The 42,208-nt window shown below is 63.9% G+C and carries 35 protein-coding genes and 1 tRNA gene; 12 read left to right on the top strand and 24 right to left on the bottom strand.

Annotation, left to right across the window (positions count from 1 at the left end; genetic code table 11):
* Positions 1 to 200: 200 nt before the first annotated feature.
* Positions 201 to 812: a glutathione S-transferase family protein gene (locus EBQ26_RS11315; protein WP_122239232.1), complete on the top strand. Its 612-nt coding sequence runs from the start codon at positions 201 to 203 to the stop codon at positions 810 to 812.
* A 344-nt stretch (positions 813 to 1,156) separates the two neighbouring features.
* On the opposite strand, the gene EBQ26_RS11320 is transcribed toward EBQ26_RS11315, so the two are convergent.
* The 4 genes from EBQ26_RS11320 to EBQ26_RS11335 form a co-directional block, all read right to left on the bottom strand.
* Positions 1,157 to 1,705 carry an NUDIX hydrolase gene (locus EBQ26_RS11320; RefSeq protein ID WP_122239234.1) on the bottom strand — a complete coding sequence of 183 codons (549 nt, stop codon included), beginning with the start codon at positions 1,703 to 1,705 and terminating at the stop codon, positions 1,157 to 1,159.
* A 97-nt stretch (positions 1,706 to 1,802) separates the two neighbouring features.
* Entirely contained in the window at positions 1,803 to 2,885 is a 1,083-nt protein-coding gene (gene thiL / locus EBQ26_RS11325) for a thiamine-phosphate kinase (protein ID WP_122239236.1), read from the bottom strand.
* A gap of 50 nt (positions 2,886 to 2,935) precedes the next feature.
* Positions 2,936 to 3,370 (bottom strand): Co2+/Mg2+ efflux protein ApaG, encoded by a 435-nt coding sequence (apaG, locus tag EBQ26_RS11330; RefSeq protein ID WP_122239239.1) that lies wholly within the window; start codon positions 3,368 to 3,370, stop codon positions 2,936 to 2,938.
* Positions 3,371 to 3,474: 104 nt separating this feature from the next.
* A complete protein-coding gene (locus tag EBQ26_RS11335) occupies positions 3,475 to 4,374 on the bottom strand; it encodes a DMT family transporter (protein WP_122239241.1) in 900 nt (299 codons plus the stop codon).
* 179 nt (positions 4,375 to 4,553) lie between these two features.
* Between EBQ26_RS11335 and EBQ26_RS11340 the strand changes: the two genes are divergently transcribed.
* Entirely contained in the window at positions 4,554 to 4,823 is a 270-nt protein-coding gene (locus EBQ26_RS11340; RefSeq protein ID WP_122239243.1) for an HP0495 family protein, read from the top strand.
* Positions 4,824 to 4,852: 29 nt separating this feature from the next.
* Entirely contained in the window at positions 4,853 to 5,533 is a 681-nt protein-coding gene (lipB, locus tag EBQ26_RS11345; RefSeq protein ID WP_122239245.1) for a lipoyl(octanoyl) transferase LipB, read from the top strand.
* 121 nt (positions 5,534 to 5,654) lie between these two features.
* Here lipB and EBQ26_RS11350 read toward each other — a convergent pair whose 3' ends face one another.
* The 5 genes from EBQ26_RS11350 to EBQ26_RS11370 form a co-directional block, all read right to left on the bottom strand.
* Entirely contained in the window at positions 5,655 to 11,264 is a 5,610-nt protein-coding gene (locus EBQ26_RS11350; RefSeq protein ID WP_238944339.1) for a beta strand repeat-containing protein, read from the bottom strand.
* Between the two features lie 352 nt (positions 11,265 to 11,616).
* Positions 11,617 to 14,898 carry a tetrathionate reductase subunit A gene (locus tag EBQ26_RS11355; RefSeq protein WP_122239249.1) on the bottom strand — a complete coding sequence of 1,094 codons (3,282 nt, stop codon included), beginning with the start codon at positions 14,896 to 14,898 and terminating at the stop codon, positions 11,617 to 11,619.
* Between the two features lie 133 nt (positions 14,899 to 15,031).
* The gene (gene nrfD, locus EBQ26_RS11360) at positions 15,032 to 16,081 is read right to left on the bottom strand and encodes an NrfD/PsrC family molybdoenzyme membrane anchor subunit (RefSeq protein ID WP_122239251.1); all 1,050 of its coding nucleotides are present in this window, start codon (positions 16,079 to 16,081) and stop codon (positions 15,032 to 15,034) included.
* A 48-nt stretch (positions 16,082 to 16,129) separates the two neighbouring features.
* Positions 16,130 to 16,951 carry a sulfate reduction electron transfer complex DsrMKJOP subunit DsrO gene (dsrO, locus tag EBQ26_RS11365; RefSeq protein ID WP_122239253.1) on the bottom strand — a complete coding sequence of 274 codons (822 nt, stop codon included), beginning with the start codon at positions 16,949 to 16,951 and terminating at the stop codon, positions 16,130 to 16,132.
* A 155-nt stretch (positions 16,952 to 17,106) separates the two neighbouring features.
* Positions 17,107 to 17,907, bottom strand: a complete 801-nt coding sequence (locus EBQ26_RS11370) for an IclR family transcriptional regulator domain-containing protein (RefSeq protein WP_122239255.1) — start codon at positions 17,905 to 17,907, stop codon at positions 17,107 to 17,109.
* Positions 17,908 to 18,056: 149 nt separating this feature from the next.
* Here EBQ26_RS11370 and pobA point away from each other — a divergent pair, with 149 nt between their 5' ends.
* A complete protein-coding gene (pobA, locus tag EBQ26_RS11375; protein ID WP_122239257.1) occupies positions 18,057 to 19,232 on the top strand; it encodes a 4-hydroxybenzoate 3-monooxygenase in 1,176 nt (391 codons plus the stop codon).
* Between the two features lie 19 nt (positions 19,233 to 19,251).
* Here the strand turns inward: pobA and EBQ26_RS11380 are convergent, their stop codons facing one another.
* From EBQ26_RS11380 to EBQ26_RS11430, 11 genes are all read right to left on the bottom strand, one after another.
* Positions 19,252 to 20,295 carry a Bug family tripartite tricarboxylate transporter substrate binding protein gene (locus EBQ26_RS11380; RefSeq protein ID WP_122239259.1) on the bottom strand — a complete coding sequence of 348 codons (1,044 nt, stop codon included), beginning with the start codon at positions 20,293 to 20,295 and terminating at the stop codon, positions 19,252 to 19,254.
* Positions 20,296 to 20,297: 2 nt separating this feature from the next.
* Entirely contained in the window at positions 20,298 to 21,614 is a 1,317-nt protein-coding gene (locus EBQ26_RS11385; protein WP_122239260.1) for a TRAP transporter large permease, read from the bottom strand.
* Positions 21,614 to 22,132 (bottom strand): TRAP transporter small permease, encoded by a 519-nt coding sequence (locus EBQ26_RS11390; RefSeq protein ID WP_122254465.1) that lies wholly within the window; start codon positions 22,130 to 22,132, stop codon positions 21,614 to 21,616. Before EBQ26_RS11390 ends, EBQ26_RS11385 begins: the two co-directional genes overlap by 1 nt.
* Before the next feature lie 169 nt (positions 22,133 to 22,301).
* Positions 22,302 to 23,357, bottom strand: a complete 1,056-nt coding sequence (locus EBQ26_RS11395) for a TRAP transporter substrate-binding protein (protein WP_122239264.1) — start codon at positions 23,355 to 23,357, stop codon at positions 22,302 to 22,304.
* A 104-nt stretch (positions 23,358 to 23,461) separates the two neighbouring features.
* Positions 23,462 to 24,418 carry a Gfo/Idh/MocA family oxidoreductase gene (locus EBQ26_RS11400; protein ID WP_122239265.1) on the bottom strand — a complete coding sequence of 319 codons (957 nt, stop codon included), beginning with the start codon at positions 24,416 to 24,418 and terminating at the stop codon, positions 23,462 to 23,464.
* 35 nt (positions 24,419 to 24,453) lie between these two features.
* Positions 24,454 to 25,335 (bottom strand): class III extradiol dioxygenase subunit beta, encoded by an 882-nt coding sequence (locus EBQ26_RS11405; RefSeq protein ID WP_122239267.1) that lies wholly within the window; start codon positions 25,333 to 25,335, stop codon positions 24,454 to 24,456.
* A 2-nt stretch (positions 25,336 to 25,337) separates the two neighbouring features.
* A complete protein-coding gene (gene ligA / locus EBQ26_RS11410) occupies positions 25,338 to 25,778 on the bottom strand; it encodes a protocatechuate 4,5-dioxygenase subunit alpha (protein ID WP_122239269.1) in 441 nt (146 codons plus the stop codon).
* 81 nt (positions 25,779 to 25,859) lie between these two features.
* Positions 25,860 to 26,777: an amidohydrolase family protein gene (locus tag EBQ26_RS11415; protein ID WP_122239271.1), complete on the bottom strand. Its 918-nt coding sequence runs from the start codon at positions 26,775 to 26,777 to the stop codon at positions 25,860 to 25,862.
* A gap of 25 nt (positions 26,778 to 26,802) precedes the next feature.
* Complete coding sequence (locus EBQ26_RS11420) at positions 26,803 to 27,786, bottom strand: NAD(P)-dependent oxidoreductase (RefSeq protein WP_122239273.1); 984 nt, start codon at positions 27,784 to 27,786, stop codon at positions 26,803 to 26,805.
* A 6-nt stretch (positions 27,787 to 27,792) separates the two neighbouring features.
* Positions 27,793 to 28,476, bottom strand: a complete 684-nt coding sequence (gene ligK / locus EBQ26_RS11425) for a 4-carboxy-4-hydroxy-2-oxoadipate aldolase/oxaloacetate decarboxylase (RefSeq protein WP_122239295.1) — start codon at positions 28,474 to 28,476, stop codon at positions 27,793 to 27,795.
* A gap of 102 nt (positions 28,477 to 28,578) precedes the next feature.
* Positions 28,579 to 29,604, bottom strand: a complete 1,026-nt coding sequence (locus EBQ26_RS11430) for an amidohydrolase family protein (RefSeq protein ID WP_122239297.1) — start codon at positions 29,602 to 29,604, stop codon at positions 28,579 to 28,581.
* A 220-nt stretch (positions 29,605 to 29,824) separates the two neighbouring features.
* Here EBQ26_RS11430 and EBQ26_RS11435 point away from each other — a divergent pair, with 220 nt between their 5' ends.
* Positions 29,825 to 30,727 carry a LysR family transcriptional regulator gene (locus EBQ26_RS11435; protein ID WP_122239275.1) on the top strand — a complete coding sequence of 301 codons (903 nt, stop codon included), beginning with the start codon at positions 29,825 to 29,827 and terminating at the stop codon, positions 30,725 to 30,727.
* Positions 30,728 to 30,736: 9 nt separating this feature from the next.
* On the opposite strand, the gene EBQ26_RS11440 is transcribed toward EBQ26_RS11435, so the two are convergent.
* On the bottom strand, positions 30,737 to 31,198 hold the full coding sequence (locus tag EBQ26_RS11440) for a MarR family winged helix-turn-helix transcriptional regulator (RefSeq protein WP_238944340.1): 462 nt from the start codon (positions 31,196 to 31,198) through the stop codon (positions 30,737 to 30,739).
* A 342-nt stretch (positions 31,199 to 31,540) separates the two neighbouring features.
* Between EBQ26_RS11440 and glyS the strand changes: the two genes are divergently transcribed.
* The 6 genes from glyS to EBQ26_RS11470 all read left to right on the top strand — a co-directional run bounded on the left by glyS (position 31,541) and on the right by EBQ26_RS11470 (position 39,145).
* On the top strand, positions 31,541 to 33,673 hold the full coding sequence (glyS, locus tag EBQ26_RS11445) for a glycine--tRNA ligase subunit beta (RefSeq protein WP_122239279.1): 2,133 nt from the start codon (positions 31,541 to 31,543) through the stop codon (positions 33,671 to 33,673).
* 22 nt (positions 33,674 to 33,695) lie between these two features.
* Complete coding sequence (locus EBQ26_RS11450; RefSeq protein WP_122239281.1) at positions 33,696 to 34,400, top strand: HAD family hydrolase; 705 nt, start codon at positions 33,696 to 33,698, stop codon at positions 34,398 to 34,400.
* Positions 34,401 to 34,518: 118 nt separating this feature from the next.
* Positions 34,519 to 35,190: a nitroreductase gene (locus tag EBQ26_RS11455; RefSeq protein WP_122239283.1), complete on the top strand. Its 672-nt coding sequence runs from the start codon at positions 34,519 to 34,521 to the stop codon at positions 35,188 to 35,190.
* 240 nt (positions 35,191 to 35,430) lie between these two features.
* Positions 35,431 to 36,183, top strand: a complete 753-nt coding sequence (locus EBQ26_RS11460) for an electron transfer flavoprotein subunit beta/FixA family protein (protein WP_122239285.1) — start codon at positions 35,431 to 35,433, stop codon at positions 36,181 to 36,183.
* 31 nt (positions 36,184 to 36,214) lie between these two features.
* Positions 36,215 to 37,144 carry an electron transfer flavoprotein subunit alpha/FixB family protein gene (locus tag EBQ26_RS11465; protein WP_122239287.1) on the top strand — a complete coding sequence of 310 codons (930 nt, stop codon included), beginning with the start codon at positions 36,215 to 36,217 and terminating at the stop codon, positions 37,142 to 37,144.
* Between the two features lie 207 nt (positions 37,145 to 37,351).
* Positions 37,352 to 39,145, top strand: a complete 1,794-nt coding sequence (locus EBQ26_RS11470) for an acyl-CoA dehydrogenase (RefSeq protein ID WP_122239289.1) — start codon at positions 37,352 to 37,354, stop codon at positions 39,143 to 39,145.
* Between the two features lie 189 nt (positions 39,146 to 39,334).
* Here the strand turns inward: EBQ26_RS11470 and EBQ26_RS11475 are convergent.
* The 3 genes from EBQ26_RS11475 to gluQRS form a co-directional block, all read right to left on the bottom strand.
* Positions 39,335 to 39,410 (bottom strand) — tRNA-Lys (locus EBQ26_RS11475).
* Positions 39,411 to 39,448: 38 nt separating this feature from the next.
* On the bottom strand, positions 39,449 to 40,213 hold the full coding sequence (gene trmB / locus EBQ26_RS11480; RefSeq protein WP_122239290.1) for a tRNA (guanosine(46)-N7)-methyltransferase TrmB: 765 nt from the start codon (positions 40,211 to 40,213) through the stop codon (positions 39,449 to 39,451).
* A gap of 38 nt (positions 40,214 to 40,251) precedes the next feature.
* Positions 40,252 to 41,196, bottom strand: a complete 945-nt coding sequence (gene gluQRS / locus EBQ26_RS11485; protein WP_122239291.1) for a tRNA glutamyl-Q(34) synthetase GluQRS — start codon at positions 41,194 to 41,196, stop codon at positions 40,252 to 40,254.
* Positions 41,197 to 41,340: 144 nt separating this feature from the next.
* Here gluQRS and EBQ26_RS11490 point away from each other — a divergent pair, with 144 nt between their 5' ends.
* Complete coding sequence (locus tag EBQ26_RS11490) at positions 41,341 to 42,126, top strand: tyrosine-protein phosphatase (protein WP_238944341.1); 786 nt, start codon at positions 41,341 to 41,343, stop codon at positions 42,124 to 42,126.
* The last annotated feature ends 82 nt before the right edge of the window (positions 42,127 to 42,208 follow it).

The following is a 42,208-nucleotide window of genomic DNA, read 5'->3' on the forward strand; positions in this document are numbered from 1 at the left end:
AGATCAGATAAGGGGCGACAAAGCTCCATTCTTCATCGCTGACATCACTGGGGTAAGGCTTGCGAGACATGCTGGCACTGTATCCAAGCTCAGCACCACCTCTCGGAAAAGTGCATAACACGCTCTAGAGCGTGTGATGACGCTCATCGAGAAACAGGCCCTGTGCCACACTACCGCCTCTACTCAAACAGGAGCGCGCCATGTCTCTGACCTTTTACACCCACCCCATGTCCCGCGGACGCGTCGTGCGCTGGATGCTGGAAGAAACCGGCCTGCCCTACGACACCGTGCTGCTGGAGTACGGCGGCAGCATGAAAGCGCCCGAATACCGCGCCATCAACCCGATGGGCAAGGTGCCCGCCATCCGGCACGGCGACACCGTGGTCACCGAAGTGGCGGCGATTTGCCTGTATCTGGCCGATCTTGTGCCCGAGAAACAACTTGCCCCGCCGGTGGGCGCGCCTGAGCGCGGCAGCTATTACCGCTGGATCAGCTTCATGGCGCCGCTGGAGCAGTTGATGATGGCCAAAGCCAACGGCGGCAACCTGCCCAAGCCGGAATCGGCCGGTTTCGGCACCGAGCAAGACCTGCTCGACACCCTGGAAGCCGCCCTCAAAGATCGCACCCATCTGGTCGGCAAGACCTTCACCGCCGCCGACCTGCTGGTATCCGCCTACGTGGGTTGGTATTTGCAATTCCAACTGCTGGAGCCGCGCCCGACCTTTCTCGCCTTTGTAGAAGCGCACAGTCAGCGCCCCGCCCGCCTGCGCGCCGATGCCATTGACGATGCCCTGCTGGCCGGGCAGAAATGATCGAACCGCGCACGTCCAGCCCCATCGAAATCCGCCCCAAGCCCCGACGGCCAAACGCTGGGGCAAGTGCGCTTTGACGGCGACACGGTGTAGCTGCAAGCGGGCGTTAGAGCGTGTTATGCACTTTGCGCTCCCCCGCGCTGGCCCCAAAACCGTGTAATCGCAAGGCGGCGCGCGCCGCCAAGGCTGGCTGCCTTGGCAAGCGAGAGGGCGCAGCGAGTGCATGGTTTTGGGGCCAGCCCGAAGGCAGAAGCGCCCCGGCATGCGCATTGCGGCGTTGCCGTCCTCTTGCACTGCACACGCCGGGGCGCTCTCGCGGGGGGGCGGAAAGTGCATCACACGCTCTAATCAATCCGCAAATCGTGCAGGCCGAAAGCCCCGGCGCGGCGGTCGGCGAAGAAGCGCTCCAGCGTGCGCTGGGTGGTTTGGAAAGCCAGCTCGTCCCAGGGGATGTCGGCCTCGGCGTACAGGCGCGCTTGCTGGGTTTCGGGGCCGGGGGCGAATTCGGGGCTGCGCATGGCGGCGCGGTAAAACAGGTGGACCTGGCCTACGCGCGGCACGCTGATGATGGAGAACAGCGGCCCCATGTCCACGTGGATGCCGGCCTCCTCCCAGGTTTCGCGCGCGGCGCCTTCGGCGGTGGTTTCGTCCAGCTCCATGAAGCCTGCGGGCAGCGTCCACTTGCCCATGCGCGGCTCGATGTTGCGCTTGCACAGCAGCACTTTGTCTTCCCACACGGGGATGGTGCCCACGACGTTGAGCGGGTTGAGGTAGTGCACGAGGTGGCAGGCGGGGCAGATGGCGCGCACGCGGGTGTCGCCATCGTCGGGCACGCGTTGCTCGACGGCATGGCCGCAGCGGCGGCAGTGGTGGATGAGGTGGCGCGATTGCATGGCAGAGGCGGGACTGGCAAAGGAAAATACAAGGATTTTTCTATATCAATAGGAAATAAAAATACCCTGTTTCGGCAATTCTATACTTAAATCGAATTTACTTTGATTTGACAATCTGGGCAAAGTGATCGAACGAGGCCGACGTGAGCGCCATGGGCGCATCGGCTTCGTCCAGCACCGTCAGGCCCGGCGTTGCGGTGATGTGGCCGATGGGGTGGATGGGCAGGTCGCCACCCCGGCCATCGGCGCCTTGACCGAGCGCCAGCACTTGCGCATGCCGCTCGGGCGGGGCGGTAAACAGCAGCTCGTAATCGTCGCCGCCCGCCAGGGCAAAGGCCACGCTCTGGGCGGTGCTCCAGCCTGCCAACGCGGGGGCGCGCCACAGCTTGGGGGCGGTGGCCAGCAAGGCCGGGCCGCTGAGGCGCGCACCCACGCCGCTGGCGCGCAGGATATGGCCCAGGTCGCCTTGCAAGCCGTCGCTCAAATCAATTGCGCTGCTGGCTACGCCCCGCAGGCGCTGGCCCAGCACCAGGCGCGGGGTGGGGGCTTCGAGGCGCTCGATCAGGCGTGCCTTGCAGGCGGCAACTGGTTCGGCAGCCGATGCGGTGATCGATGCCTTGATTGCTGCGACGGGCGCTTCGGCTTCGTCCCAGGGCGGCGTGTTTTGCAACACATGCAGCCCGGCACGGGCCTCGCCAATGGCGCCGGTGACGTACACCCGATCCCCCGGCCGCGCGCCGCTGCGCAGCAGTGCCTGGCCTTGCGGCACTTGGCCAAACACGGTGATGTGCAAGGCCAGCGGGCCGCGGGTGGTGTCGCCGCCCACCAGCGGGCAGGCGCTGGCGCGCGCCAGTTGCTGCATACCCTGGGCAAATGCGCTCAGCCAGCTTTCGTCGATGGCAGGCAGGCTGAGCCCCAGCGTAAAGCCCAACGGCGCAGCGCCGCAGGCGGCCAGATCGCTCAAGTTGACGGCCAGGGCTTTGTGCCCCAGGCGGGCTGGGTCGGTGCCGGGCACAAAATGGCGCCCTTCGTTCAAGGTATCGCAGGAGATGGCCAATTGCATGCCCGCCGCCGGTTGCAGCAGGGCACAGTCATCGCCCACACCCTGCACCACAGCGGGGCTGCGCATCTGCCAGTCAGGGCCACTGAAATAGCGGCGGATCAGGTCAAACTCGCCCATAGGCAATGCGGATGGCAATACGGGGGCAATGCGTAGGCAAGCGCATGGCGTCAGTGCAGCACGCGCGGGCCGGGCGGCAACGACAGCTCGCGGGCCAGGGCCGCATCCGGGCGCTCGCGCGCGTAGGCGTCCAGCGTGAACTCGGCGATGGGCGATTCGAAAACTTGGCCTTCTTCTGTCACGCACAGGTAATAACCGCGCATGGCACCCGTGGGTGTGCGCAGTTGACAGGCGCTGGTGTACTCAAACGTCTCGCCCGGCTTGAGCAAGGGCTGCGCGCCCACAACACCCAGGCCGCGCACCTGCTCGGTCTGCCCATCGCCGTGGCGAATCCACCAATGGCGGGCAATGACTTGCCCGGCCTGCGGGCCGGAGTTGGTGATGCGAATGGTGTAGGCAAAGCGGTACAGCCCCTGCGCGGGGCGGGATTGCTCGGGCAGGTACTGCGTGCGCACGTCAACGTGAAAGGGGATGCTGCTGGCCATGGACGTGATGGTAGAGCGTTTTGGGCGGGCGACTGCCTACTGGCCCCACTGCCCCACAAGCCTTTGCACGGGCACAGATGGCGCAAGGCATCACCCCGGGAGAATCATTTGCGGGCCGAAATCACGATGCCCGCCACGATCAGCGCGAACGCCAATGCGTGGTAGGCCTGCGGCGTTTCGCCCAGCAAAGCGGCCGAAAGAATGGCCGCAAACAGGGGGGTGAGGTTGGAAAAAAACGCCGCCACCGTCGGCCCTGCGCGCTGCACGCCCAGGCCCCAACAACGATAGGCGATCAGCGACGGCCCCACCGCCAGATACACCAGGCCCAGCAGCAAAGGCCAACCCCAAACGATATGCGTCTGCCCCACCTGCCACTCCACAGCAGTGGACAGGCCCGACCACACCAGCCCGCACAGGATTTGCGCCAACAAAAAAGCGGCCCAGTCGCCACGCAGATCGGCGGGCAGTTGCGCGCGCATCAGCAACCAGCTATAGCCTGCCCAGCACACAGCGGCAGCCAACATCAGCACATCGCCAGGCACCAGATGCAGCGCGGCCAGCCGCTGCCATTGCCCACCGGAGAGCACCACCAGCACGCCCGATATGGAGCACAGCGCCGCCACGCCCTGACGCAGCCCGGGACGCTCGCCAAAAAACAGTGCGCCAACCAGCATCATCCAAAGCGGCATGCTCGCCGCTACCAGCGTGACGTTCAGCGGCGTGGAGGTTTTCAGCGCCATGTACTGAAAAGCGTTGTAGCAACCCACGCCCAACAAGCCCATGAGCGCCAATGGCTTGAGCGAACCCGCCAACTGGGCACGCATCCCCCACAAGCGCCAGCCCAGCGGCAGCAGCAACACGACCGCCAGTGTCCAACGCAGCAAGTTCAGCGTCAGCGGCGGCACCAGTGGCGCCAGGACGCGGCCTACCACCGCATTGCCTGCCCACATCAGGGTTGGCAGGGTCAACAAAAACGCAGTAGCAGGCGAGAGAGTGGTACGCATAACAGGCAATGAAGGCAGACAAAAAGCGCGGGGCTGCGAGTGTAGAGCGTCCGGCGCGCAGGCCGCCTTCGCAAAATCCCCAGCCCAGCAACCGATCTGATCGAACCACGGCACAATGGAATGCTTTGCGCCGCACCGAAAAGCGGCCTTTTTCTCTCCCCGCTTTTTACGCAAACGCCATGAGCAACGCCCAAGAATCCATCATCGAATACCCACTGGAGTTCCCCATCAAAGTGATGGGTCTCAAGTCCGAAGCATTCATCGACGCCGTCAAGGCTATCGCTGCGCGCCACGACACCGGCTTTGACCCGACCACGGTCGAGCTGCGCGAGAGCCGCGAGGGCAAATACCTCAGCGTCACCATCACCATCACCGCCACCAGCCGCGAACACCTGGACGGCATCTATCAGGAATTGACGGCGCACCCACTCTCCAAAATGGTGTTCTAAGCCAACGCCACGCGCGCCACTTGCCCGTCATGAAAATCCGCCACTTGGGGCTAGCCGACTACCAACGCACTGTGGCTGCCATGCAGGCTTGGAGCCAGGCGCGCCACGCCCACACCGAGGACGAACTGTGGCTATGCCAACACCCCAGCGTCTATACCCTGGGCACCGCAGGCGACGCGCGGCACATCCTCGGCACAAACGCCATCCCCGTTGTGCAGTCCACACGCGGCGGCCAGGTCACTTACCACGGCCCGGGCCAAGTCGTGGCCTATCCCCTGCTGGATTTGCGGCGACGCGGTTTGTTCGTTCGCGATTACGTCACCCGACTGGAGGCCGCCGTCATCGAAACGCTGCGCACCTTTGGCTTGCAAGGCCAGCGTGTGGCTGGTGCGCCCGGCGTGTATGTGGCACTGGCCACCGCTTCACCCACGTTGCCCCCCTCACAGGCAGAGCCTGATGCGGACAAAGCAGCGCCATCGTTTGCAGGCTTGGCCAAAATCGCCGCGCTGGGCATCAAGGTCAGCCGTGGCTGCGCCTACCACGGCTTGGCGCTGAATGTGGCCATGGACTTACAGCCTTACCAGCGCATCAATCCCTGCGGCTACGCCCATCTAACCACTTGCGACATGCGCTCGCTGGGCGTGAACGCCGATTGGCATGCCGTGGCCGCTTGCCTGGCCGATCAGCTACAGGCGCAACTGCCGCCATAACAAGCGCTCGGCACTCGCCCTCGCCTGGCAAAAAAAGAGCCATACGGTCGTCCGTATGGCTCTTTTTATTTCAGAACCAAGCCATCCACATTTGGACGGCTTGGCCTTTCACGCCTTGCGATCAGGCAACGCGGCGGCGCAAACCCGCCACACCCAATGCCAAGGCCAGCAGCAGCAAGCCACCGAAGCCCAAGGTGGGTACGGGCACGACCGACGACGCTCCACCGCCAATCAGCGCACGTGTGCCGTTATTACCTGCGCTCAGTGCGGGGCCACCATTGCTGTCGTTAGCCGCCCCAACGCCGCCCTGCAACTCCAGCGGAGTGGACGGGATCTGGAACGCGCTGGTGGTGCACACGATCGTGCCGCCCTCCGCCAATGTGGCTTGCGGCGAACCAGGCGTGCAGCTCACAGTCGCTCCCGCAGGCAAGCCAGAGGTAAAGCCGCAGGCCACATTGCGCGCCACACCCGGCCCATTGTTGGTGCAAGTCAGCTCACAAGTTGCCATAGCGCCCGAAGCCGTGCAGACCATGGAGGAGGTCAGGTCAGGCATCTGCTGCTCTTGCTCGGCAAAGTTGTTGCCTGCCGAACCACCCGCTTGCAGCTTGGCGATGGTGATCACGCTGTCGCTGGTGGTACCAGGGTTGTTGCCGCCATTGACCGCACCACTGCCACCAGCAGTGTTGTAGGCATTGGTGTGACCAGCAGGCTGCTTCTCGGTAATGGTCAGCCCAGTTGCACCCACAGGGATGTTGCTGAACTCGTAGCTGCCGTCAGCCTTGGTGGTGGTGCTCACCGTCACGGGTGCACCGCCGCCAGGAGGCGTGTACGTCAGCGTCACGGTCACGCCGCCAATGCCGGGATCGGTGGCGTTGCCGTTGTCGGCCGTGTTGCCATTGCCTTCCACATACACGCGGCCAGAGACCGTGGTGACGGTGGCGGGCTTTTGCTCGGCAAAGTTGTTGCCTGCCGAACCACCCGCTTGCAGCTTGGCAATGGTGATCACGCTGTCGCTGGTGGTGCCAGGGTTGTTTCCGCCATTGACCGCACCACTGCCACCAGCAGTGTTGTAGGCATTGGTGTGACCAGCAGGCTGCTTCTCGGTAATGGTCAGCCCAGTTGCACCCACAGGGATGTTGCTGAACTCGTAGCTGCCGTCAGCCTTGGTGGTGGTGCTCACCGTCACGGGTGCACCGCCGCCAGGAGGCGTGTACGTCAGCGTCACGGTCACGCCGCCAATGCCGGGATCGGTGGCGTTGCCGTTGTCGGCCGTGTTGCCATTGCCTTCCACATACACGCGGCCAGAGACCGTGGTGACGGTGGCGGGCTTTTGCTCGGCAAAGTTGTTGCCTGCCGAACCACCCGCTTGCAGCTTGGCAATGGTGATCACGCTGTCGCTGGTGGTGCCAGGGTTGTTGCCACCATTGGCCGCACCGCTGCTGCCAGGGGTGTTGTAGACGTTCTCATAGCCCGAGGGCTGGGTCTCGGTAATGCTCAAGTTCGTTGCACCTACAGGAACGTTGGTGAACTCGTAGCTGCCATCGGCCGTGGTGGTGGTAGTTGCCGTCACGGGTGCACCGCCGCCAGGAGGCGTGTACGTCAGCGTCACGGTCACCCCGCCAATGCCGGGATCGGTGGCGTTGCCGTTATCGGCCGTGTTGCCATTGCCTTCCACATACACGCGGCCAGAGACCGTGGTAACGGTGGGTGGGGGCGGGGGCGGCGTGCCGCCAGCTTGCTTCTCAGCAAAGTTGTTGCCCGTCGAACCGGCTGCCGCCAGCGTCGCGATGGTGATCACGCTGTCGCTGGTGGTGCCAGGGTTGTTGCCACCATTGGCCGCACCGCTGCTGCCAGGGGTGTTGTAGACGTTCTCATAGCCCGAGGGCTGGGTCTCGGTAATGCTCAAGTTCGTTGCACCTACAGGAACGTTGGTGAACTCGTAGCTGCCATCGGCCGTGGTGGTGGTAGTTGCCGTCACGGGTGCACCGCCGCCAGGAGGCGTGTACGTCAGCGTCACGGTCACCCCGCCAATGCCGGGATCGGTGGCGTTGCCGTTATCGGCCGTGTTGCCATTGCCTTCCACATACACGCGGCCAGAGACCTTGGTAACGGTGGCCTGCTGGCGCTCACCGAAGTCATAACCGGTGGCTTTGGTATTGGCTGCCAGATTGATAGCGCTGATAGTGTCGCCAGCGACCGTGCCGCCCGCCGTGCCGGCCCGGTTGCCGGTGGTGGTGTAGTTTGCAGGCTGGGTTTCGACCAGCGAGTATTCGCCCGCTTCCAGATCGCAGAACAGATACTGCCCCGCGGCCAGACCAGAGGCAGGCACCGGGCACAGGCCGGGGCCGACCGCGTTGGCGGCTTCGCCATTGGTCGGGTTGTAGAACTTGTCAGCCGCAATGGCGGCGGTAGCTGTCACCGCAGTGCGATCGGGCATGCCCGTGCGCCGCAAGGTCACCGTCTGGCCACCCAAGCCGGTGTCGCCGCCTGCCGGGTCAAAGCCTGTGGTGGCACCATTGGCATCCGGATCGACGAAGACCGTGCCCTGGATGCTCGATGCGTACACGCGCACCTGCACGTTGTTCGAGGTCACATCAAAGCGTGCGCCCGTGCCTTCCTGCGCTGCAGTGCCTGCGCTGCCGTGGGCACCGCTGAAGTTGTTGGCGTACACATCGTCATGGCGCGAGCCGGGCGTATTGAAGTCGAACCGGAACGCACGGCTGGGCGCACCCGAGGTGAAGGGCTCGGTGTCTTTCATCAGCAGCGCCGTGGTGTTCTCAGGCACCGTCCAGTTTGCGCCAGCCTGGGTCGCCAGTATCCAGTTGGTGCTGCCGCTGTTGTTGGCACAGCCTGCCGCTGCTGGCACGCCCGGCGCGAACGCGGGCCAGTCGCCAGTGACGGCGGTGATGTTGCTGGAGCACTTGGGGTTGGTGTTGATGGTGGTCGGCAGGTCGGTCGTGTAATAGACCTGATAGCCGGTAGCCGCAGGCGCGCGCACCTGGGTCACTGGGCGCTGGCCACTGAAGCTGGTGTCACCACGCGGCGGCTCACCGTTGTAGGGCAGCACGTCGATCAGGCGGTGCTCTTCCACCTTCTCGTTGCCCACGTTCTGGTAGCGCAACTCCATGGTGAAGCCCGAGCCGATTTGTTTGACGGCATCGCCAATCACCGCCTTCTGCACCACGAGACCGTCGATGGCGCCCAGGCGCACGGTGCGCGTGGCTTGCCGCTCGACCAGACGCTGGCCTCTCGTTTGATCGGTACAAGTCAGGGCACCGCCCGTGAAGCTGGCCCCTGGGGCGCAACCACGGATCTCTACCTGGTTGATCAGCGAAGCATTGGGGATGTTGCCCGGCGCATTAAGCATGATTTGCGCTTGGAACTCCACCACGTCAATGTCCGCAGCCGGGCTGCTGGCGTTCACATTCGGCAAACGAATCTGCAGCGTGGAAGCGGCGAAAGTGGCCGATTGGTCGTCCAGATGGAAGTCTCCCGCCGGCACGGGCGCGCCGCCCCACTTGAGCGAGCCGCTGACAAAGCTCATACCCGCAGGGATGGTGTCGATCAGGATCAGGTCGTTCGGGATCGTCACGTTCGGCTGGTTTGACACCAGGCGCGGCCACAACTGGTAAGTCACGATCTGACCCTTGGTCTTGGGCACGACCGGGTTGTCGGCTGCGGGGCCGCCGGCAGGGTCAACGCCCTCAATGCCTTTGCGGATGCTGACGGACTGTGTGGACAGGCGCAGGCGGTCGCTGTAGGCATCGTCGCAGTAGCGGGCCGGGTTGGTGCTGGTCTTGCACGATGAACTGCCCGAACCCAAGAGCGTGGCATTGTGGTCGTTGCCCATGAAGGCGTGTTCAGAATGCTTCCAGTTGAGGGTTCCGGGCTCGAAGCCGGACTCGACGGAGGTCTGATACAGACCGTAGTTGGGAATGATGCTGCCATCAGGCCAGGTAGCGCCGTCCTGCGGGTTGGCGGGCAGCGTGTTCAGGTGCACGAACATCTGGACACGACCACTCACGGGGATGTTCACATTCACCAGGCGGGCCGAGTTGATGAACGGCACCAAGGCCGGGTTGGCCTCCAGCGCGCTTTGGGTGATCCAGCCGGAGGCCATGATGCCTGTGGTCGGCACACCGGCGGCAGCGGCAACGGCGCTCAGCGTGGAATCAGCGTTGTTGCAGCTGGCATCGCGCAGCAGGGTTTCATCGCCGTTGCCAAAGGCAGTAAAGCCGAACTGGACTTCCGCGTCCTCAGGCTGCCCACTGGCCGAGCTGGCGCCGCCCGCATCGCCCGAATTCCTGTAGAAGTGGGCATAGCCGGGGCTGTGGTCCCTGTTGGCTGTCGTTGCCGGAAGCTTCTTCCATTGGTAGGGACTGTTGGCGCCCAGCTGGGGGGTGCCCGGCGGCGCAGTCCAGATCCCGTGGGTGGAGGGGTCGAACAGGTCAAGCTTGAGCTTGCGGTTGTCCCAGTGGTCGCACAGCGAAACCTGGGCGGCGTTGACGCCTTTGTTCTCCCAATACACATAGGAGTCGACGAAGTCGTTCGGCCCGATCAGGTCGTTGCTCATGCGGTTGGGGCTGTTGACCAGCGGCGCGGAGCGGCCCTTGCTCGTGGCGTAGAACAACTTCTGGAACTCGCCCGAGCAGACGCTCATGTTGTTGGTCGTCACCACGTTGTTGGCCGGATCGTCGCTGGCGTTGGGCACGCCCGACAGACCCGGGGCGGTGAGTTCCTCGATCCGGTTCTGCGGCGAGTACTGGCAGCTGGTGCCATTGTTGGTCGCCGTATCCTTGGGGATCCAGACGCGGATGTAATGCAGGGCCGTGGCATTGGCCGCGCCAGGCCATGTTCCGGTGACTTCGCCCGAGGTCAGCGGCGGGTTGGTGGTGGAGGCAGTGACGGTGACCGTGCTGCCCGCCTGGACAAAGCTGTAGGAGCCGGTGCCAGCGTCTACCGGCACATTGGCTGGCACGCCGCCTGCGGGGAACGTGCGGTTGTTGCGCTCGCGGTAGCTTTCCACCCTGTACACGCAGGCGTCCGCGCCCAGGTTGCCGAGCGCGTCGGTATAGGTCCAGCCCTGCTGCAGCGACTCATGGCCCTTGGTCTGCGGGATGTTCAGGGCCACGCTGTAGAGCAGCGCCAGGCCCGTGCCAGTGGCCGCAGAGCTGCAACCGGCCGGCTTGTTGATCGCCCCGAGGTTGGCAATGTAGCGCTTGACGAGGTCGATTTGCGGCTTGGCCACCACGGTCACCCCGGGCGCGGTGGAGGTTGCGCCAGCGGTGTCTTGATCGGAAACGATCTTGCCGGTGACGCTGCCTAGCACGCTGCCGTTTTGAGCTTCGCTTCTGGTGCTGACATCAAAAAACAGCGTGCCGGACTGATTGGCGATAGGGCCATTGGGCGGGTTGGCACCGCTGCCAACCAGCAGACAGTCCACCGTGCGGCCATCGGCGCTGATGGCGGTGGCGGCATTGCGGCAGGTGCTCAGGCCGGCACTGGTGGGGGCAAAGCGAAACGGCTCCGTGGCGGGCAGGCTCACCGTGATACGAACGTTGTCTTGCTTCACAGGCGGCGGCGTGACTTGGTAGTCCACCTTGTAGCGCGCTTCGTCATTGGTGCACAGCACATCGTTGTTGGTATCCGCATCGAGCGTACAGGTACCAGTGCCATCGTGTACCTTGGCCACGGTGATATTGAGTGCGGCCAGGGCCTGACTTGACCACACGCTACCCAACAGCAATAGCGACAACGCCGCCAGCCGCTGTCCATTGCGCCGTAATGAAACGGCGCTTCGTTTTCTTGGTTGAACCCTCATAACAAAGAATCTCCTTTCGCAAGTACGTGGGTTTCTTGCACCGGCCCCATTGTGGAGCTCGGGCAATGGGGTATCCATGACCTCGATCAAAACCGAAGGCCTGCAGCACTGCGCCCCACTCTCGCTGTGCGATCTGGCGATTGTTCCATTAATGCGAGGTCAATCACCCCTTTTCTCCTATGGTTTGGGGCAATTACCCCACAAAAAAGGGCGAAAGAGCGCCCAGCCCTTTCGCCCCACGGAGGTTTTTCCTGTCCCTGGCTTACGCCACCTTCTCCACCCGCACTGGCAGGCCCTGGCGTACGACGGCGCCGGAGACCCAATCGATCCAGACGTTGTCGTGCGCCGGGCGGGTCGGGTCGGTAAAGCCCAGGCGGTTGAGGTTCACGCCCCGGCCATGCTGCGGGTTGTGCGCCGTGGGCTTGCCATCCACCAAGTGCGCCACTGTGCCCAGTTGGGTGTGGCCGTAGCCGTACTCGATGGCGATGGCGCCTTTGGCGATGCCGCCGCGCACCAGCGCCACGCCTTGCAGCGAGCCGCCGGGGGTGGTGACGCGGATGTGGTCGCCATTGGCAATGCCCAGGGCCTGCGCATCCTCGCGGTTGATGGAGATGGGGTTGTGCGGGTGCACCTGGCGCAGGCGCGAGGCGGCGATCGACATGGAGCTCATCAGGTTGGATTTGTAGGAGCTCATGGTCAGCGGCCAGTCCTTTTCCGGGTAGTGCTCGCGCATGGCGCTGCCGTCGGCAAAGCGGGTGGGGTACCAGGTGGGGCAGCCGCTGTAGCGCTCGCCGGTCATGGAGTGGCGCATCTTGGCCAGCGGCTCGTGCCAGATTTGCACCGGCTTGGCGTAGGCGGCCTTGATGTGGTCGCCCTTCCAGGCTGCGTCGATGCTGTCAAAGCGCCCGCCACGGCTCATGACCATGGCCACGCGGCGCACTTCCTCGGGCGCCAGGCTTTGCTCCAGCTCGGGCATCCAGCGCGTCAGGCCGGTGATGGCGATGTCGTCGTCGCTGGCCTCGGGCACGGGCTTGCCGGCCTGGTAGGCGATGTTGCCCATGCCGCGCAGGAAGAATTGCTCGGGCGTGTCCAGATCCAGCGGCTGACCGTCCTTGGTGGACATGCCGTTTTTGCCAAAACCGGGCAGGCCGAGCTTTTTCGCCACGGCAAAGAGGAAGGTTTCGCAGTTGATGGGGCGGCCTTCAGCGGTTTTGGCGGTGGCCGGCTCGACCACGGGCCAGCGCACGGTGGAGGTTTTGGCGATCACGTCGGCCCAGGGCGCGCCGATGCCCCAGCTTTCGTAGGTGACGGTGTCGGGCACGATGTAGTCGGCCAGCGCAGTGGTTTCGTTGATGAAGGGGTCGATGGAGATGAACAGCGGCAGTTTTTTGGTGTCTTTGACGCCTTCGACCAGGGCCTGCTCGAAGCCGCAGATCGAGTACACCGGGTTGCTCATGTGGTTGATCCAGGCCTTGATGCCGTAGGGGTAGCCCATCAGGCCGGCGGCCAGCATTTCGCTGCTCATGGGGCCGGGCGCGGGATACCAGGGGGCCTTGGCCGGATAGGGGTTTTCGCCCGCTTCTTTTTTGCGCTTGAATTCGCTGGTTTTCTCGTACGGAAAGCGCGTGCGCGAGAGGGTTACGCCCTTGGCGGCGACCATGCCGTCGAACTTGGCGAAGTTGTAGCGCGGGCCGGGGCCGAAGGGGCCAAACGGGCCTGCATCGAGCACCCAGCCGCCTTTGACGTTGAGGTTGCCGATCAGGTTGTTGAGCATGGCAATGGCGTAGGCGGTGTAAAAGCCCGCGCCGCTCATGGTGCCGCCGTGGGAGTTGGCGACAGCGCGCTTGCCGTGGCTGGTGAATTCGCGCGCCAGGTCTTCGATCTCCTTGACGGGCACGCCGCACAGGTCGGAATACTCCTGCAAGGTTTTGAGCCGGGCCTGTTCGCGCAGTTTGAACAGCGAGCTGCACACGGCCACTGGCACGGGCGGCAGGGGCGCGGCGGCTTGTTGTGTTGCTGCAGGTGCGGCGGCCTGCCCCTCGGCGGCAGGGGCTGGCGCGGGTGCGGGCGGCAGGATTTCCACCATGCGCTCGACGAACAGCTCGGCAGCTTGGGCCACGGTGTGTGGCGCCAGCGTGCCATCGGCCAGTTGCACGACGTACACGTCCTCTGCCGGGGTTTTCTCGTCCTTGGGCGCAGGCATGGGCCAGCCCATGTCGGCGCCGCGCAGGAACTGGCCGTAGCGCGGGTGCTTGGGGTCGTTGATGAGCAAGTGCGTGGCATTGCTCCACGAGGCTTCGCCCGCCGCAGTCATGGCCGCAGGGCCGGGCTGGGCAAGGAATGGGGCGTCGTAGCGCTCGTTGTCGATGATCCAGCGGATCAGGCCCATGGCAAAAGCCAAATCGGTGGCGGGCTTGATGGGCAGCCAGCGGTTGTTGTCGCCTGCGGCGTGGCTGGAGGAGGTGGGCAGCAACGGCGAGACGACCACGTACTGGTAGGTCTTCTCATCGCGCGAGCGCGCCTCGGCCAGCTCTCGGCCCATGCGCTGGAAGGGGTTGCCTGCCTGCGCGGGCGCGGTGCCCAGAAACAGGCCAAAGCGCGAGTTTTTCCAATCGGGCTTGCCGTGCTTCATGGCCGGGATGTCGCCCAGCGCCGCGGCCGTGCCCACGCGGTAGGACTGGCCGCAGTAAGCGCCGTGGTTGGCCACGTTGTTGGTGCCAAAGGATTGTTTGGCAAAGCGGTTGATCAGCGGCTTGCGGCCTTCGTTGGAGGCGTCGGTGAACAACAACTGGTTGGCCTTGGGGCCGTATTCGGGGTTGTCGGGGTCGATGGGCGTTTGCACATCGCGGATGGCGCGCAGGCCTTCCACGTGGCCTTCGCCGAACAGGTCGCCGCCTTCGCAGACTTCTTCAATCAGTTGCTCAAAGGAGATGGTCTGCCACTGGCCCGAGCCGCGCGGCCCCACGCGCTTGAGCGGCGCGAGCACGCGGTGCGCTGCGGTTTGGTGCTCGAACATGGACGAGCCGCGCGCGCAGGAGGTGGCGCGCCCCTCCAGGCCGTTGTCGCCGCCCAGCATGGCGTAGACCTCGCGCACGGGCGTTTCCATCGGCGCGTGGTGGGTGGTGGCCAGCGGGTGGTAGGGGTTGCCGGCCACGCGCAGGATTTTGTTGTTCTCTGTATCCACGCGCACGCGGATACCGCACTGCGTCCAGCAGCCCAGGCAGCTCGAGGGGCTGACGACTTGGCCGGGCTGTGTGTCCAGCAGGCCGGTGGCGGGGTTGATGCGGAACTCTGGTTGCAGCGAGTTGCCGCGCGTGGCATTGGCCGTGGGCACGCCCGAGGTGCCGGTCAGCAGGCCCTTGGCGCCCTTCATCAGGGTTTCGCCATAGCCTGCGGCAAAGGCCGCCGCACCGCCTGCCACCAAGCCGCCGCGCAGCAAGTTGCGGCGCGTGGCGTTGGGCTGGGCCGATGGCGCAGGGCTGGCCGCCGGGGCCGCATTGGCGGGGGGGACAGGGGCAATAGGCCGTTGGGGTTTGTCTGTCATGGGGATCGTCCTCTTGTTCTCAGGTGTCTGGTTCATTTTTTTCTAATTACAAATCAGAGGAAATTAAACCTAATTTCTATCATGCCGAAACAAGGTTATTTTGTTTCCTATGGATTTGTAACAATCTTGATTCTCAAGGCATGGTAGCCGCCAAGGTCGCGCGGCCATCGCGCTGCGGCCACAGCTCCAGCGCCCACAGCGCCAGCGTCAGCACCGCAATGCACAGGCCGAACACGCCCAGGATGCCCATCAGCCCTTCACCGCCCAAGGGCATGTGATAGACGTACAGGCCTGCACCGTACTTGGGCACGCCTTGCACGCCCATGAACAAGGCCCAGCGAAAACCCCAGGCCGCCGCGCACACCGCCGTGCCCAGCGCCACGATCATGGGGCGCGAATGCAGCCACCAGGCCGGGCGCAACCACAGCACCATCACGATCACGCCCAGAATGACCGACAGCCACAGGCTGATGCGCCAGATGGGAAAGTACGCATACAACTGCTGCGCGGCCAGGAAGGAGGGCAGTTGCCACACATAACCGCTCACCGCCCAAGCGCAGGCCACGGCCAGCAGGGCCACGCTCAGGGCCAGGCCCAGTTTGCCCAGCCAGGCGCGCACGGCCACGTCCCGCCCCGGCGCCATCCACAGCGTCAGTCCCAGCATGCAGCCCACGGCGGCCAACCAGGCGGTCAGCGTCAAATTCAGCGGCACCCAGGGGTTGTTCCACAAGGGGCGCGAGCGCACGATGGCCACTTCCGCACCGGTGTACACGGCGATGGTGATGGCCGACACCACCAAAGCCAGCGAGAGAATGCGCATCCAGCGCTGCCAGCCCAGCCACCAGGTGGCGCACAGCCCCAGCGAGAGGGTGACGAACACGGGCAGCAGCAACGCGCCCAGCGACATCCACGACCACGGCGTCAGATACGCATAAAAGTGCCAAAAGCGCGCGGGCTGGTGCAAATCGGCCAGCAGGGCCACCGGGGCGCTGATGGCCGTGACCGCCAGCAGCACCATCGCCAGCGGCAACGCTTTGGCCGCTGGGCGCTGCTCGGGCGCCCACACGCCCCACGCTGCCAGCATGGCCGCGCCGGTGGCCATGCCGATGAGAAAGAAATACTGCACGGCCCAAGGCAACCAGGCCGCTTCGTAATAAGGCGTCAACAACTCGATGATGTCCATGGTGTTTCTCCTTGCCTATTCATGTGTGCTCTGGATCGGGTGGCGCGCTCAATGCTCGGCAATCAGGCGCACGCTGGCTTGCCCATCGATGCCATTGACGAACTCATCGGGCAGGCCGATGTAGAACACGCGGGGGGCGGTATTCATGCCGGGTTTGAGGACTTTGATCTCCTCCTTGGACTCGGCCATGCGGCGGTTGATCTCGCTGTTCGGGTCCATCAAATCGCCAATCACGCGCGCGCCGCCCACGCAGCTCTCCACACAGGCGGGCAGCAGGCCCACCTCCAGGCGATGCTCGCAGAACGTGCACTTGTCGGCCGTTTGCGTCTCGTGGTTGATGAAGCGCGCGTCGTAGGGGCAGGCCTGCACGCAATAGCCGCAGCCCACGCAGCGAGTGTTGTCCACCAGCACCACGCCATCCTCGCGCTGAAAGGTCGCCTGCACGGGGCAGACCGGCACGCAGGGCGGGTTGTCGCAGTGGTTGCACAGGCGCGGCAGGCTCACCATCGCGGGGGCCGTGCCATCGTTGCGGTCGATCTCGTACTGCAACACCGTGGTGCGGAACTGCCCAATGGGCGGCTGGTTCTCCGCCGAGCAACTGACCGTGCAGGCCTGGCAGCCGATGCACTTGCGCATGTCGATCAGCATGCCAAAGCGCTTGCCTTCCATGCCGGGGCGGCGCGGCGGCTGGTCGTTAATACCCGCCTGCGCGGGCAGGATGGGGATGACCGTGGCCGTGGCGCTCAGCCCCAGCAATTGCTTGAGAAAGCCGCGCTTGCCGCCCGGCGCAGGCGCAGCGGCTGACTTGGCGCAGCCCTCGCTCTCGGGGGCATTACCACAGCGACGGAAAGGGTTGGGGATGTAGGGCATAGGGGTCTTCTCTGTTTCTTTTTGCTTTGTACGCATCGCCCCAATTGGGACGACACACGAAGCGTAGAGAGCCGCTCGCCCGTTGAAAATCAGAACATCGGCAGTCGGAATAGATGAAATTACCTATTGGCTTAGAGCGCGTGATGCACTTTGCGCTACAGCACCGCGCGCAGCTCGTGCGCTGCCTCTTGCAACAGCGGCAAATACACGCGCTGCAACTGCGCGGCGCTATCGCCCGCGGTGCGCACCACCACATTGAGCGCGGCATGGGTGCGGCCTTGCATATCCAGCAGCGGCACGGCCAGGGCGCACACGCCGCATTCGTGCTGTTCGCTGGCCAAGGCGTAGCCCTGGCTGCGCGCCTGGGCAATGGCGGCATGCAGCGCGTCCGCCTGGGTGTGGGTGTTGGCCGTCAACCGCGCCAGCCCAGCAGGCAATAGCGCCTGCTGTGCCAGCCAGGCATGCAGCTCACCCTGCGGCAAGGCGGCCAGCAGCACCTGCCCGGTGGAAGTGGCATGCAGTGGCAGGCGCGCGCCCAAATGCAGGCCATGCGGCAGCATGGGGCCAACGCGCTCCAGCGGCCCGCTGCGCGCGACGATGACGCCCTCGTGCTGGTCGCGCACCACCACGGAATGGGCCGCTTGCGAGCGCAAGCTGAGCCGATTAAGCACCGGCTGCACCAGCCTCGGCAGCCGCGCCGACGCCAGATAGCTGCCGGAAAAGCGCAGCACTTTGGGCGCCAGCCAAAAGGCGCCGCTGCCATCGGTTTCCAGATAGCCCAGCGCTGCCAGGGTCAACAAATGCCGACGTGCGGCGGCGCGGGTCAGGCCCGCACGCTCGGCTGCCTGGGTGGCGTTGAGGCGTTGGCGCTGGGTGTCGAAGCTCTCCAGAATCGCCAGGCCGCGCGCCAGGGCGTCGATGAAATCCTGTGTTTTGACAACCGGCTCCTGGCTCATGCCGCCTCCCTTGCCAATGGGGTGTTTTGCGCGCTATGCGCGCAGGCTGCGCGCATAGCGCGCAACGACCGCCGCCGCCCGTGGAACCTGACGCTGCTGCGCCCTAAGCTGGACTTTTCACTGTTCACAACACACCAGGAGACTTTCCCATGCGCACCCAGGTTGCCATCATTGGTGCAGGCCCCTCCGGCCTGCTGCTCGGTCAATTGCTGCACAAAGCGGGTATCGACAACATCATCGTGGAGCGGCAAAGCGCCGAATACGTGCTGGGCCGCATCCGCGCCGGGATTCTGGAGCAGGTGACCATCGATTTGATGGACGAGGCCGGCGTGGGCCAGCGCATGCACGCAGAAGGGCTGCCGCACACAGGCATTGAATTGCTGTTCGAGGGCCAGCGCCACCGCATCGACCTGCAAGCGCTCACCGGCGGCAAAAAGGTGATGGTTTATGGCCAGACCGAACTCACCCGCGATTTGATGGATGCCCGCCAGGCGCTGGGCCTGCCCACGGTGTACTCGGCCGCGGATGTGGCCGTGCACGACTTCGATGGCGAGCGCCCGCGCGTGACCTTCCAGCGCGAGGGCCGCAGCGAGACGATCGAGTGCGACTTCATCGCCGGTTGCGACGGCTTTCACGGCGTGTGCCGCGCCAGCGTGCCCAGCGGCGCCATCACCGAGTATGAAAAGGTCTATCCCTTTGGCTGGCTGGGCCTGCTGTCGGACACGCCGCCGGTTTCCGAGGAGCTGATTTACGCCAACACACCGCGCGGCTTTGCCCTGTGCTCGCAGCGCAGCCTCTCGCGCAGCCGCTATTACCTGCAAGTGCCGCTGACCGACAAGGTGGAAGATTGGAGCGACGAGGCCTTCTGGAACGAGCTGCGCCTGCGCCTGGACGAAACCGCGCGCGAGCGCCTGGTGACCGGCCCCTCGCTGGAGAAAAGCATTGCCCCGCTGCGCAGCTTCGTGGCCGAGCCGCTGCGCTTTGGACGGCTGTTCCTCGCGGGCGATGCCGGGCATATCGTGCCGCCCACAGGGGCCAAAGGGTTGAACCTGGCGGCTTCGGATGTGCATTACCTCTCCACAGCGTTGATTGAGTATTACCAGGAACGCAGCCAGGCGGGCATCGACCACTACTCCCAGCGCAGCCTGGCGCGTATCTGGAAGGCCGAGCGCTTCTCCTGGTGGTTCACCAATTTGATGCACCGCTTCCCCGCCGAAGGCGGTTTTGGCCAGCGCGTGCAAGAGGCGGAACTGGATTACCTGATCCACTCCCAGGCCGCCTCGACCGCCTTGGCCGAAAACTACGTGGGCTTGCCGATGGCTTGAATCTCGGCAACAGCATCCGTCAAGCGACGGGTGCCATGCCTGCCGCTTCGATCACTTTGCGCCAGCGCAAAGTGTCGCTCTCCAGCAGTTGCGCCAGCCCCTCAGCCGTGCTGGCCGCCGGGCGCACCCCCAGGCGGGTGAGTTGCTGCTGCACTTCGTCCTGGGCCAGCGCGTGATGCACAGCGGCATTGAGCCGCTGCACGACAGCGGGCGGCGTGCGCTGAGGCACGGCCAAGCCGTTCCAGGAGCTGACCAGAAAATCCGCCAGCCCAGCCTCTGCGGCCGTAGGCGTATCCGGCAACAGCGGATGGCGCGCGGCCGCCGTCACAGCCAGCGCGCGAATGCTGCCAGCCGTCACATGCGCCAGCAGCGGGCTGAGGATATCCACCGCCACATCGATCTGGCCGCTGCGCAAGGCCGTGACGACTTCTGGCGAGCTTTTGTACGGCACCACCAAAGCGTCCACACCGGCCTGAGCCTTGAGCATTTGCGCAGTCAGATTTTGCGTTGAACCTACAGCAATCGTGCCGATGCTGAGCTTGCCAGGCTGATCCTTGGCAAAGCGCAGCATTTGGGCCAGGTTTTGCCAGGGGGCGTCCTGGCGCACACACACGGCCAGGTCGAAATGCCCCAACGTGCTCACCGCCTGCAAATCGCGCCGCGCATCGAACGGCTGTTTGGGGAACAAGGTGGCACTGATGGCGGTGGCGTTGCTGATAAGCAGCAGCGTGTGCCCGTCAGGCTGCGCGCGCACCGCCGCACTGGTGGCGGTGATGCCGCCTGCGCCGGGGCGGTTGTCGATCACCAGCGGCTGGCCCAGGTCGGCCTCCATCGCCCGCGCCACGGTGCGCGCCGTCACATCGGCCACGCCGCCCGCGCCAAAGGGCACGATCAAGCTCAAGGGCTTGTGCGGCCAGGCTGCACGTCCTTGCCCTGCTGGGGCGGTTTGCGCGAGCGCGCCCGGCCAGGCAGCGCACAGGCACGCAGACGCTCCGACCAGCAGCAGCGCCCTCCGGCCTAATACGGGTGTGGCTTCATCCTCAGTGGCACAAACATCAAGCATGGCTACAGCCTCAAAACAAACAACGACAGCGCCGGGAACGCCACCAGAATCAGCACGCGCACCAGATCACTGATGACAAAAGGGATGACCCCCCGGTAGGCTTGGCTGATGGTGATGTCCTCCGACATGGACTGGATGACAAACAAATTCATGCCCACCGGCGGCGTAATCAGACCCACTTCGGCCACCACCAGCACCAGGATGCCGAACCAGATGCCCAGCTCCTCGGGCGTGAGGCCGAAATCCAGCCCGGAGATCATCGGGTAAAAGATGGGAATGGTCAGCAAAATCATGGACATGGAGTCCATCACGCAGCCAAAGACAACGTAGAACAGCAAGATCGCCCAGAGGATTTCATAGGGCGAGAGGCCCAGCGTGCCAACCCATGCCGCCAGCTCTTGCGGCAGCATGGATAGGGCCAGAAAGGTGTTGTAGGCGGCCGCGCCCAGCACGATCATGAACAGCATGCCGGTGCTGGCGGCGGTGCTCTCGAAAATGCCTTTGAGGTTGGCCGCGCGCAGGCCGCCGCGCCACCAGGCCACCAAAGCGGTGCCCACGACCCCTACGGCTGCCCCTTCGGTGGGAGTGAACAGGCCGCTGTACATGCCGCCGAGCACCAAGGCGAAAATCAGCAGCACGGGCCAGACTTGGCCTAGCGCGCGCCAGCGCTCAGCCCAGGGCAGCGGCTGCACCGTGCCTGCCAGGCTGGGCTTGATGCGCACCATGATGGCGATGGTGAGCATATAGCCCAGCGCCGCCACCACGCCCGGGACGAAGGCGGCGGCAAACATCTTGGCCACGTTTTGCTCGGCCAGGATGGCGTAGATGACCAGCACGATGGAGGGCGGAATCAATATCCCCAACGTGCCGCCCGCCGCCAGCGCGCCTACGGAGATGCTGTTGGCGTAGCCCGCACGGCGCAGCTCGGGAAGGGCCACCTGCCCCATGGTGGCAGCGGTGGCCAGCGAGGAGCCGCAAATGGCGCCAAAGCCCGCGCAAGCGCCCACCGCTGCCATCGCCGCGCCGCCTTTGCGGTGGCCGATAAAGGCTTCCGCCGCCTTGAACAGCGCGCGCGACATGCCGCCTTGGCTGGCAAATTGCCCCATGAGCAAAAACAGCGGAATGATGGACAGCGAATGGCTGGAGAACTGCCCGTAGGCCAGGGTTTGCATCTGGCTGAGCAAGGGCGCGAGGCTGCCGAAAATCCACCACGAGCCGCCCAACCCCATCAGCAGCATGGACAGGCCAATGGGCACGCGCAAAAAAATCAGCAGCATCAATACGGGCAGCGACCACGCCGCCAACATCAACGGATCCATCAGTGCCCTCCTTGCGGTGCGGTAAAGCGCAATGGCGGGCGCGCCAGGCCCACGTCTTCCAGCAAGCGCCACAGGTACACCAGGCAGCCAAACACGCCTGGCAGCAGGCAGGCGGCGTAGCCCCACCAGACGGGAAACTGGAGGATGAAGGTCAGCTCCTGCGTGGCGCGATAGTCCTGCATGCCAGCCGCCAGCCGCCAGGTCAGCAGCACCCATAGCAGCAGCATCACGGCATCACTGACGACGATAAGCAGCTTTTTCATCAACGGCGGATACAGGCCCCAGAACAAATCCACCACGGCATGGCTGCGCGTGAGGTGCGTCCAGGGCAGAAAGCAGAAAACGGCAAAGGCGGTGCCCGCCTCCACCAGCTCGAAATCCCCGGGCACTGGCCCCAGGCCCCACTGGCTGAGGGCGCGGCCGCTGATGCTGACCACACTCAGCACGGCCAGCACGATCAGCACGGCCGCGCCCAGCCAGGCCAGCGCGCGGCTGATGCCATAAATCAGGTGTTGCACGGTGTTGCCTCCTTTTTGGGTCAACGCGTTGGGAGCGATGGATGGCAGGAGGACTTATTGCAAATCAATAGGAAAATAAATCGCATTTTTTCGGCATGTTATGCCTACAGTTGATTTTTCATTGATCTGCAACACTCCGAAGCCATCCAGGCGACACGTCGTGGGCCGCTTATTGCGCCGCGCCGCTGTGCTTGTCGAGCAGGCGCTGGGCTTCTTCGGCCAGTTTGGGGCCGTCGATGCCGCGCTGCTGCACCTCCTTGAACCAGCTCTGGCGCGTGGCCTGGGCGGCGTCTTTCCAGCGCTGGGTTTCGGCCTCGTCCAGCGTCACGATGTGGTTGCGCGCTTTTTGCGCCAAGTCGATGCCGGTTTGATCGGCAGCATCCATCACCAGACCAAACGCGCGTGCCACCTCAATGCCGGAGTTGGCATCGATCACGCGCTTGAGGTCATCGGGCAGCTTGTCGTAGCTGGCCTGGTTCATCAGCAGCCCAAAGGTCTGGGTGTACAAGCCCTTGGGGCCGCTAAAACCCGTGTGGTTTTTGACGATTTGCTGCACACGCAACGCGGGCACCACCTCCCAGGGCACGGTGGTGCCGTCGAGCACGCCCTTGGAGATGGCTTCGCTCACTTGCGGCACCGGCATGCCCACCGGCACGGCGCCAAGCTGCTCGAGCATGATGTTGATGATGCGCGAGCCGCCACGGATCTTCATGCCTCGCAAATCCTCCAGCTTGGCAATGGGCTTGCGGGTGTGGAACAGGCCGGGGCCGTGGGTGTGCACGGTGATGAGCTTGACGTCCTTGAACTCATCAGCGGCGTGGTTTTGCACGTATTCGTAAATGGCAGGCGAGGCCTGGGCTGCCGAGCCGATGGAAAAGGGCAGCTCGAACACTTCCGTCTTGGGGAAGCGCCCCGGGGTGTAGCCCAGCACCGTCCAGGAAAAATCCACCACGCCGTTGCGCGCCTGATCGAACAAATCCGTGGGCTTGCCGCCCAGTTGCATGGCGGGGAAAAGCTGGATGCGCAGACGGCCATCGCTGTCTTTCTGGATTTTCTCGGCCCACTTGGCCAGCCCGTCTTTGGGGATGGGCGCCTGGGGCGGCAGAAAGTGGTGCAGGCGCAGGGTGTAGCGCTCCTGCGCGTGCGCGGCGCCGCTGGTCAGTGCGGCAATGGCCAGCGTGGCGGCGCTCAGGGCGCCGAGAAATTGCTTGCGATTCAAACGCATGGTGTGTCTCCTTGTCGGTGTGTTGTTGTAGTGAGGGGGCCGCGCCGCCGCTTGCGGGCGGCGGCGCGGGGCATTGCGCGGGCTGTGCGCAAGCTGTGCGCGATTTATGCGGACTGTTGCTGCAATTGCTGCTCCAACTGGTGCAGTACGCGATAGCAGGGCAGCACCTGGTGCACGCTGGCATTGGGTTCGCGGCCCTCGCGGATGGCGGCGAAGAACTCGCGGTCTTGCAGCTCGATGCCGTTCATGGAGACATCGACTTGGGACACATCGATAGGCTCCTCCTTGCCGTTGACCAAATCGTCGTAGCGCGCGATGTAGGTGGCGCTGTCGCCGATGTAGCGGAAGAACGTGCCCAGCGGGCCGTCGTTGTTGAAGCTCAGCGAGAGCGTGCAAATGGCGCCGCTGGCGCTTTTGAGCTGGATGGACATATCCATGGCAATGCCCAGCGTGGGGTGGATAGGCCCTTGCATGGCGTGCGCCTGCACGATTTCACCAGCCTGGTAGGCAAACAAATCCACCGTGTGCGCGGCGTGGTGCCAGAGCAGGTGATCGGTCCAGCTACGCGGCTGGCCCAGCGCGTTGGTGTTGGTGCGGCGGAAGAAATAGGTCTGCACATCCATTTGCTGGATGTTGAATTGCCCGGCCTTGATTTGCCGGTGCACGAACTGGTGGCTGGGGTTGAAGCGGCGGGTATGGCCGCACATGGCCACCAGCCCGGTTTGCTTTTGCAGCGCGGCCACGGCCTCGGCGTCGGCCAGGCTGTCGGCCAGGGGGATTTCCACCTGCACATGCTTGCCTGCCTTGAGCGCGGCCTGCGCCTGCGCGGCGTGCATTTGCGTGGGCGTGCAGAGGATGACGGCATCCAGCCCCGGCAGGGCCAGGGCTTCGTCCAGATCGGTGGTGACGTGGCCGATGCCGTATTTCTGGGCCACGGCCTGGGTTTTCTCCAGCTCGCGGCCGATGAGGGACACCACTTGCACATCGGGGATGTTTTTGATGCCATCCAGATGCTTGATGCCAAAAGCGCCTGCGCCTGCCAGCGCGACTTTGATCGTCATGGTTTTGAACTCCTTGCGGTTGTTTGTCGGGTTGCTTACCTGGTTTCTTCCAGAATCAAATGCCCCACGGCGGTGTTGGAGGCGGGCACGTGGTAGAAGCGGTGCGCCACGCGGGGCGGGGGGGCGCCAGTGGCATCGGCGGCCGCGTCGGCCATGGCGCCGCGCGCAATCAGCCACATCACCAGCTCAATGCCTTCGCTGCCGGCTTCACGCACGTAGTCGATGTGCGGCATCTTGGCCAGCTCGGCCGGCTCGGCGATGAGGCGGTCGAGAAAGCGGTTATCCCACTCGGCGTTGATCAGGCCCGCGCGCGCGCCCTGGAGCTGGTGGCTCATGCCGCCCGTGCCCCAGATGTGGACGTTGAGGTCTTCGTCGTAGCTCTCGATGGCCTTGCGCAGCGCGCGGCCCAGGTTGAAGCAGCGCTGGCCGCTGGGCACGGGGTATTGCACGACGTTGACGGCAAAGGGGATGACGGGGCAAGGCCAGGCGCCTTGCTGCGGGTCTTGCTCGCCGCACATCAGCGACAGGGGCACGGTCAGGCCGTGATCGACCTCCATCTGGTTGACGATGGTCAGGTCGAAGTCCTGCTGGATCACGCTTTGCGCAATATGGCTGGCCAACTGGGGATGGCCGATGACCGGCGGCACGGGGCGCGGCCCCCAGCCCTCGTCGGCGGGCATAAATTTCGCCCCGGTGCCAATGGCAAAGGTGGGGATCAACTCCAGGCTGAAGGCGGTGGCGTGGTCGTTGTAGACCAGGAAGATGACATCGGGCTTGTTGTCCTTCATCCACTGGCGCGAGAACTCGTAACCGGCAAACAGCGGCTGCCAGTACGGCTCGCCTGTTTTGCCCAAGTCCATCGCCGCGCCAATAGCGGGCACGTGCGAGGTGAATACCGTTGCGGTGATGCGGGCCATGTTCATGCCTCCTTGTTGTGATGCGCACCCTGGGGCTGGCGGTGGGCCTGGGCGTCGCCGTCTTCGCCGATGTAGCGGTTGCCTTCGATGCTGCGGCCGCCGCCAAGCATCATGTCGCGGTACTCCTGCTCGCTCATGCCGGTCATGGAGCCAGCCATTTGCTGAAAGCTCAGGCCGTCGGTCGCGCCGATGCGGGCCAGGAAGTAGATGTTGCCGCCCGTGCGCATGCACCAGTTGAGGTCGCGCGCCAGCACGGCTTGCTTTTGCTCCTCGGTCATGGGCCATTCGTCCAGATAAGCGCGCTCGTCGGCTTTGAAGCGGGCGCGGTTTTCCGCCTTCATCAGGCTGACGCAGAACTGGTTGAGCCAATAGCCTTTGCGGCTTTGCTCGGCATCAAAAATGATGGTGCCGGGGATGTCGAGATAGGGTTTGTCGAGAGCCACGGGGTTGTCTCCTTTCTCCTGAAATGGCTGGGCGGCGGTGCATCAGACCTCTTGTGCCAGGCCTCTTTTTCAAGCCTGTTTTCAGACTTCTTCGGGCCAGTACAGGCGCATGGGGTTGTCCACCAGCAGCTTGCGCTGCAGCTCGGGCGTGGGGGCGATGTGGGCGATGAAGTCCACCAGCAGGCCGTCGTCGGGCATGTGGTGCTTGAGGTTGGGGTGGGGCCAGTCGGTGCCCCAGAGCACGCGGTCGGGGAAGCGCTCGACCACCCGGCGGGCAAAGGGCACCACGTCGCGATAGGGCGCGGCCTCACCCGCCAGCGCTGGCGGGCCGCTGATGGAGAGGCGCTCGGGGCAGCTGACTTTGCTCCAGACGTTGCCGTGCTCTTGCATGAAGCGCAGAAACAGGCCGAATTCGGGGCCGTCCACGCTTTGGCTGACGTCGGGGCGGCCCATGTGATCGACCACCACCGTGGTGGGCAGGCGGGTGAAGAAGTCCCACAGCTCGGGCAGATCGGCGGCCTCGAAGTAAATCACCACATGCCAGCCCAGCGGGGCGATGCGCTGGGCGATCTCCATCAGCTCGTCCTGCGGCGTGAAGTCCACCAGCCGTTTGACGAAGTTGAAGCGCACGCCGCGCACGCCGGCGTCGTGCAAGGCTTGCAACTGGGCGTCGCTGATGTCGCGGCGCACCGTGGCCACGCCGCGCGCCGCGCCGCCAGCAGCTTGCAGGGCATCGACCAGGGCGCGGTTGTCCGCGCCGTGGCAAGTGGCCTGCACGATGACGTTGCGCGCCAGGCCCAGATGGTCGCGCAGGGCGAAAAGCTGCGCCTTGCTGGCATCGCACGGGGTGTATTTGCGCTCGGGCGCGTAGGGGAATTCGTCGCCGGGGCCAAAGACGTGGCAGTGCGCATCGACGCTGCCGGGCGGCAGTGACAAACGGGGCTTGCTGGGGTTGGGGTGCCAATCCAGCCAGCCGGGGGTTTTTTCAAAGGTGCTCATAGCGGCGTGTTGGGGGCGTTGGGGATCACGGGGTGGGGTTTGGGGTGGAGTGCGCGGGCTGCTCCAGCGCGGCCAGCAGGCGGTCGGCCTCGGTGCGCCAGTCGTCGCTGCGGGCAAAGCCGGGGGCATCGGGCGCGCCAAAGACGCCTGCGGCCGCTTGCTGCGCCAGCCAGCCCTGGGCATGGGAAGCTGCCTGGGCCATGCCGGTGGCCAATCCAGCTTCGGCCACGGTGCGGGCCGATTCGGCCATTTCTTCGCTGCGGCGTTGGCCGTGGGCGATGACGCGCTGGAAGAAGTAGCTGGCCTGCGCCTGCCAGTCCACGCCGGGGAAGGTGTCTTGCAGTGAGGCCAGCACGGCGTCCTCCACGCCGAAGTGGCGCGCGGCGCTCAGGCTTTCGATGCACAGCGCCTCCAGCCCTTTGATGAGAACGCTGCGGCACATTTTGGTGGCCGAGGCCACGCCCAATTGCGCGCTGACGGCCCGGCAGGCAAAGCCCAGCGGGGCCAGCAAGGCGGCCAGCTCGGCGGCGCCCGGCCCGCCCAGCAGCATGGGAGTGCGGATGCGCTGCGGTGGCACGCTGTTCATGACGGCGGCCTCCACATACCGCGCGCCCTGGGCATGCGCGATGGCGGCGGCGGCCTGCTTGGTGCCGGGCGAGGCGGAGTTGAGATCCAGCACCCACGCGCCGGGGCGCAGGCCAGGCGCGGCGGCCTCGATGGCTGCTTGCGTCTGGCTGGCGGTGACGGCGCTGATGAGGCAGTCACAGCCTGCGGCCAGGGCTGCGGCGCTGTCTACCAGCTCGACGCCTTGCGCATAAGCATGTACGCGCAGGGTTTGGGCCTGCGCTTGGGTGCGCGGGTGGTGGAGCTGGCGGTCGTAGGCGCTGACGGCGATGCCCTGGGCGCGCAGGTCTTCGGCCAGGATGCGGCCCACTTCGCCATAGCCGAGCAAGCCGATGCGCCAGCGCCGGGCTTCGGCAGGGATGGTGGGGGTGGCGGGGGCTTGCATGGCGGCTTAGTCGATGTAGCGCAAGCCAGCCTTGGCCAGCGGCTCGCGCATTTGGTACATATCCAGTCCCAGCACGCCGCTGGCGAGCTTGGCGCGTTTTTCGCCTTCCAGGCTTTCGCGTTTGGCGGCCGCTTGCAAGGTGGCGGCCGCTTGCGCGCGCGGCACGCAGACGACGCCGTCGTCATCGGCCACGATGACATCGCCGGGGGTGACCAGCATGCCCGCGCAGACCACGGGGATGTTGACCGAGCCGAGCGTGGCCTTGATGGTGCCTTTGGCGGAGATGGCGCGGCTCCAGACGGGAAAGCCCATGTCCTGCAAGGTGCGCACGTCGCGCACGCCTGCATCAATGACCAATGCGCGCGCGCCACGGGCCTGGAAGCTGGTGGCGAGCAAGTCGCCGAAAAAGCCGTCGGTGCATTCGGCGGTGACGGCGGCCACGACGATGTCGCCGGGCTGAATCTGCTCGGCCACGACGTGCATCATCCAGTTGTCGCCGGGCTGCAGCAGCACGGTCACCGCCGTGCCGCTGACTTGCGCGCCGGGGTAGATGGGGCGCATGTAGGGCTTGAGCAGGCCCACGCGGCCCATGGCTTCGTGCACGGTGGCGCTGCCGTAGCGGGCCAGTTGATCGGCCACCTCGCGCTCGGCGCGCGCGATGTTGCGATAGACGACTCCCAGTTCAAACATGGCTGCTTCTTTCTGCTTTTTATAAATCAAAAGGAAATAAAATAACCCTGTTTCGGCATGATGGTATTCAGATCAAATTTCCCTTGATTGAACAATCATCCTTCAGAGCCCGCGTGCGCGCAGCGCCGCATCCAGGCGCGGGAAGACGCGGCGGGCGTTGCCTTCATAGACGGCAAAACGCTCTTCGGGCGTGAGGTGGGGCGTGGCTTCGATGTAGCGGCGCGTGTCGTCGTAGTAGTGGCCGCTGTAGGGGTCGATGCCGCGCACGGCGCCAATCATTTCGCTGGCGAACAGGATGTTCTTGACCGGCACCACCTGCGCCAGCAAGTCGATGCCCGGCTGGTGGTACACGCAGGTGTCGAAAAAGATGTTGTTCAGCAAATGCTCGTCCAGCGTGGGCTTTTTCAGCTCCTGCGCCAGCCCGCGAAAACGCCCCCAGTGGTAGGGCACGGCGCCGCCGCCGTGGGGGATGAGAAAGCGCAGGGTGGGAAAGCGCGTGAACAAATCGCTGGTCAGGCACTGCATGAAGGCCGTGGTGTCGGCGTTGAGGTAGTGCGCGCCCGTGGTGTGAAAGCACGCGTTGCACGAGGTGCTGACGTGGATCATGGCGGGGATGTCGTATTCCACCATCTTCTCGTAGATGGGGAACCAGTACGGGTCGGACAGCGGCGGGCTGTTCCAGTGGCCGCCAGAAGGATCGGGGTTGAGGTTGATGCCCACGGCGCCGTATTCCTTCACGCAGCGCTCCAGCTCGGGGATGCAAGTCTCGATCGGCACGCCGGGCGATTGCGGCAGCATGGCCGCAGGGATGAAGTGCTCGGGGAACAACTGGCTGACGCGATAGCACAGCGTGTTGCAAATGGCCGCCCAGGTCGAGGAGGTCTGGAAATCGCCGATGTGGTGCGCCATGAAGCTGGCGCGCGGGCTGAAGATGGTCAGGTCCGAGCCGCGCTCGCGCATCAGGCGCAACTGGTTGGCTTCGATGCTCTCGCGGATGGCGTCATCGCTGATGTGCAGCTCGCTGGCCGCCGGGCTGGGGCCACCTTGCAAGGCGGCAATTTGCCGCTCGCGCCACTGGCCCAGCGCGGCGGGGGCCGTGGTGTAGTGGCCGTGAACGTCGATCACCAGCGGCGCGCGCTGGGTGTGCTGGGCGGGGCTGTCCTGGGGCGTGCCTGTCATGCCAAGTCTCCATGCCTGGGTGTTCTGGGAAATGCTCTGCGCAAAGCGCCTTTGGCGGCATTCTCACGGCGCGCACACATGCCGTCCATGTTCTAACCTGGCTAACTGCTATTGCAAAATGGCATAGCTCGTCGCCCCATTGGCCCATTGACCTGCTGGCCTGTGCTTTATGAACCTCAAGCAAATCGAAATCTTCGTCACCGTTGCCGAACTGGGCAGCTTCAGCAAAGCCGCACAGGTGCTGGGCACAGCGCAGCCTGCGCTCAGCCGCCAGGTGCGGCAATTGGAGGTAGCGCTGCACGAGCACCTGTTCGCGCGCAATGGCCGTGGCGTGGAGCTGACCGAGGCGGGCCAGCGCATGCTTTTGCACGGCCGCACCATCTTGCAAACGGTGGCAAACGCCCGCGCCGATTTCGGCGCCCACCGCCAGGAGCCTGTAGGCCGCGCCACCATCGGCCTGCCGCCCAGCATCGCGCGGCGCATCACCGTGCCGCTGATCCAGCGCTTCAAGTCGCACCTGCCCAAGGCCCGGCTGGAGGTGGTGGAGGGCCTGTCCAGCCACATGACGGGCTGGCTGATTGACGGCCAGATGGATATGGCCCTGCTCTACAACCCGCAGCCGCATTTAAGCCTGTCCATCACGCCGCTGGCGCGCGAGCGCCTGTGCCTGATTGGCCGCCAGGACAGCCTACCGCCCGGCCCGGTGGCCTTTGGCGATTTGCCCCGCTACCCGTTGGTGATGGCGCAAAAAGGGCAAATCTTTCGCAGCCTGATGGAGGCGCAAGCCCTGCTGCACGGCACGCCATTGAACGTGGCCTGGGAAGTGGCCAGCCTGCCGGTGATTTTCGATTTGCTCAAAGCCGGGCACGGCTTTGCGGTGCTGACGGAAACGGCGCTGGACAGCCACCAGGAACGCGGCGACAGCACGCTGGACGCGCGCCTGATCCACACACCCGAAATCCCCTGCACACTCTGCCTGGCCCAGCGCGCGCACTACCGCGAAAGCCTGCTGATCCAACGCACCAAGGCCGAGCTGGTGGCGCTGGTGGAGCGGGTCATGGGCCGGGCATGATGCCCTCCATCACCCATCCTGGGCGCGCTCGCCCAGGCGCGCTTGCAGCTTATCCAGCGCCACGCTCAGGCATTGGCGCTCGGCGGCGCTGAGGGCCTGCTCCAAATCACGCTCGAAACACTCCACCGCTTGCTCGGCCCGGATTTGCAGGCGCTTGCCCGCCGGGGTGAGCACGAGCTGCTGCAAGCGCCGATCCTCGGCGCTGGCGCGCCGCTCGATCAAGCCGCGCTCCACCAGCCGCTCGACCAGCGGCACCAAATTGGGCGGAGAAATATCCAGCGCCTGGCTGATCTGGCGCTGAAAAATGCCCGGGTTGGCATCCACCAACACCAACAGCGAAAACTCGCTGGGGCCTAGCTCCCAATCCGCCAGGGCCTGAAGAAATCGCTTGTGAACGCTGAGCTTGATACGGGTGAGGCGGTAGCCCATGAAGCGCTGAAGCCGGGTTTGATCAATAGGTTGATTGCGCACGGTGGGGACAAGGCCGCTGCAAACGGCCCCGGAATTGATTTACAAAACAAAGGATAAAAAATACCCCCATTTCGGCATGATATGCATCAAATCAATTATCCATTGATTTGAAAATAACCAGCAAAACCACGCCATCAAGGGCATGGTGGGGGAGTGTGCGCATGTTAGAGCGTGTTCTGAGCCGGCCGCCCCCCGCTGCGGCTGTCTGCGGCCCATCCACAGCGACCGCCATGCCCTCAAATTGCCAGACAATAGCCGCTTTGCCAGCGTTTTGCCTGCACTCCCCCTTCCAACCTCACGCACACGCCGCGCAGCCCTTGGCGCAGCGCGGCCCGAGTCGCCATGACTGTTAACCAGAATCTGCTCGTCGAACTCTTTGTTGAAGAACTCCCGCCCAAAGCCCTGCGCAAGCTCGGCGACGCCTTTGCCCAAGGCATTGCCAGCAGCTTGCAGCAGCAAGGCCTGCTGGCCGATGCCAGCGCGGGCGTGACGGCCTACGCCACGCCGCGCCGCCTGGCCGTGCATCTCCAAGACGTCGCCGCCAAAGCCGCCGACAAGCCCGTGACGCAAAAGCTCATGCCCGTCTCCGTCGGCCTGCAAGAAGGCGCGCCCACACCCGCGCTGCTGAAAAAGCTCGCCAGCCTGGGGCTGGACGCGCAAGCCGCAAACCAACTGCGCCGCCAAGGCGAAGGCAAAAACGAAGCGCTGTACCTGGACAGCGTGCAACCGGGCGCCACGCTGGCGCAAGGCCTGCAAAAAGCGCTGGACGACACCATCCGCCACCTGCCCATCCCCAAAGTCATGGCCTACCAGTTGGAAACCGGCGTGGACTTGCCCGGCTGGGACAGCGTGCACTTCGTGCGCCCCGCGCATGGCCTGGTGGCCTTGCATGGCAGCGAGGTGGTGCCCGTGGCCGCGCTGGGCCTGCAAAGCGGCCGCAGCACGCGCGGCCACCGCTTCGAGGCCCAGGCCGATCCCATCGAACTGCGCAGCGCCGACAGCTACGCCGAGCAATTGCGCGATGAGGGCGCCGTCATCGCCAGCTACGCCCAGCGCCGCCAAGCCATTGCCGAGCAATTGCAGGCCGCTGCCGCGCGCATCGGCCAGGGCAGCCAGCCGGTGCAGGACGAGGCCCTGCTGGACGAAGTCACCGCGCTGGTCGAGCGCCCCAACGTGCTGGTGTGCCAATTTGAAAAAGAGTTTCTGCAAGTGCCGCAGGAGTGCCTGATCCTGACCATGAAGGCCAACCAGAAATACTTCCCGCTGCTTGATGCCGCAGGCCGCCTGACGCACCAATTCCTGGTGGTCAGCAACATCAGCCCCGAGGACGCCAGCGCCGTCATCGACGGCAACGAGCGCGTGGTGCGCCCGCGCCTGGCCGATGCCAAATTCTTCTTCAACACCGACCGCAAAAAGACGCTGGAAAGCCGCGTGGAGGGGCTGAACAAAGTCGTCTATCACAACCAGCTTGGCAGCCAGGGCGAGCGTATGCAACGCGTGCGCGCCATCGCCAAAGCCCTGGGCGAACAACTGGGCGGCCCCGCGCTGGCCGCCGCCGCCGACCAGGCCGCCATGCTGGCCAAGGCCGATCTGCTCACCGACATGGTGGGCGAATTCCCCGAGCTGCAAGGCATCATGGGCGGCTACTACGCCCGCCACGACGGCCTGAGCGAAGACATCGCCCAAGCCATTGAAGACCACTACAAGCCCCGCTTCGCCGGCGACGAGCTGCCGCGCGGCGAGGTCGGAGCCGTGGTCGCCCTGGCCGACAAGCTGGAAACCCTGGTAGGCATGTTCGGCATCGGCAACCTGCCCACGGGCGACAAAGACCCGTTTGCCCTGCGCCGCCACGCGCTGGGCGTGATCCGCATGCTGGTGGAAAAACGCCTGCCGCTGGATTTGCCCGCCACCGTGGCCAGCGCCGCCCAGGCCTTCGGCCCCCTGCTGCCCGATGCCGCCAAGAGCAACGAACAACTGCTGGCCTTCATTTACGAGCGCATCGCCGGTTATTTGCGTGAGCTGGGCGCCAGCGCGCAAGAGGCCGATGCCGTCATCGCCGCGCGCCCGATGTGGGGCGAAATCCCCAAAGCCCTGGCCGCCGTGCGCGCCTTCGCCCAACTGCCCGAAGCCCCCGCGCTGGCCGCCGCCAACAAGCGCATCGGCAACATCCTGAAAAAAGCCCAGGACGAGGCCGATGCGCAAGTCAACCAAGCCCTGTTGCAAGAGGGCGCCGAGCAAGCCCTTTACGCCGCCATGCAGCAGGTGCTGCCCCAGGCCGAAGCGCAATTTGACGCGGGCGATTACACCGCCAGCCTGCAAACCCTGGCCGCGTTGCGCGCGCCCGTGGATGCGTTTTTCGATGGCGTGATGGTCAATGCCGAGCAGCCCGAGCTGCGCCGCAACCGCCTGGGCCTGCTCAAAACCCTGCACCAGGCCATGAACCGCGTGGCCGATCTGGCCCGCCTGGCCGCCTGAGCGAGAAGGCAGGAACTCCGCCATGACCGGCCCCGCCCCACTCTCGCCCACGCCGTTTTTTGCCGCCATGCTGTTCGACTGCGACGGCGTGCTGGTGGATAGCGAAGGCATTACCAACCAAGTGCTGCGCCAAAAGCTGGAGGAATCGGGCTGGCGCTTGAGCTATGAAGAATGCTTTGCCATCTTCCACGGCAAAGCCGTGCGCGACGAAACCGCCCGCATCGAAGCCGAAACCGGCCAGCCCCTGACCGACGACTGGATGGCCGATTTCTACGCCCGCCGCAACCTGCGCTTGCAAGCGGAGCTGCTGGCCGAGCCCGGCGCCATCGCCACCGTGCAAGGCATGCACGCCCTCTTTGGCGGGCGCATCGCCTGCGCCTCGGGGGCCGACCGCTTCAAGCTCGGGCTGCAATTGCAGAAAGTGGGCCTGTGGGATTACTTTGAAGGCCGCGTCTTCAGCGGCCAGGAGCTGGCGCGCAACAAGCCCGCGCCCGACGTGTATCTGGCCGCCGCTGCTGCGCTGCAAGTGCCCACGCAACGCTGCGTGGTGGTGGAAGACTCCATCCCCGGCATTACCGCCGGCGTGGCCGCTGGCGCGGCCGTCATCGCCTACGACAAGCACGGCCAGGCCACCGACGCCATGCGCGCCGCAGGCGCCGTGTGCGTCATCCGCCACATGCAGGACGTGCCCCAGGCGGTGGCCATGCTGATGCGCGCCTGCCGTTGAATTGCAAATCAAAGCAAAAATCAAATAAATACCAGCACGCCTAAACAAGGTGTTTATTTTTCCTTTTGATTTGCAAGAATAAGAATTTCTGTTGTATTTTTCTGAAGAAAGGCCCTCCATGACTGTTCAAACCGCCTTGGCCGAGCGCTACTCCGCGCGCGCCTTTACCGCCCAAGAGCCTGACCCCCAGCTCGTGCAGCGCATGCTGGAGCAAGCCGCACAAAGCCCCTCGGCAGGCAACCTGCAACCCTGGCAAGTCATCGCCCTGCGCGGCGCGGCGCTGCAAGAACTGATCGACGCCGTGCGCGGCGACACGCCGCAGGACGACGCCCTCACCGCCTCCTACCCGGCCGATTTGTGGGAGCCCTACCGCACCCGGCGCTTCCAGGTGGGCGAAGGCATGTACGGCGCACTGGGCATCGGCCACGACGACGCCCAGGCGCGCCAGGCCCAAGCCGCGCAAAACTTCAGCTTCTTCGGCGCGCCCGTGGGCATCCTCATCTGCGCCGACCGGCGCATGCAGCCCGCGCAATGGCTGGATGTGGGCATTTACCTGCAATCGCTCATGCTGCTGGCCACCGAAAACGGCCTGGCCACCTGCGCACAAGGCTTTTGGCGCCGCATGCAAGCGGGCGTCAAACCCTTTTTGCACCTGCCCGAAAGCTATATGGTCATCTGCGGCGTTGCCCTGGGCTACGCCGACGCCAGCGCCCCCATCAACCAATGGCGCACCAGCCGCGCAGAGCCGGGCGACTGGCTGCAATTGCGCGGCTTTGAGCCGGGCGCATGACAACGCACAGAGCGCAAAACACAGGGCAAGGCGCGCGATGCAGCGGGCGCGGCTTTGCAAAAAATGCCATCCTGGCGACTATTCGGGTTTACCCGGGCGCGCTTGCCCAGAAGGGCATGTCCGCGCGACTAGAATGAAAACTGTTGCAGTTTTTGACGTTTTCAACATGGGGCGGCGCGCGTGTGCAGCCGTCTTGACCAACCCAATGCCCGGCAGGGCAACTCAAGGAGATACAAGGAAATGACCAAGGTCCTGGTACCCGTCAAGCGCGTGGTGGATAAAGACATGAAGGTGCGCATCAAGGCCGACGGCAGCGGCGTCGATGTCGCCAACCTCAAGCACAGCATGAACCCCTTTGACGAAATCGCGGTGGAAGAAGCCGTGCGCCTGAAAGAAAAAGGCGCAGCCACGGAAGTGGTGGCCGTCTCCGTCGGCGGCGCCAAAGCCCAGGAAATCCTGCGCACTGCCTTGGCCATGGGCGCCGACCGCGCCGTTTTGGTGGAAACCGAGGACGAAGTGCAGCCGCTGGCCGTCGCCAAAATCCTCAAGGCCCTGCTGGACAAGGAGCAGGCAGCCTTGGTGCTGATGGGCAAGCAAGCCATCGACGACGACTCCAACCAAACCGGCCAAATGCTCGCCGCCCTGGCCGATGTGCCCCAGGCCACGTTTGCCTCCAAGGTGGAAATCGCTGGCAATGAAGCCACCGTCACGCGCGAAGTCGATAGCGGCCTGGAGACCATCACCGTCACGCTGCCCGCCGTCGTGACCGCCGATTTGCGCCTGAACGAGCCGCGCTTTGTCACGCTGCCCAACATCATGAAGGCCAAGAAAAAAGAGCTGGAAACGATCAAGCCCGCCGATCTGGGCGTGGACGTCGCCCCGCGCCTGAAAACGCTCAAGGTCAGCGAGCCGCCCAAGCGCAGCGCAGGCGTGAAAGTCCCTGACGTGGCCACCTTGGTGGACAAGCTCAAAAACGAAGCCAAAGTGATTTGAGGCAACCGCTGAACTTCTGAAAGGAATCCCAATGACCGTACTCGTTATTGCCGAACACGACAACGCCAGCCTCAAAGGCGCCACCCTCAACACCGTCACCGCCGCTGCCGCACTGGGCGAAGTGCATGTGCTGGTGGCCGGGCACAACGCCGCCGCCGCCGCCCAGGCCGCCGCCCAGGTCACAGGCGTGGCCAAAGTGCTGCACGCCGATGGCCCCGCGCTGGAAAACGCCCTGGCTGAAAACGTCGCCGCCCAGGTGCTGGCGCTGGCCGATGGCTATGAGCACATCGTCTTCCCCGCCACCGCCTCGGGCAAGAACATCGCCCCGCGCGTGGCCGCCAAGCTGGATGTGGCGCAAATCTCCGATATCACCAAAGTCGTCAGCGGCGACACCTTCGAGCGCCCCATCTACGCCGGCAATGCCATTGCCACCGTGCAAAGCCAGGACGCCAAGAAGGTCATCACCGTGCGCGCCACCGGCTTTGACGCCGCAGCCGACACCGGCGGCAGCGCAGCCGTGGAAAGCGTGGCAGCCGTGGCCGATTCGGGCAAGAGCCGTTTTGTCAGCCGCGAAGTCAGCAAGAGCGATCGCCCCGAATTGACGGCCGCCAAGGTCATCGTCTCCGGCGGCCGCGCGCTGGGCAGCGAAGAAAAGTTCAAGGAAGTCATCACCCCTCTGGCCGACAAGCTCGGCGCCGCCATCGGCGCCAGCCGCGCTGCCGTCGATGCGGGCTATGCCCCCAACGATTTGCAAGTGGGCCAGACGGGCAAGATCGTCGCCCCCGAGATGTACGTGGCCGTGGGCATCAGCGGCGCCATCCAGCACTTGGCAGGCATGAAGGACTCCAAGGTCATCGTCGCCATCAACAAGGATGAGGAAGCGCCCATTTTCTCCGTGGCCGATTACGGCCTGGTGGCCGACTTGTTCGCCGCCGTGCCCGAGTTGACCGAAAAGCTCTAAGGCTGCTCAAAGCCTCGGCACGAGCAATCTGAAAAATGGCATCCTTGGCGATGCCATTTTTTTCAGCCAATTAAAGCATCAAATCAAAGGAAATTTATCTTTAAGCCCATCATGCCAAAAAAGGCGCATTTCATTTCCTTTGATTTGTAATTTAAAGCATTCTATGCCCTTGGGCATGCTTTTTTACCGCAGTACAAGGAGTTCTCCATGAGTTTCAAAGCCCCCGTCAAAGACTTGCTGTTCGACATTGAGCACCTGGCCAACCTCGCCGCCGTAGCCCAATTGCCCGGTTTTGAGGATGCAGGGCTGGATACCGCCCAGGCCGTGTTGGAGGAATGCGCCAAGTTCACGCAAGACGCGGTCGCGCCCCTGAACGTGCCCGGCGACACCAATCCCTCCAGCTTCAAAGATGGCGTTGTCACCGCCACGCCCGGCTTCAAAGAGGCATTCGCCCAGTTCGCCCAGGGCGGCTGGCAAGGCTTGCAGCACGATGTGAACTACGGCGGCCAGGGCCTGCCCAAAACCATCGGCGCCGCCTGCCAGGAAATGCTGCACAGCGCCAACCTCAGCTTCGCCCTGTGCCCCATGCTCACCGACGGCGCCATCGAGGCGCTGCTGATGGCAGGCAGCGACGAGCTCAAAGCCACCTATCTGGAAAAACTCATCTCCGGCCAGTGGACGGGCACCATGAACCTGACCGAGCCGCAAGCGGGCTCCGACCTGTCCCTGGTGCGCTCGCGCGCCGAGCCGCTGCCTGACGGCACCTACAAAGTCTTCGGCACCAAGATCTTCATCACCTGGGGCGAGCACGACATGGCCGAGAACATCGTGCACCTGGTGCTGGCACGCGTGCAAGGCGCGCCCGAAGGCATCAAGGGCATCAGCCTGTTCATCGTGCCCAAATTCCTGGTCAACGCCGACGGCTCGCTGGGCGAACGCAACGACGTGCATTGCGTGAGCATCGAGCACAAGATGGGCATCAAGGCCAGCCCCACGGCCGTGCTGCAATTTGGCGATAACGGCGGCGCCATCGGCTACCTCGTGGGCGAGGAAAACCGCGGCCTGGAATACATGTTCATCATGATGAACGCCGCGCGTTACGCCGTGGGCGTGCAGGGCGTGGCCGTCTCCGAGCGCGCCTACCAGCAAGCCGTGGCTTACGCCCGCGAGCGCGTGCAAAGCCGCCCCGTCGATGGCTCCGTCAAAGGCAGCGCCCCCATCATCCACCACCCCGATGTGCGCCGCATGCTCATGACCATGCGCGCCCTCACCGAAGGCACACGCGCCACAGCCATCACCGCCGCCGCCGCCTACGATGCAGCGCACCGCCACCCCGATGCCCAGGCCCGCCAGCACAACCAGGCGTTTTACGAATTCCTGGTGCCGCTGGTCAAAGGCTACAGCACCGAAATCAGCCAGGAAGTCACCAGCCTGGGCGTGCAAGTGCATGGCGGCATGGGCTTTATTGAGGAAACCGGCGCGGCCCAACACTACCGCGATTGCCGCATCCTGGCCATCTACGAAGGCACCACTGCCATCCAGGCCAACGACTTGGTGGGCCGCAAAACCGGCCGCGACGGCGGCGCCGTGGCCAAAGCCATCGCTGCGCAAATCGAGCAAACCGAAGCCGCCCTGCAAGCCGCCGGCGATGAACCCGCCCAAGCCGCCGCCCGCGGCCTGGCAAAAGCGCGCCAAGCGTATCTGGAGGTGGTGGACTTCATCGTTGCCAACAGCCGCGAAAACCCCAACGCCGCCTATGCTGGCAGCGTGCCCTACCTGATGCTGGCGGGCAACCTGGTCGCTGGCTGGCAACTGGGCCGCGCCATGCTGGCCGCCAAAGAGCTGCTGGCCAAAGGCGAAGGCGATGCCGACTTCCTGCGCGCCAAAATCACCACCGCGCATTTCTACGCCGAGCACATCCTGCCGCGCACCGGCGCGCTGCGTGATGCCATCGTGGAAGGCGCGCACAGCGTGACGGAATTGCCGCTGGACGCTTTCTGACGCCCACCAAGCTGCGCTGAAAGTGTGGGCCTCTGCGCACGCGGGGCCCACACTGTCTGCCCATGAAAAAGCCGCCATGCGTTTCGTTCATGGCGGCTTTTTCATGGGCCTTCTTGTGGGCTTTTCCGGCCGGTTTGAATCGGCAAAAGAAAAAGGCTTACATCGCACCGATGCAAGCCTTGAAGTTTTTGGTGGGCCCTGTAGGGATCGAACCTACGACAAACGGATTAAGAGTCCGCTGCTCTACCAACTGAGCTAAGAGCCCCGAAACCGAACTTTGCGAGAACGTTTCAAAGGCGGCGATTATAGCGCCCTTTCACGCTCGGGCCGCTCCTGCGGCTGCTTGGCAAACAGCACATCCCACACGCCGTGGCCCAGGCGCAAACCACGCTGCTCAAATTTGGTCACGGGGCGGTACCAAGGGCGTTGGGCAAAGCCATCGGGCAATTGCCCTTGGTTGACCCATGCTGCGTTGGCTTGCAGCACATCACGGATTTGCTCGGCGTATTCCTGCCAGTCGGTAGCGCAATGCAGATAACCGCCAGGTTGCAGGTAGCTCAAGAGCATTTGCACAAAAGGCGGCTGAATCAAACGGCGCTTATGGTGGCGTTTTTTATGCCAAGGATCGGGGAAAAAGATATGCACGCCTGCCAGGCTGGCAGCGGGCACCATGTGCTGGAGCACTTCTACCGCGTCGTGCTGGACGATGCGGATATTGGTGATTCCTTCTTCATGCATGCGCTTGAGCAGCGCACCAACGCCGGGGGTGTGCACTTCACAACAAAGAAAGTCCTCTTGCGGACGCGCCTTGGCAATGGCAGCAGTGGCGTCGCCCATGCCGAAGCCAATTTCCATCACTACAGGGGCCTGGCGGCCAAAGAGGGCAGCGAAGTCGAGCGTTTGCTGGGCAAACGGCACTACATAACGCGGGCCTAAGGCGTCAATGGCATGCTGCTGAGCCGTCGTGGTGCGGCCTGCGCGCACCACATAGCTGCGGATGCGTTTGAAGTGCGCGGGGAGAGCGGTGGCATCGTCGTGGCTGGGAGGTGTGGGGGTATCCACAGTCATAGCAAAGCAAATCAAGGAAACAGGGGCGGCATTGTCTCTCAAGCAGGCGCATCATCATCCGATGCGGATAGGGGATAGAGATCACTCCAAGCTCGCGTCCAGCTCAACAAAGCATCCGGTACGGTAGAGGCCGTGACGGGCGGCAAGCCCAGAATATGTGCCGCCTGACACAGCACCTCTAACGGCGGACAGCCATCAATGCTGGGCGCTTGATTGCCTTTGGAAAGTTTCTCGCCCCAAGCATCGCGCGCCAGAGGCAAATGCAAATAAACCGGCCGTGTATAGCCCAGCGCCTGTTGCAACAAGATTTGCCGCGCAGTGTTGTCGGCCAAATCTTCCCCTCGCACAATGTGGGTGATCCCTTGCTCGGCATCATCCACCACACAGCCGATTTGGTAGCTCCAGATCCCATCGCCGCGCAGCAAAGCGAAATCCCCAACCTCTTTAGACACATCTTGTTGCTGCCAGCCCAGGCGTCGATCATGCCAACGCACTGTGTGCGAGGTTTGCTCCCCTTCAGTGAGAAAACGCCAAACCCGCACGGGGTTCACATGCTGCGCAGAACGGCATGTGCCAGGGTAGATCAATGTTTGAAAACGCTGACGCTGCACGCCCCGAGCCTGCCAAGCCGCTTCAATGTCACGCCGGGTGCATTGGCAGGGATAAGCCAGTCCATGGGCTTGCAGCGTCTGCAAAGCATGCCGATAGTGGGGCAGGCGACGTGATTGCCATTGTGGCGAAGCGTCAGGTGTCAAACCCAAGCTTTGCAATTGACGCAGGATAGTGATGGCTGCGGCTTCACTGCAGCGCTGCGTATCCAAGTCCTCAATGCGCACCAACCAGCAGCTAGACAGGCCAGCATGCCGGGCTGCATGAGCGTCCAACCAACTGGCTAAGGCGGCAACCGCAGATCCAAGGTGCATCGGGCCAGTTGGAGAAGGCGCAAAGCGCCCAACATAAGCGGCGCGAGTGGTGTGGTGCATGGACTGTATGGTTGGCACAGGTTGAGCATGGGGGGTGGATGGAGGAAACAGTTGCGGCAAATGCTCGCATGCCCATCATCCGCAGGATATGAAGAAGAACGGGCTTTCCAGCCATGCCGGGGTCTTCCCTGCAAAATACGGCCCATGTCGTTACAACCCTTGTCCTCTTGCGCAGCCACGGCCACTCCATTCAGCCGCCATATACCGTTTAAAGGCATCAGCAATTTTCGCGATTTAGGAGGCTATCGCAGCCGCGATGGCCGCAAGGTACGCTGGCGCGTGCTGTTCCGATCAGACAGATTGTCTGATTTGCAATACGAAGATCAAGAGCCGTTTGATCGATTGGGTGTACGCCACAGCATAGATTTCCGCAGTGAAGCCGAGCGTCAAAACAGCGATTACGCCATCAAAAACTTACAACGCACCACTCTTCCCATTGAGCCTTACGTTACACAAACCTTGCACCGCATGATTGAACTAGGCCAAACACTGGATGTGGCGACAGCACATCGGTTGATGGCGCAAACCTATGAGGCCTTTGTGCAGCGCAATACAAAACAGTACCGCGCATTTTTCGACGTGCTACTCACGCAAGATGCGCCCGTGGTGTTTCATTGCACGGCGGGTAAGGACCGCACCGGCTTCGCTGCCGCCATGCTATTGGAGGCTTTAGATGTACCTCGAGAAACCATTACGCGGGATTTTATGCTCACCAACAAGCATTACATCCTCCCCTCGTACTACAGTGCTAATCGACCATTTTCCAAGCAAGCGATGAACGTGCTTTGGCGTGTACACCGAGATTTTCTCAATGCTGCATACCAGCAGATTGAAACCAGTTATGGTGATGTATTGGGTTATTTAAGGGCAGGGTTAGGCTTGAATGCTGTGGACTTAGGTTATTTGCGCGCAATTTATTTGGAGGAATAGATTTTTTATGTCTGGATTGATGGGTATTGGGCGATTTTTATTTTTCATAAGTAAAACCCCTCAAGGCTTGATGTCTTGAGGG

The organism is Allofranklinella schreckenbergeri (assembly GCF_003703475.1).
Taxonomy (GTDB): Bacteria; Pseudomonadota; Gammaproteobacteria; order Burkholderiales; family Burkholderiaceae_C; genus Lampropedia; species Lampropedia schreckenbergeri.

Excerpts from the sequence above, each read along its gene's own strand:
- EBQ26_RS11395 (WP_122239264.1), bottom strand. The coding sequence starts at position 23,357 with ATGCGTTTGAATCGCAAGCAATTTCTCGGCGCCCTGAGCGCCGCCACG.
- EBQ26_RS11450 (WP_122239281.1), top strand. The coding sequence starts at position 33,696 with ATGACCGGCCCCGCCCCACTCTCGCCCACGCCGTTTTTTGCCGCCATG.
- EBQ26_RS11315 (WP_122239232.1), top strand. The coding sequence starts at position 201 with ATGTCTCTGACCTTTTACACCCACCCCATGTCCCGCGGACGCGTCGTG.
- EBQ26_RS11380 (WP_122239259.1), bottom strand. The coding sequence starts at position 20,295 with ATGCTTGATGTTTGTGCCACTGAGGATGAAGCCACACCCGTATTAGGC.
- EBQ26_RS11455 (WP_122239283.1), top strand. The coding sequence starts at position 34,519 with ATGACTGTTCAAACCGCCTTGGCCGAGCGCTACTCCGCGCGCGCCTTT.
- EBQ26_RS11490 (WP_238944341.1), top strand. The coding sequence starts at position 41,341 with ATGTCGTTACAACCCTTGTCCTCTTGCGCAGCCACGGCCACTCCATTC.
- nrfD (WP_122239251.1), bottom strand. The coding sequence starts at position 16,081 with ATGGACATCATCGAGTTGTTGACGCCTTATTACGAAGCGGCCTGGTTG.
- EBQ26_RS11415 (WP_122239271.1), bottom strand. The coding sequence starts at position 26,777 with ATGAGCACCTTTGAAAAAACCCCCGGCTGGCTGGATTGGCACCCCAAC.
- EBQ26_RS11420 (WP_122239273.1), bottom strand. The coding sequence starts at position 27,786 with ATGCAAGCCCCCGCCACCCCCACCATCCCTGCCGAAGCCCGGCGCTGG.
- EBQ26_RS11460 (WP_122239285.1), top strand. The coding sequence starts at position 35,431 with ATGACCAAGGTCCTGGTACCCGTCAAGCGCGTGGTGGATAAAGACATG.
- EBQ26_RS11320 (WP_122239234.1), bottom strand. The coding sequence starts at position 1,705 with ATGCAATCGCGCCACCTCATCCACCACTGCCGCCGCTGCGGCCATGCC.
- ligK (WP_122239295.1), bottom strand. The coding sequence starts at position 28,476 with ATGTTTGAACTGGGAGTCGTCTATCGCAACATCGCGCGCGCCGAGCGC.
- dsrO (WP_122239253.1), bottom strand. The coding sequence starts at position 16,951 with ATGCCCTACATCCCCAACCCTTTCCGTCGCTGTGGTAATGCCCCCGAG.
- EBQ26_RS11400 (WP_122239265.1), bottom strand. The coding sequence starts at position 24,418 with ATGACGATCAAAGTCGCGCTGGCAGGCGCAGGCGCTTTTGGCATCAAG.
- gluQRS (WP_122239291.1), bottom strand. The coding sequence starts at position 41,196 with ATGCACCACACCACTCGCGCCGCTTATGTTGGGCGCTTTGCGCCTTCT.
- EBQ26_RS11405 (WP_122239267.1), bottom strand. The coding sequence starts at position 25,335 with ATGGCCCGCATCACCGCAACGGTATTCACCTCGCACGTGCCCGCTATT.
- apaG (WP_122239239.1), bottom strand. The coding sequence starts at position 3,370 with ATGGCCAGCAGCATCCCCTTTCACGTTGACGTGCGCACGCAGTACCTG.
- EBQ26_RS11470 (WP_122239289.1), top strand. The coding sequence starts at position 37,352 with ATGAGTTTCAAAGCCCCCGTCAAAGACTTGCTGTTCGACATTGAGCAC.
- pobA (WP_122239257.1), top strand. The coding sequence starts at position 18,057 with ATGCGCACCCAGGTTGCCATCATTGGTGCAGGCCCCTCCGGCCTGCTG.
- thiL (WP_122239236.1), bottom strand. The coding sequence starts at position 2,885 with ATGGGCGAGTTTGACCTGATCCGCCGCTATTTCAGTGGCCCTGACTGG.
- EBQ26_RS11370 (WP_122239255.1), bottom strand. The coding sequence starts at position 17,907 with ATGAGCCAGGAGCCGGTTGTCAAAACACAGGATTTCATCGACGCCCTG.
- EBQ26_RS11335 (WP_122239241.1), bottom strand. The coding sequence starts at position 4,374 with ATGCGTACCACTCTCTCGCCTGCTACTGCGTTTTTGTTGACCCTGCCA.
- EBQ26_RS11355 (WP_122239249.1), bottom strand. The coding sequence starts at position 14,898 with ATGACAGACAAACCCCAACGGCCTATTGCCCCTGTCCCCCCCGCCAAT.
- EBQ26_RS11340 (WP_122239243.1), top strand. The coding sequence starts at position 4,554 with ATGAGCAACGCCCAAGAATCCATCATCGAATACCCACTGGAGTTCCCC.
- EBQ26_RS11465 (WP_122239287.1), top strand. The coding sequence starts at position 36,215 with ATGACCGTACTCGTTATTGCCGAACACGACAACGCCAGCCTCAAAGGC.
- lipB (WP_122239245.1), top strand. The coding sequence starts at position 4,853 with ATGAAAATCCGCCACTTGGGGCTAGCCGACTACCAACGCACTGTGGCT.
- EBQ26_RS11435 (WP_122239275.1), top strand. The coding sequence starts at position 29,825 with ATGAACCTCAAGCAAATCGAAATCTTCGTCACCGTTGCCGAACTGGGC.
- glyS (WP_122239279.1), top strand. The coding sequence starts at position 31,541 with ATGACTGTTAACCAGAATCTGCTCGTCGAACTCTTTGTTGAAGAACTC.
- EBQ26_RS11385 (WP_122239260.1), bottom strand. The coding sequence starts at position 21,614 with ATGGATCCGTTGATGTTGGCGGCGTGGTCGCTGCCCGTATTGATGCTG.
- trmB (WP_122239290.1), bottom strand. The coding sequence starts at position 40,213 with ATGACTGTGGATACCCCCACACCTCCCAGCCACGACGATGCCACCGCT.